This window comes from Micromonospora palythoicola (assembly GCF_036689795.1).
In the GTDB taxonomy this organism is placed as follows: Bacteria; Actinomycetota; Actinomycetes; order Mycobacteriales; family Micromonosporaceae; genus Micromonospora; species Micromonospora palythoicola.
Map to the genome: position 1 here is coordinate 55,272 of NZ_JBAGKI010000015.1, position 50,793 is coordinate 106,064.

Sequence of the window (50,793 nt, forward strand, 5' to 3'; positions counted from 1 at the left end):
GCTCTGCACGGGCGATCTCAACTGCAACCGCCTCGGTCTCCTGCTCGCTCGGCTTGCCGTTGTGGGTGTCCCGAAGAACGTAGAGCGTCACGGACAACGCGAGAGCTACTGCATCCTTGACGGCCTGGTCATCCGGGAACACCTTGAGCGCAGCGTCGAGCCTGTTGAAGTCCCGCTTGACAGCCGCGTCAAGCGCGCTGCGCACCAGCGGCTCAACCCGCTTGCTGATCTCCATCCCGCTCCTTCTCATCGCGTCGCTTGTTGAGCCATGACTTGCCGGCACCGACCGCCGCGCCAACCGCGAGAGCGGTTCCCACGATGGCCTTGGCTTGCACAGGCATGATCTCCGAGACGGTAGCCCACAGTGCACTACCTGTGGCAGCACCGAAACCCAGAGCTTCCGGCGAAACGCGCTCCTTCCGTGCCGGTGGCCCGGCTGGGTTGCGTTCGGCCCTATCGCGCTGCGCCCTCGACGCATCCGAAGCGTTCGGTGCCGCGCTCGGCACTGCCGGTCGCAGTTGCGGCGCTGCGATGGGTGGTTGGCCTGACCCGCTACCACCACCCTCACTCAGTTTCCCAGCGCTTGAACCTTGCTGATGGTGGTCTGTACCTGCTGCTTCGCTGCGGGCGCACGTCCGGCGATCTGCCCGACCGCCTCCACCAACTGGTCGATCTGCCCCGTGAGCTGACCTGAACTGCCCTGCAACGCACCGGCCACAAGCTGCCTGGCCTCTGCGGCATCCTGCCTCGCCGCAAGTAGCTTGGCCTGCGCCTCGTCCAGCTTTCGCGTTGCAGCAGTCAACTGCGCGATGATCTGTGCCGCACTCACATGCCCTCCCCCTGATGCCAGCGCCCGGCACACTCACCGAGCGTGATTAGTCGGCAGCAGCTTACGCAAGGTGACCTCACGTATGCATGCCCGTGACTGCCGCTAGCACCCAAGATCATGCAGCGCAACCCTGCGCAGCCTCCAAGGCAAGAACCCGACAGCCCGCTACCGTGTGGCTGGACGGCATGGAACGCTCGCGCGATGGCGCGACGCAAGATCGAGACGGGGCAGTGGTTGAACAAGCTCTACTACGGCGACAACCTCGATGTTCTGCGCGAACATATACCGTCGGAATCCATAGACCTTGTATATCTTGATCCCCCCTTCAACTCGAATCGCTCATACAACGTCCTCTTCAAGGAGAAGGGCGGCGACGAGGCGCAGGCGCAGATCGAAGCGTTCGATGACACGTGGACTTGGAGCCATGATGCCGAGGCGCTGTACATCGACTTGCTAAACGGGGATGCGCCTAACGCGGTCAAGGATGCACTTGAGGCTATGCGCAAGCTGCTCGGCGACAACGACGTTCTCGCCTACTTAGTCATGATGACTGCTCGACTTATCGAACTGCGCCGCGTCCTGAAGCCGACCGGCTCGCTGTACTTGCACTGCGACCCAACAGCTAGCCACTACCTCAAGATTCTGCTTGATGCCATCTTCGATGCTCGAAACTTCCGTAACGAGATTATCTGGCAACGCACCAACCCTAAGGGGTTGATGACTCGCAGGCTACCCAACAACCATGATGTGATCCTGGGCTATGCGAAGTCGGAAGATAGCCTCTGGAACGAGGATGCCGTATTTCAGCCCTACGATGAGAACGACCTAGATGAACGTACGAAGTCGAAGTATCGCTACCGCGATCCCGATGGTCGTCTCTACCGACTCGCAAGCCTCCTAAACCCCAACCCGGATCGCCCCAACCTCACCTATGAATTCCTGGGAGTTACGCGGGTGTGGAGGTGGACCAGAGAGCGGATGCAAGAGGCGTACGAGCAAGGAATCGTTGTGCAGACCGCGCCGGGCCGGGTTCCACAGATGAAGCGCTACTTGGAAGAGCAGCGCGGTCGTCCTATCGGCGACATCTGGACCGACATCCTGCCGATCAATTCGCGGGCAGCAGAACGTCTCGGTTATCCAACCCAGAAGCCACTAGCCCTTCTAGAACGCATCCTCGCCATGGCATCGAGTGAGGGGAGCGTTGTCCTAGACCCCTTCGCGGGCTGCGGTACAACTATCGATGCCGCCCAGAAGCTCGGCCGCCGGTGGGTCGGCATCGACGTGACAACGCTCGCTATCGACTTGATCGATGCCCGGCTGCGCCACACGTACGGTGAGGGAATCCGCAAGACCTACGAGGTCCTGGGTATCCCCCGAGACCTCGCAGGGGCCCAAGCCCTCGCCAAGCGCTCGCCGTTCGAGTTCGAGCGCTGGTGCGTAATGACCATCGACGGTCAGCCGAACGAGAAGCAGGTGGGGGATCGCGGCATCGACGGCGTGATCAGGTTCCCGATCGACGGCAAGGGTAACTCTGACAAGATCCTCGTTTCAGTCAAGGGCGGCGCGACCAATCCGGGACACGTACGGGACCTGATCGGGACAGTGCAGTCTCAACGGGCCGGGATGGGTGTCTTCATCTGCATGAACAAGCCCACCAAGGCGATGGCCGAAGCGGCGAACCACAGTGGTCTGTACGTACACCCGGCGAACGGCCAGAAGTTCCCGAAGGTGCAACTCATCACCGTCGAAGAACTACTTCAAGGAAAGCGGCCCACGCTGCCCAACACCCTGTTGCCCTACTTCCAGGCACAGAAGCGAGTCGACAAGGGCGACCAGGGCACGCTGTTCGGCTGATCAGGGGCAAGGAGTGCAGCATGGGCACCATCAAGAGCAACCGCCGCGAAGAGCGAGCCGCAGCCGAGGCCGCAGCCTGCGAAGCATGGATTCAACGGCAGCTTGCCAAGGCTCCTACCCCAACGTGGGAGCAGTGGGAAGCCGCCAACGCGATCCTCGGCATCAAGGTTCAACCTCGGGAGCGGACGACGGGAGAGGCCGAGGGTTAGCGCCGGCAGCGCCGCTGGTCCTCCGCCTCTCTCTCGGCGGCAGCCTCGCGGCGACAAGCGTCGACGTGGGCCTGGGCGATGATCTGCCAGAACTTCTCCCAACATTCGGCCTTGGTCGGCACTCGCATCTCCCTTCGGGTGGGGGTATGACCCCTTGCGCAACGATTCACCGACCGCCAAGTGATAGCAGCGGAGATCGCGCGCAGCCCCAGGGAACTTTAGAACCAACCCCCTCCAGAGGGCCCTGGACGACCTTACCCAGGGCCCGTAGTGGGTTGCGTTACCTCTATCGTCCGCGCATCTGGCGGGCCCACTCCACGAATCCCCGAGCCATCCTCAGGTAGCTGGCTCTCTGGTCTGCGCTGAGCCTCGAATCTTGCGCAGCCTTGAGCCAGCCTTCCGCGTGGTCGCGGAGCACCTTGTACGCGAGGTCGTTCACCGGTTCGCACCGTCCTCCGCCTCGGCGATGGCGGTATCGAGGTCGTCAAGGGTCAGCTCACGGGGTGCCGGGGGCGGTGGCGGCTCGATGGCCACGCGCAGACGTAGCCGGTCGGCCGGCGGGATGATCACGCCGCGCAGTAGCCGGTCTACGGTGTCCAGCGCGACGGCGCTCTTGCCCTTGGTGCGTCCTCGGCTGGCGTACTCGCCGTTGAGATAGGCGCTCAGCTCGCCGAAGCAGAACTTGGCGTACGCCCAGTCAACGCCGGTCATGATGCCGGCTTGCGGGGAGTCCATCAGTGCCGACCACATCTCGCGCGCCGTCTGGTGCCACTCGGGGTCGGCGGCGGGGATGAGTACCTGAGTCTCGGCGCGCAGCACAATCACTGGTGCGGCGTTTCGTTCGGCCCGGACCTGGTCGCGCTCGCGGCTGTAGTCGTCGTGGCTCCTCATGCGGCCTGCCCAGGGATATCGCCCATGCTCACGACTAGGTCGGTCTGGCCGTCGACGACCGACACGACAGCCGACTCAACCCACGGGGAGCCCTCGACGTACTGCATGTTGAAACCGCCGCCAGGGTAGAAGTTTCTCTGCGGCTTGCCGATGATCCGCTCCAACTCCTGCCGGAACAGGTCCGCCGGGAGCACCTGACCCGCCGGGGTGGCGATGCGGACGCGGGCAACGCCGCGCATCTTGCCGTTGTCGGTCACGGTGTCGTACCCGGCCGGCACCAGGCTGCCATCCTTATCCTGGGTCATCATCTGAACGCCCCAGATGTAGATGGTCGGGCTGGTGGTGGTCGCCGGCTCGCGCCAGTCGGTCGAGTTGACCGAGACGGCGAAGCCGTGCAGGCCGAGCACCAGGTGGTTCGCGTCGATGGTGTCGGCCAGGTGCTGCTTGATCGTGATGGCCACGATGATCACACTCCTCACGTGTGTTGGGGTTGCTCGTAAAGCGACATGGACACGGGCTCAGCAAGCCCGCTCAGATGCTCTGAGGGGCGCTCAGATCCCCGTGCCCACGACACGGATGGGGCCGCTCTGATCCGCTGGCAGGAGGCCGCTGAGCAACGGGGCAGGGCACTCCGCGGAGTACCCCGCCCGATCGCTCCGTCAGGCAGCGGCCTTGCTGACCAGGGTGAAGGTCGCCTTGACCTTGGCGTGCGCAGAAATCCGCTTGGCCGTGTCGGCCGGAAGCAGCTCGACGCCAGTGACGTCCGCGCTCTCCACTCGGCCGACGCCGGGTACGAAGGCGCCCTTCTGCTTGGCGATCGTCTCCTTGGTTCGGTCCGCGAGCTGTTCGAGGCCGTAGTAGCCGCTCACCTCGAAGTCGGCCCGGACGGTACGCCGGATCAGGTCGCCGTCGCTGGTCTGACTAACCAGCTCATGCGACGGAACATAGACGTGGACGTTGTTGACCGTCGCGCTTCCGCCCGCGTTCAGCCCAGTGATCATGCCGCCTGCCCACTGGTCACGAACCGTACGCTTACCGCCAGCGCTCACCATCTCCTGCGCGACGTTGAACGCCACTTCCGCGACCTCGGCGCTGGACGGCTCGTCGGACGAGATGACGGGGATCTCTGGCCTGACATCGCTCAGCATGATCCGGACCCCGCAACCATCGGGCCGGTTGTTGACCATCACCGTCACATCGGCGACGCTCTTCTGATCGATGAGTTCGGCGAGCGCCTTGCGCACCTGGTCACCGGTGAACGGCGCACCCTTCGGCACCACGATGGACATGTAAACGGTCCCGGCGAGGATGCCCGTCGCGAGGTCGGCCCGCGTCGGCTCCGACTGCCAGAGGTAGACCGCCGGCACAGCCGGCTCTACCGGGGGCTGCGGCACGACGGAGATCGGGAAGCCATAGAGCCCGAAGTCGAAGACGTTCTTCTCGATGATCTCCCGCAGCCACTCCGCCAACGTCGGGTTAGCCTGCGCATCGGCGAGATCCACGGCGCGCTCAGCTTCGGCGAGGGCCTTGCGGGCGGAAGGGATCAGGCGCTTCGCCCGGTCGGCGGCGAGGTCAGCGGTTGCCATGTCGGAGACCGAGATGGTCTCGTCACCGATGTCGAGTCGGTCGCGAAGATCCTCCGCCGCCTCCTGCGCCTGGGCGTACTCCTCCTCCCGCCGGACAAGCAGATCCCGCGCTTCGGCGAGGCGGGTGCGGGCATCGGCGAGAGCGTCGGCGAGGGTGGGAATGGTGGTCTTGTTCTTGGTAGTAGCCACTGGTGGTGATCCTTCTTCCGTTCGATTCAGAGCGGCCAGTCGGCCGCTCATGAGGGGTTACAAGCCCTGAGGGCATGCGAGAGGTGCCGGCCTCCGGCCGGCGTCCTTCCGTGTTGGGTGTGCTGAGTGCCGACCTCCGGCCGGCGTCTCCTGACTCCGCTGGCGATGGCCCCTCCGGGGCCTCATCTCCTCGCCGCTGCCTGGCAAGTCTGCGCAGCGGTACGCACCGCAGCGGCGCAGCGCGAAGCGGGTGCCGGGCGGTAGGGCCTACGGCGTTGCCTGCATCGCCACGGCCCAGGGGTCTTCATCCTCGGCCGGCTTGAAGTTCTCGACGTTGTTAGGGAACTGACTCGGCTTGGCGAGGATGCCGATGGGCAGAGTAGAAGCAGATAGGGGCAGATAGAGAGCAGATGGTGTCGACGGGGCCGACATGTCATGTCGATCCGGTCGACAAGTGATGTCGACGGGGTCGACATGTTCAGTCGATGGCACCGACAGCGGCTGTCCCGACATGTCGACGAGATCGACATGCTGAGTGTCGACGGGGTCGACATGTTCGGTCGGCTCTTGCCGTAGCCAGATGTCTACCCGTCGCCGGTTCGGTCGATCGACCCTGGCGAAGTACCGAGAAACCTGCGGACGCTCGACCAGTTCCGACATGCTGCCTCGGTCGCACTTCGCGGACCCAGCGAGCCGGGACAGGCTGCGCTTCACCTTGAAGCTGGCGTTGTCAGTCCCGATCGCCGCTGCGACCAACACTGCCTTCTCGCGAGTGTCGAGGCTGTCGTCAGCCATGACGCAACGGATGAAGTCCAGGGGGCGGAAGTGGCTCTCCACTCTCTGCTTGCTCACTGGGTCTTCACCCTCTCGGGAATCGTCATGATCCACACGTCGCGGTCGACTGGAATCAGCCAGCCCTTGATGGTCAGCGCGTCTACGTCCTCGCGCACCTGGTCCACGGTCATGCCCGTGTCTCGCGCCCACTCTTCGAGAGTCAAGCGGAACGGTGGGCTGACTCTTGCCGTCGCCGGCTTCCGGCTTCGCTTGCGGCTCACTGGTCGGTCACCTCCTGATCTCGTCTGCCGCTGGGAAGTAGGCGATGCCGTTGGGGGCCCGTCTGTTCGCTGCGCCGCTGATGCTCCGGTACCACTGCGCAAGCTCCGACGGACCGTCGTTGCCGATGTCCAAGGAGTCGAGCCCTCCGGAGAGGTCCGGTGATGCGACCGGCTCTCGGCTGCGCTCGATCCGCTCGGCTTCCCGTGCCAGCCGCACGGCCTCTACATGCTCGCCTCGCTCGGCTTCCAGCGCCTCAGCGATGGCAACGGCCCGGTTGATCCTGGCGTCACTCACCGGCATGCCGTCCGGGCCCGCGCTTCAACCTCCGCCAGGGGGTATAGAACCCTCCCAAGGTGCTTGATGTAGCGCATCGTTGAGCGTCCCTCGCTGCGCTGGTTGATCAACGTGCGAGCACTGAGGCCAAGGCGCTTCGCCGCCGTCAGCGTGTCCAGATAGGCGACGCCATCCACTACGTGCACTGCTGACTACTCCGTTCCGCCCTCGTTGCGGGCATGGGTTGGGGCGGCCATAGACGGCCGCCGTATCGTGAGGTGAGGTAAGACCTGGCCTACCGGCGCGAGGTCAAGAGAAGCGCCACGGCGACGAGGCCGAAGCGCTCTCTATATACGTATGTGTTCACTAACGCCTGAGCTGCGGTTATGCGGCTGTCGACTGCCATGCCCCGCGCTTCATCAGCTCGTGATGGAACGGGTTTACGCACTCGGCCTGGGCGCAGACTCGCTTGGCCACCCGGCGGCAGTCAGGACTACCGCCCTGGAGCAGGCTCCAGAGCACGCGCGTAACGCCTTGACGCTTGCCCATCAGTCGCACGATGGCTCGCCCATCGGAGTTGTGCGCACCAAGCCAGAACCAGTGTGAGGCGCGATGCGAACGGAGGTCGGCGAGGCTGTCAGCGGTTCCGTCGAGGGCGTCAACCCACAGCCGGCGTACCAGGTTGGCCCGCCAGGCGTAGCGATCCTGTAGATGATCCTGCGCGGGCGGAAGGCACACCATGTCGGCTGGGTAGAGGCTGCGGTACGTCGGCACCCTCACCGCTGGCCCGACAGCAGACCGCGCAACTTGGCGCGCTGTAGAGGGGTGAGCGGGGGTGCAGCGTCGGCGATGCGCTGTGCGATCTCGTCAAGTGAAGACACAGAAACCCCGGCATCAGCCGGGGCGTTCAAGGTGGAGCTGTAGTACACGGGGAGTGATCCCCTCTCTGCGGCTGAGCCCGCCGGTCGGGCTCCTCAGGTGCTCCCCTCTGCTGTCGTCTGCCATCACCTCTCGGCTGGTCGATGGCGCTGCGTTGTCCGCCGCGAGGTGCGAACGGACCACTAACTATGGTGATCAATTTCGGTTCGGTCAACAGGCCGTGGCTGGGCTCACACAGTGAGGGCTACACCAACCCGCGCTGCGCCCATGTCTGCGAGTCACCCCGCCACCGGGAGTTGCCAAGTCTTGCAGGGTCGAGCTTCCGCGCACCCCGGTACGTCTTGCCGACGCGCAACTCAAGCAGGAGTGACACCACCTCGCGTTGCTGGCCGATGGTCAGCCGCTTCCACCTCTGCTCAGCGCCGGGCCCGACCAAGTCGCGGACCAACGGAGGCACCTCAACGTGTTCTGCACGGCGATCGGCATCATCTATCTCGGCGAGTAACTTCCGCTCGATGGAAGCGAGACCGCCGGGAGTGATCTCGTTCCGTGCGGCTGCGGCGTACCACTCTTCGAGCCGAGCCCGCTTCTCTGCGGCTTCCTGCCGAGCCTTCTCTACCTCGCCCACGTCCTCCGGTGGAGCAAGCAGGTCGAGCGCATCCGGTCGGGACAGCCGAGCCATGAGCACGGCCACCACGAACTGCTCAAGAACCGTCGTCTTCACCGACACGCAGAACCGTTCAGCGCACAGGTAGGCATAGTGCGTGCGGTTCTTCTGCACCCGCATCCGTCCGTCACACAAGTCGCAGACAGCGGCACCTGAGAGCAGGTGGCGAACGGCCGTGTCTCGCTGCGTCTTCCGGCGAGGGTCGGTCAGGATCGACTTGCACACGGCATACGTCTCTGCATCGAGCAGGGGTGGCCAGTCGGCGTCGCCAACGATCTTCCCGAGGTGTACCCGCTTGCCGATGTATCCGGGGTTCTGCAACATGCGGCCGATCTGGCTGAGGCTCCACCCCTTCGTGCCTCCCCTTGGGGTGGGAATGCCTCGGGCGTTGAAGTCCTGCGCAATCGAGTAGCAGGCTTCCCCGCTGGCTACCCGCCGAGCGGCCTCACGGATCACCTCGGCGTGCTCCTCGTGGATGACTTGAGCGACGTACTGCCCGCCGTTCCCATACACCCGGCGGTACCCGTAAAGCAGCCGGCCGTGTGGCTTCCCTGCCGCAGCGTTGGCGAGCACCGCGCGTATCACCCGGTCTCGGGTCACGTCGGCTTCCCGCTCGGCGAGCAGAGCGTCAAGGGCAGTGGTGAAGCGGTCATCGGTCCGGCTCAGGTCATACAGCCTGCCCGAGTAGCTGTAGCCGATCCCCTGCTCCGCACAGAGCTTGCGCAGCGAGAGGTACGCCTCAAGATCCCGCTGCGCCCGGCTGCCCTCCCACATCACCAGCACGTCAGCCTTGCCCGCTTCAAGGTAGGTGCGTAGAGCCTGATACTGCGGGCGCTCCCTCTTCGCATAGCGGCTGGCTGAGCGGTCGTTGTCGGAGAACACCCGCACGACCTGCCAACCTTCCCGCTGGCAGACTGCACGGCAGTCGGCTTCCTGCTCATCGACGCTACGGCCGATGTTGTTCGGGTCGGATGACACCCGCGTGTAGATCACGGCTCGCATGGCCTGGTAACCTACCACTACCTCCAAGAGACGTTCGCACCGGACACCGCGTTCAGGTGCGTCATCCCGGTGGCGCGGAAGTCCTCCGCCACCGCGTCGGGCAGCCGGCTGGTGTCCCCGACGACAAGGCCGGGCAACAGGCCGCCCGGCTCGTCCGGCAGCGGTGCGCACGCCTGCTGGAGGCCGGCGCGGAGTCGACCGGCCGCGCGTTGCAACGCCGAGGGAGCACCCAGTCGGGCCGGTGCGCCCACGGCCATCAGGACCGCACCGGTGAGGTCGCCGCCGCGCGGCTCGGCCAGCCGGCCGTCGGCGGTGAGCCGTTGCCCGGGCAACAGCCCGCGCCAGGCCGGATCGTCTGCGAGCACCAGTACCCGCGCCGGTACGGCGATCCGCTGGCCCTGCGGCCCGGTCAGGGCCACCAGCCTGGCCGGCACCAGCAGGGTCGGTGGACGGCCCACGATGCCGCCCCGCACCGGCCTGGGATCGTCCCGGACGACCAGTTCGGCGCTGACCCGGGCCCGTTCGTCGACCAGGGCACGCAGTGGACCCGCGTCCCGTACGGTCAGCCGCGCCGAGGTGGCCGCCCCGCCGCAGACCACGCCGATCAGGATCGCCACCACCACCCAGCCGTGGCGACGCACGGTCGGGCCGGGTCGCCCGGCGAGGCCGAACAGGTGCAGGGTCGCCGCCCCGGCGAGACCTGCCGCGACGACGGCGAGCAGCAGCGTCCGTCGGGCATCGAGATGCAGCCCCGCCAACGCGGTGAGCCAGGCCGCCACCGCCAGCCCCGCCGTGCGGAGGTCGGGTGCTCCCCCACCGGTCACGACTGCGGGGGTTCCGGCCGACACGCCGACCGAGGCGGTCGACGCCCTCACACCGTCACCAGGTCCTTGAGCTGCTCGTACCGGGCGTCGCCGATTCCGGTCACCTGACGCAGGTCGCCGACGGATCGGAAGCCGCCGTGCTGATCGCGGTACTCGATGATCCGCTGGGCGAGCACCGGACCCACCCCGGGCAGCGTTTCGAGCTGCGTCGAGGTCGCGGTGTTCAGGTTGACCCGCCCACCGGTGCCGGGGCCGCCGCCCGGGAGCGGGCCGGCCCCCGGACCCGCCGCACCCGAGGGCACCGGTACGCCGACCAGGATCAGCTCGCCGTCGCTGATCTTGCGGGCCGGGTTCAGCATCGCCACGTCCACCCCCGGCAACGCACCTCCGGCGGCGTCGAGGGCGTCGGCCACCCGCGCGCCGGCTGCCAACCGCACCAACCCGGGCCGGCGGACCTTACCGGCGACGGCGACCACCAGCTCACCGGTCGAACCTGCCGTCGGCCCGCCCGGCTCGTGGCCGGGCCCGACGGATGAGGCCGGTGTCCCGGCGGTGCCGGTCTCGGCGACCACCGGCTCCACCTGAGGACGGGACCGCCAGGTCCAGACGCCCGCGGCGAGCACCACGAGCACGGCGACGGCCGCGAGCGCCCGCACTCCCCGCCGCCCCGGATCGAAGGCACTCGGCCCCGGAAGAGGGCTGGCCGGCACCTCGTCGACCGTCCGCCCTCGTCCGACGTCGACCGGTGCCTCGTCGCTGGCCCCAACCGGACCACCGGTCCGAACGGGACCGCCGGTCCGAACCGGCCCGCCGTCGCGAACCGGACCCGTGTCACCGGCGCGGGTGGCGGCCTGGACCGGCAGCAGCACGGTCGGCCACTGCGTGACCGGCGGCGGCACCCCGTCGGCAGTCCCGGCGAGCGGTGGCCGGCCGACGGACGGAGGCAGGTCAACATCCGACGGCCGCCCGACGGACGGAGGCAGGTCAACATCCGACGGCCGCCCGACGGACGGAGGCCACCCGGCGAGGGCCGGCGTCCGGTCGTCACCCGGCCACGGCGATGCCGCCTCGTCTGCCGGTCGGTCCAGCGTGCCGGGCATCAGGTGCCACAGTCGCCGCCGGACCGCCATCTCCTCGTCCTCGTCCCTCGACACGGCGCGAGGTTAGGGCGGCGAGGCACCGCCAGGCGCACCGAGCCGGTCGACCTGTGGACAGCGCGAGGCTCTGTGGACAGTGCCCTGATCATGTCTCGGATCTGCTACGGCCGTCGCCTTGGCGGTACGTGGTCGGCTCGCCCGACGATCGCGGACCCCGGCAGGTGACCGGCCCCTCGGTCCACGTCGCCGACAACCGCATCCTCCCGGCCGCCACCAGGGCGGTGCGCCAGGCGCGTGGCCGGTTCAGACGCGCTCGGGTCAGTCCGTGCGCGCCTGCGGGTCCAGACCGAGGACGGCGCGCCCGCCGTCGACCGGCAGGGTCACCCCGTTGACGAAGCCCGCCGCCGGCGAGAGCAGGTACGCGACCGCCTCCGCCACGTCCTGCGGCTGCCCGATCCGGCCCACCGGGTGCAGTCGGGCCAGCTCCGCCTCGATCCGCCGCGCCTGGTCCGGCTCGGACTCGGCGAGGAACGCCTCGTGTCGTTCGGTGGCCACCGAGCCGAGCGCGACCGCGTTGGCTCGGATGCCGTGCCGGCCGTACTCGACGGCCAGCGCCCGGGTCAGCCCCTCCACCGCCGCCTTGGCGGTGGCGTACGGCAGGCAGCCCGGCACCGGCCGGTGCGCCTGGTGTGACGAGACGTTGACCACGGCACCAGCGGTGCCGGCGGCGAGGAAGCGGCGGACCGCGGTGGCGGCACCGACCACGGCGGGACGCAGGTTGCGGGTGATCAGATCGACGACCTCGCCGACCGGCGCGTCGTGCACCGAGGCGTCGCGGAACACGGCCGCGTTGTTCACCCATCCGGTGAGCGGGTCGAAGCGCTCCGCCAGGTCGGCGGCCCGCCCGGCGACGCCCTCGTCACCGGCGTCACCGACCACCGCCGCGAGGTGATCGGCCCGGACGTGCCCCGCCACCCAGGCCAGTGCACCCGGATCGCGCTCGACCACCACCACCGTCCAAACCGTGGGCGAGCAGGCTCTCCACGACGCCCCGCCCGACCCCGCGCCCCCCACCGGTCACCACACAGGACATCCGTCCCACCTCCCCGACCCGGCCCTGGGTCGATCCTCGCCCACCGAAGCCACAAGCGACGAAGCGGGGCGCGCCGGTTCGCCCGCCGGCGCCGAGCGCCGGCGGACCGCTCGACGGCCTGGCGGTCAGTGCCCCTGACGTCCAGGCAGGTCCGCCGCCGGATGCTCCGACGCACGATGGATCACCACGCAGGCGAGACCGGGACCGACATGCACCGCGACGGCGGCACCGGCCTCGGAGACGTAGGTGTCGCGCAGCCGATCGCCGAGCCGGGCGGTGAGCGTGTCGACGAGTTGCTCGGCCCGCTGCGGCGCGTCGAGGTGGTGTACGGCCAGGTCCACCGGCCCGTCGCCGGCCGCCTCGACGGCGAGGTCCACCAGCCGTGCCATGCCCCGACTGGCGGTGCGGACCTTGTCCCGCAGCACGATGCGTCCCTCGGGCATGTGCAGGATGGGCTTGACCGACAGTGCGGTGCCGAGCAACGCCTCGGCCGCGTTGATCCGTCCGCCCCGACGGAGGAACTCCAGCGTGTCGACGTAGAAGTGGATGCTGGTTCGCCCGACGGCCGCTACTGCCGCGGCGCGTACGCCGGCCAGGTCGGCGCCCCGGGCGGCGGCCCGGGCCGCCGCGATCGCCGGGAAGCCGAGACCCATCCCGCAGGAGCGGCTGTCGACCACGCTGACCCGGTCGCCCAGGTCGGCGGCGGCCAGTTCGGCGGCCTCGACCGTGCCGGAGAGCCCGGCCGACAGGTGCACCGAGACGACGCCCTCCGCTCCGGCCGCCAGCAGCTCCCGGTAGGTGCGGGAGAACTGCTCGGGCGACGCGCGGGAGGTGCTCACCGACACCCGCCGCGCGCGAAGCGCCCGGGTGGCGTCCGCGGGGAAGGTCTCGACCCCCTCCAGCCCTTCGACGCCGGCCAACACCACGGTCAGCGGCACCACGGTCAGCCGGTGCTCCCGCACCAGCTCGGGTGGCAGGTAGGCGGTGGAGTCGGTGACGACCGCGACTGGCATGCGGGCACCGTAGCGGATCAAGCTGGGCGACGGCCGGACCGCGTCCGCTCAGACCGGTTCGGCGGAGACCGGGACGACCGCCGCGCCGGTGCCGGTTCCGGCGGCGGGCACGTCCATCGGGCCGACGTTGTGGGCGCGCAGGTGCCAGCCGCGTTCCACGTCGTGGCGCAGCTCCGTCCAGTGACAGTTGCGCAGGGAGCCGACGGTACGCAGCACGTGGCGCTCCCAGCCGAGCAGGTGACCGCAGCCCTGACGGGCCGCGGCACCGTGGGTGGCCACCACGACAGTGCCCCCCGGCACCTCGTCGGCAGCCTCCTGCAGGGCGGTGCCGATGCGCTTGGCCAGCTCGTCAAGCGGTTCGATGTCCGATCCCGGATCGGGATCCCCGGCCCGAAAGCGGGCGTACTCCTCGGGGAACCCCGCGGCCACCTCGGTGAGGAACATCCCCTGCCAGTTGCCGAAATGCCGCTCCCGGAGCCGGGCGTCGGAGCGTACCGGCAGGCCGGTCAGCGCGGACAGCGCGGCGGCGGTGTCCGCGGCGCGACTCAGGTCGCTGGCGACGAGGGCGTCCGGGCGCAGCGCGGCCAGCAGCGGCGCGGCGGCGCGGGCCTGTTCCCGGCCGAGATCGTTCAGGGGTACGTCGGTCTGCCCCTGCACCCGGCTGGCGGCGTTCCAGTCGGTGTTGCCGTGCCGCCAGATGATCAGCCTGGTCACTCGCCCGATCCGGCGGAGGCCTCGGCCGGGGCGAGATCCCGGTCGACGAACGGGATCGTCGGGCAGTCTTTCCAGAGCCGGTCCAGGGCGTAGAACTCGCGTTCCTCGGTGTGCTGCACGTGCACCACGACGTCGACGTAGTCGAGCAGCACCCAGCGGCCGCCGCGTTCGCCCTCCCGCCGCACCGGCTTCGCCTTCTCCGGCAGGTCGAGCAGGGCTTCCTCGATGGCGTCGACGATGGCCAGCACCTGGCGTTCGTTCGGGGCCGCGGCGAGCAGGAACGCGTCGGTGATGGCGAGTTGGTCACCCACGTCGATGATGACGATGTCCTGAGCCTTCTTGTCGGCCGCGGCCTGGGCGGCGACGATCGCCAGCTGGTGAGCGCGTTCGGAAACTGTCACCGTTCTCCTTCGATCAACCGTGCGATGCCTCCAGCCTCTCACACGGCCCGGATTCCCGACTCACCAGTTTCAGCCGGAAAGAGGGATGAAACGGTCAAATCACTCCCGGTACAGTCGCCGTTTCGCGATGTACTGCACCACACCGTCGGGCACCAGATACCAGACCGGTTCGCCCCGGGCGACCCGCGCCCGGCAATCGGTGGACGAGATGGCCATGGCCGGGACCTGCACCAGACTGACCGTGTCGGCGGGCAGGTGCGCGGCGGTCAGCGCGAAACCCGGCCGGGTGACCCCGATGAAGTGGGCCAGCTCGAAGATCTCGTCGAGATCCTTCCAGCTCAGGATGCGCTCCAGGGCGTCCGCGCCGGTGATGAAGAACAGCTGCGCCTTCGTCCCGTACTGGGAGCGCAGGTCACGGAGGGTGTCGACGGTGTAGGTGGGCCCGCCCCGGTCGATGTCGACCCGGCTGACCTGGAACCGTGGGTTGGACGCGGTGGCGATCACGGTCATCAGGTAGCGGTCCTCGGCCGAGCTGACCGGCACGTCGGCCTTCTGCCACGGCTGCCCCGTGGGCACGAAGATCACTTCGTCGAGGCCGAACCGGTCCGCCACCTCGCTCGCCGCCACGAGGTGCCCGTGATGGATCGGATCGAACGTCCCGCCCATGATGCCGATCCGCCGGATGTCTTCCTCCACTCCATGATCCTAGGGCGTGTCCGGGCGGAGCCGGGCCGGGCCGACGCTCCACACCCGGCCCGGCTCCGGTGGTCACGCGGTCGTGGCCGCCACCGCCGTGCGCGCCACCAGGGCGCGGCGCAGGTCGTCGTCGGCGTCGGTGACCACCCGACGCAGCCCCGGCGTGAGGTCGTCGCGGGCCAGCAGCGCCGCGGCCGCCTCCCGGGTCGGTTGGGACACCGCGTGGCGGGGGAAGGCCAGCTTGGCGACCTCGTCGGCCACCCAGGGCGTACGCAGCCGCGCGGCGGCCGGCATGTCGGCGAAATAGCTGGCCACGTAGGCGCTCGTCAGGTCGGCCTGCTCGGGCTGCCAGAAGCCCTCCGCCGTCGCCTCGACCAGCCGATTCGACAACTCCGTGTTCGACACGATGATCTCCCACGCGGCCCGCTTGGCGGCGGGCTCGGGCAGGGCCGCACGGCACCGGGCGGCGCGCTCGGCACCGGTGGCGCTCGGGTCGGCCGCCGCCTCGGCCGCGATCTCGGCCGCACCGGCGGCACCGAGGACCACCAACCGGCCCAGCAGCGTCCACCGCAGCTCGGTGTCGACGGCCAGCCCGGCGGGGACGGCCCGGCCGGCGAGCCAACCGGTGAGCAACTCCGCGTCGGTGCTCGCGGCGATCAGCCCTCGAGCGGCGGCGAGTTGCAACGACTCCCCCGGCGCGGCGCCGTCCAGCAGCCGACGGCAGGACTCGGCGATCCGGGCCAGGGCGGACTGTCGCGCCAGCGGGTCGAGATAACGATCGACGAGCGAGCGACTCATCGCCAGCACGTCCTCGACGATGATCACTTCCGTCTCGGTGGGCAACGCCGCGACGATCAGGTCGACCAGACCGGTGACCGGCCGCTCCCCGTCGGTCGCCGCGTCCAGCGCTTCACCCCAGAGCAGGGCGCGGGTCAGCGGGTCGGCCAGGCGGGGCAGCAGCAGTGGCACCGCGTCGGCCGACGCGGCGTCGAGGCGGATCTTGGCGAAGGTGAGGTCGCCGTCGTTGGGTAGCAGGACCGCTGCCGCCGGCTCCCCGGCCAACCCGTCGAGCCGGGCCCGACCGTCGTCGGTCTTCGGATCGAGGTCGACCTCGAACCGCTCGGCGGTGCCGTCCACGGCGTAGCGGCCCACGCCGACGCGGTGCGGACGCAGCACCGGATGCGTCGGCGGCGCGGTCTGCGCGATCACGACCTCGTCGTACCGGCCCTCGGCGTCCACCGCCACCTCGGCCCGCAGCGTGTTCACCTGCGCGGTCCGCAGCCAGGATTCCGCCCAGTCGGTCAGCTCCCGGCCGCTGCTGGCGGCCAGGCTCTCGAGCAGGTCGGCGAGGGTGGCGTTGCCGAAGCGGTGCCGGGCGAAGTGGTCGTTGAGGCCGGCCAGGAAGGCCTCGTCACCGAGCCACGCCACCAGCTGCCGCAGCACGCTGGCCCCCTTGGCGTACGAGATGCCGTCGAAGTTGAGCAGCCCCTCCGCGGCGTCGATGACCCGCTCGGGCGCCACCGGGTGGGTGGAGGGGCGCTGGTCGGCGGCGTACCCCCACGCCTTGCGGCGCAGCGCGAACGTCGTCCACGCCCGGTCGAACCGGGTCGCCTCGGCCGTGATCCGGGTGCCGAGGTATTCCGCGAACGACTCGTTCAGCCACAGGTCGTCCCACCAACGCATGGTGACCAGGTCGCCGAACCACATGTGCGCCATCTCGTGGGCGATCGTGGTGGCCCGCAGCTCGCGTTGGCTGTCGGTGACCGCCGAGCGGAACACGTAGTCGTCGCGGAAGGTGACCAGGCCGGGATTCTCCATGGCACCAGCGTTGAACTCGGGCACGAACGCCTGGTCGTACTTGCCGAACGGATAGCGCTCGTCGAACAACTCATGAAACCGGTCGAGACACTGCTTCGTGACGGTGAGGATCTCCGCCGCGTCGGCGTCGAGATGCTCGGCGAGGGAGCGCCGGCAGTACACCCCGAGCGGAATTCCGTCGTGGGTGTCCCGACGGACGTGCCAGGGACCGGCGATCAGGGTGAAGAAGTACGTGGCGATCGGCAGGGTGGGGGCGAACTCCCAACGACCCGGTTCGGGGTTGGCCGCCAGTTCCGCGTTGGCCGCCACCGTCCAGTGCTCCGGCGCGGTCACCGACAACGTGACCGGTGCCTTCAGGTCCGGCTGGTCGAAGGCGGCGAAGACCCGCTGCACGTCGTCCAGGAACGACATCACGTAGAGGTAGGTCTCGCCGTCGGCGGGGTCGACGAAGCGGTGCATCCCCTCGCCGGTGTTCGTGTACGCCATCTCGGCCTCGACGACCAGCGTGTTTTCCGCCGCCAGGCCGGTCAGCGGCAGCCGGTTGTCGTCGAGCGTCGCGGGATCGAGGGCGGTGTCGTTGAGGCGTACGGCGTGCAGTTGCGCCGGCTTGACCTCGACGAAGGTGTCGGTGCCGGTGGCCCGGAACCTGATCGTGACGTGGGACCGGAACCGCTCACCGCCTCCGGTCAGGTCGAGGTCCACCTGGTAGGACTCGACGGTGATCGACGCGCCACGCGCGGTCGCCTCTGCACGGCTCAGGCTCGGCATCCGCTTATCCTGCCCGATGAGGGAACGAACCGGCTTCCCCATTTCCCCTGGTACTGGAGGACAGACCATGACAGCGCACCCCAAGGGTGACTTCGACCTCTCCCGGGCGGTCTGGCAGCGGGCCGAGGGCGACACCTCGGAGGCCGCGGTGGAGGTCGCCTTCGTCGACGATCTGATCGGCATGCGCAACTCCGCCGAGCCGGACGGCCCGGTGCTGGTGTTCACCCAGGCCGAGTGGGACGCCTTCGTCGCGGGCGCCCAGGACGGCGAGTTCGACCTGGACTGAGCGCGCCGGCGGGGTCCAGGGATGTCCGTCCGGCCCGGTGTTCCTGGACTCCGCGCTAACCACGGTCACCGTCGCCCCAACCGAGGCCACCGGGGCCGGGCGCGTGATGGAAACCGGCGTGGCCGGCGACATCGACACACCGTTCGGAGTCCGGCCCGAGGGCCCCGCAGAACAGCCGCTCGGCACGCTGCCAGGCGTCGGCCGGCGACAGCGCGGAGGCACCGATCGCCAGCTCGGGCCGGAGCACGCTCAACGCCTCGGCGTACCCGACCGCCACCTCGCGAGCGGTGACGAGATCCGCGGCGGTGAAGCCGAGATGCACGGTGAAATGGCGGTCGGGACGTGGGGGTCGGGGCGGCGGCGCCACCAGCGGCGGCCCGTCCCCGCCGAGCCTCCCGGCCTTCCACCGACGCCAGTACGCCGCACGGTTGTCCCGCATTCCGTCCTCCCCGTGGCACGCCGAACCGCCTGGCCGACGACGTATCGACGCCTCGGCCCGGCGGCCGGTTGACCACCGGCCAGGTCGACGACGACGCCGAACCCAGCGAACCAGGATTCCCCGGTCCTGGGAGGGGCCAGCGACCGGCCCGACGACACCGCCGCCCGGCTGCGCGGTTCATCGCCCGTGACCTGGGTAGGTACGCACTCTGCGACGATTGGACGGCCGGTCGGCGACGGCCGCGCCCCGGCAACAGGGAATCCGATGGCGACCATTCCGACGGACCGCGCTCCGGACAGCACCCTGGCCTTCCTGCGGGCCGGCTACCGGTTCGTGGGGCAGCGGTGCGACCGGTACGGCACCGACATATTCCAGACCCGGCTGCTGCTGGAACCGACGATCTGCCTACGCGGCCGGGCCGCCGCCGAGCTCTTCTACGACGCCGACCGGTTCGTGCGCGAAGGTGCCATGCCGGCTCGCGGTCAGCGGACGCTCACCGGCCGGGGCGGTGTCCAGGGGCTCGACGGCGACGCCCACCACCACCGCAAGGCCATGTTCATGTCGCTCATGAGCCCGGCCGCGGTCCGGCGACTCGGGCAGCTCTTCGCCGACGAGTGGCAGGTTCGGTTGCCCGCCTGGGAACTGTCCGGCACGGTGACGCTGCACACCGAGGTCGCGTCGATACTGACCCGGGCGGTCTGCGCCTGGGCGGGGGTGCCGCTGAGCGGCGGCGAGGTGGACCGCCGGACCGCCGACCTGCAAGCCATGATCGACAGTGCCGCGGCGATCGGTCCCCGGCACTGGCGTGGCCGGCTGGGCCGCTACCGCGCTGAGTACTGGGGCGCTGACCTCGTCGAACGGGTACGCCACGGGAAGCTGTCGCCGCCCGACGGCACTGCCCTGCGGGTGATCGCGGAGCACCGCGACGGCGAGGGACACCGGTTGCCGCGCCGCATCGCCGCGGTGGAATTGCTCAACGTGCTCCGCCCGACCGTCGCGGTCGCCCGGTTCGTGGTCTTCGCCGCGCTTGCCCTGCACGACCATCCGGCCTGGCGGCAGCGGGTACGCGACGACGCCGAGGCCGGGCAGTTCGTGCAGGAGGTACGCCGCTACTACCCGTTCTTCCCGGTGGCCGCGGCCCGGGTCCGGCGGGACTTCGACTGGCAGGGCTACCACTTCCCGCGGGGCCGACGGGTGCTGCTGGATCTCTACGGCACCGATCATCATCCCGAGGTGTGGCCGGAGCCGGAGCGGTTCCGGCCGGAGCGCTTCACCGGTTGGCCGGGTGACCCGTTCACGCTGGTACCGCAGGGCGGCGGCGACCATGTCGCCGGGCACCGCTGCGCCGGAGAATGGATCACGATCGAGCTGATGAAGCGGGCGGTCACGCTGCTGACCGGGGTCATCCGCTACGACGTACCGCCGCAGGACCTCGCGGTGGACCTGAGCCGGATGCCGGCGCTGCCGGCCAGCGGCTTCGTGGTCACCGCCGTACGACGCACCGGCTGAGCCCCCGCCCGGCGACCACCGGCCGGGACCGGGCCACCGGGGACCGGCGGCCCGGCCGGATCAGGCTGGATGCAGCACCGTACGCAGGCAGCCGTCCTCCTTCTTCTCGAACATCTCGTAGCCGCGTGCCCCCTGCGCCAGCGGGAGCGGGTGAGTGGCCAGGTAACCGGGGTCGATCTCACCGGCGGCGAGTCGGTCGAGCAGCATCGGGATGTAGCGCTGGGCGTGCATCTGCCCCATCCGCAGCACCAGGGCCTTGTTCATCGCCGCGCCCAGCGGAAACTTGTCCACCAGGCCGGCGTAGACGCCGACGATGCTGACCGTGCCACCCTTGCGTGCCGCCATGACGGCCTGCCGGACGGACGTCGGCCGGTCGGTCTGCAGGCGGGCGGTCTGCTTCGCCTTGTCGTACGCGTACACCGGGCCGACGTCGTGGGCCTCCATGCCGACCGCGTCGATACAGGCGTCCGGTCCGCGACCGGAGGTCATCTCGCGCAGCGCCTCGAGCACGTCGGTGTCGGCGTAGTTGACCGTCTCCACTCCCAGCCGGTCGGCGGCCACCGCCAGCCGCTCCGGCAGCCGGTCGACCATGATGACCCGCTCGGCACCGAGCAGCTGCGCCGCCCGGGCGGCCATCTGCCCCACTCAACCGGCACCCCACACCGCGACCACCTCACCGCCGGTAAGGCCGCAGAAGTCGGCCGCCATCCAACCGGTGGGCATGGCGTCCGAGGCGAAGACCACCGCGTCGTCGGGTACCCCGTCGGGCACCTTGAACGCCCCGACGTCGCCGAACGGCACCCGTACGTACTCCGCGTGGCTGCCGGAGTAGCCCCCGGCGGCGTGTGAGTACCCGAGGATGCCGGCCGGCGAGTGGCCCCACAGCTTCTCCGCGAAGACGGGTTGCGGGTTCGAGTTGTCGCACAGCGAGTACTGCTCGGTCCGGCAGTACCAGCAGCCACCGCAGGCCACCACCGAGCCGACCACCACCCGGTCGCCGACGGCCAGCCGCCGTACCCCGGGCCCGACCTCGACCACCTCGCCGGTGAACTCGTGGCCCAGGATGTCGCCCTCCCGCATCGCCGGGATGAAGCCGTTGATCAGATGCAGGTCGGAGCCGCAGACGCTGCTGGCCCGGACCCGGACGATGATGTCACCGGCGGCGCGCACCCGCGGCTCCGGCACGTCGCGTACCTTGAGCTTGCCGACCCCCTCCCAGCACAGCGCCTTCACGCCCGTCCTCCCGTCGTCAGCCGCTGCCGAATCTCATCGGTGCTTCGTCGCTGTGCCCTGCTGCGTCCGGACGGATCCCGCCGGGTGTCGATGAGCTGACCGCACTCGATCAGCGACTTGACCCGGCGCAGCGTGTCGCGCAGTCGTAGGTCCGGCTCGTCACCGGCGGCCAGCCCAAGGGCGCGGCGCAGTGGGCCGGAGCGGTATCTCAGCTCCGCGCGGATCTCCGTGCCCCGACCCTGTGGTGCGGGCACCAGTTCGACCGTGCCCTGCTGCTCCGGCCCGCCGGTGACCTGCCAGCGCAGCCGGCCGGGACCGGTGACGGTGATCTCGGCGCGCCACTCGGTGGCGCCGGTGTCGGGATCACGCGACACGCACCGCCAGCGGTTCCCGTCGATCTGCTCCAGGGTCGCCCACTCCGCCAGGGCCCGGTCGAGCCGCTGCCGCTCGGTCCAGAAGCCGATCACCGCCGCTACCGGCCGGTCGACCGTCACCGCGCGCCGGACCACGTACCAGCCATCCTCCCGATGGGGCTGGTGCCGACGCCGTCGGCGGGTCACCGCCCGGCCGACGCCGACCGCGGTCACGGTCGCGGCGCCCACCAGAGCCAGCCTCGTCGCGTTGCCTCTCATCACGCCTCCTCCGCCCGGACGTCCGGTGCCCGGCCGCCCTAGTGGCGCTACCCGGCACGGAGACCGTGAAACGGGGCAAAAAGCAAGGGCTCCTCCGATCGGATCGCCCGAGGAGGAGCCCTCACATCCAGCGCCCGTCCCACGGCCTCCGCGCGGGACGGACCGCCGCCGGCGGCGGCTGGGTTCGTCGACCGGTCAGGAACCCACCTGGTCCCGAGAGTGCCGTGCCTGCCCCTTCAGATCCTGGGCGGCGGACCGGGTGTCATCGGTCACCGTCTGTGCGGCGTCCTGCGCGGTGGCCCTGACCGACTCGGCGGCCTGCTGGGCCGGCTCGCGCAGCTCCTCCTTCATCTCGCTCGCCACCCGGCTGAGCTTGTCGGTGACCGCCGAGCCGTGCTCGCCAACCTTGTCCCGAGCCTGGGTGGCCAGCCGCTGCTCCCGCTGGGTCGGCGGGACGAGCGAGGAGACGAGCATGCCGACGCCGAAGGCGATGAGACCGGCGGCCAGCGGGTTCCCCTCGGACCTACGCCTGATTGCCTGCGGGGCGCGGTGTGCCGCGTCGCCGACGGCCGAGGCGGCCGAGTGCGCCGCGTCGCCCACCGCCGAGGCCGTCGCGGCGGCACGATCACCGGCCGCGTGGGCACCATGGCTGGTCTGATGGCCCAGGTCGGATGCGGTTCCCATTACCCTGTCCCTCACATTCTGCAGCGTGGTACGGACCCGCTGCTTACGATCTTCGACGATGCGGCCCGGGCTGACCTTGTACGCCAAGGCGTCCACATCGGAACTCAGGTTGTCGCGGGTGGCTTCGATCTCCCGGCGGATCTGCACGGGGTCGGTGCTCATCGGGTCACTCCCTCCGGGTGTGGCTTGAGCGCGTCGGGGATGCGCTGCACGCTGTCGTTGGTCTGCTTGAGCCCACGGATGCGCTCCGCGTTCCGTCGGCCCATCGTGTAGAGAAGCGCCGCGATGGCCGCCCAGATGACGGCCACGATCAGCCCCGCCCAGCCGGCGTCCATCACATTCGACAGGCCGCCCCAGAGGGCGAGGGAGAGGAACAGGGCGACCATGTACGCGCCGAAGCCGGCACCGCCGAACAGGCCGGCGGCCTTGCCCGCCTTCTTCCCCTCCTGACGGATCTCGGCCTTTGCCAGCTCCACCTCCTGCCGCATCAGCGTCGACAGGTCGCTGGTGACCTGGCGCATCAGCTCCCCGATCGAGCTACCCCGGACCTCCTCCGCCGAGGACGGGTGATGGTTGCGGGCGTCCGCTGCGGAACTCTGTGTCGGCGTCGTCATTGCGCCGCCTCCCTTCGGATGACTCGGGTCCTCACGGCCGGGTGGTCCCGCTCGACGGCACGCCCGGCAGTGGATCGGTCCGCTCCACCGGGGGCAGCGGTGTGCCCGTGCCGGAGTACCCCTCGTCGACCAGCCGGAGGTCGGCGGGCTGGGTGCGGGGATCGCGGCTTCCTCCAGCGGGCACACCCGTCGAGCCGGCCGGCGGCGGGGCCTGCGTCGGCAAGGCCACCGTCCGGTCAGGATCGCCGTACAGGTCTTCGCTGGCGGAGTTGGCGGGGCGGTCGTCGCCACTCGCGGAGAGGTTGCGGGTCAGCCGGCCGGCCACCGCGCCGAGCAGGGCCGCACCGACCAGGAAGGTGCCGGGGTTGCGGCGCGCGTAGTCGCGTACCTCGGTGAGCAGGTCGCCGGGCTCGCGCTGCTCCAGCCAACCGGCCACACCGTGCACCCGGTCGGAGGCCTGCCGGGCGAGCTCGCTCACCGGGCCGCCCTGGCCACCGTTGTCGGCCATCGAACGCATCTCGTCGGCCAGCGAGCGCAGCCCGCCGGCCGCGCGCCGCTGCTGCTCACCAGCCTGGCCGGCGAGTTGCGTCCGAGCCTCGCCATACAGGTCCCGGGCCTGGCGGGCGGCCTCCCGGCCGACCTCCCGACCCTGTTCCCGGGCGGTCTCGGCCACCGTCGCACCGGCGTGCGCCGCCTCCGAGCCCATCTGGTGGGCCTGTTCGCGGACGCCGCCGCCGTTCGGCGAATCGGGCTCGTGGGTCCTGGGGGTCGATGACAGATCGTAGGTCATGATGTCCCTTCCGCTGCGGGATCGTCGCGGGTGTTGGGGGTGCGGCGGACGATGTCGCCGCTGCCGCTGATTGACCTACCCTGCGATCGGCCACCCATGCCCGATCGGGCATTTCCCTGCGGACCGCCCGGCGCGGGCAACAAGATGAAGGATCGGCGGGACCAACGTCACCTCACGGAGTGTCGCGTCGAGCTGCCAGACCGTTGCGGGGGGCTCTCGCGGATCCACGGAGGTGACATCGATGGCGCGTCGGTCAGCGGGTGGCCGCGCCTCGCGTACCCGGGTACAGCTCGCCGCCCTGGTCGTGGCGGGAGTGTTCCTGCTGCTCGGGGTGCTCGGGTTCGTGCCCGGTATCACCACCGACTACGGCGACATGACCTTCGCGGGGCACCACTCCGGTGCCCGGCTCCTCGGTCTCTTCCAGGTCTCGGTCCTGCACAACCTGTTGCACCTCGGCTTCGCCGCGGCCGGGCTGGTGCTGGCGCGCGGCGTGGCCGGTGCCCGGCTCTATCTCGTCGCCGGCGGTGCGCTCTACCTCGGGTTGTGGATCTACGGGCTGGCCGTCGGCGAGGAGAGCGCGGCGAACTTCGTCCCGCTCAACGACGCGGACAACTGGCTGCACCTGGGGCTCGGCCTCGGGATGCTCCTGCTCGGGCTGCTGCTGTCGGCGCGGGCCGGCGGCAGCGGCAGCCGTCTCGACCGCCCGTTCGACCGTCCCTGACGCCGCGACGCAGAGGCCGCCGGCCACCTCGGACCCGGCCGGGAGCCTCGGGCTCAGGCCGGCACCGGTAGCCGTTTGGCGAAGCACTCCGGATACGGCGCGCCGTCACCGGGCGCACCGGCAGCGGAGATCGGCTCGTAACCGCAGGCCCGGAAGAGGGCCACCGCCGGACGGTGCGGACCGGCCTCCACCCGCACCATCGAGTATCCCCGCTGGTACGCCAGCTCCTCCAGCGCGGCGACCAGTTGGCGGGCGATGCCCCGGCGTCGGTAGGCCGGACGCACGTACACCTGCTCCAGCTCGCCGGTGTCGTCGTCGCACACCCGCATCCCGCCGCACGCCACCGCGCGGCCGGCGATCACGACCGTCAGCCAGCAGGTGTCCCCGCGCGTCCCGATGTCCCGCCCGACGGCCCCGCCGGCGACCTCACGGAGTTCACGCTGCCCGGCCGTGGCGAGTGCGGCGACCTCCGGATCCGTCAGCGGGCGGGACTCGATAAGCATCACCCCACGCTAGGGCGACGAAATTTCGCGAAGGTTTCCAGCAGTCGTCCCCATTTCGGAGCGCATCGAGCTATTCGGCGTCGTTCCCGTCGGCGGGGGCCGGCTCGACCTCGTCGGCGGGTCGCTGCCGGCGTGCCTTGCGGGCCGCCAGCCGCTCGGCCGCGCTGGCCCGGGTCGGCTTCTCCTCCAGCCGGACGTCACGGCCCCGGGCGCCCGGGACGAACTCGGCACCGGCGTAGAGGGTGGGTTGCCAGTCGAACTCCCGGTCGCCGATCCGAACCAGGTCACCGGGCTGGGCGCCCGCCTTGGCCAACTGCTCCTCGACGCCGAGCCGGGCCAGCCGGTCGGCGAGGTAGCCGACCGCCTCGTCGTTGTCGAAGTTCGTCTGGCGCACCCAGCGCAGCGGACGGACACCGCGCACGGTGTACGAGCCGTCGTCCTCGGCCTCGATGGTGAAGCCGGCGTCGTCGACCGCCTTCGGCCGGATCACGATCCGCGTCGGTTCGGCCGGTGGTGCCGCCGCCCGCGACTGGTCGACCAGTTCCGCCATCGCGTACATGAGCTCCTTGAGCCCCTCGCGGGTGGCCGCGGAGACCTCGAAGACCCGCAGACCACGCGCTTCCAGGTCGGGCCGGACGATCTCGGCGAGGTCGCGGCCGTCCGGCACGTCGACCTTGTTCAGCGCGACCAGCCGGGGCCGGTCGGCCAGCCCGCCGTACTCGGCCAACTCCGCCTCGATGGTGTCGATGTCGGCCAGCGGGTCGCGCCCCGGCTCCAGGGTGGCGGTGTCGATGACGTGCACCAGCACCGCACAGCGCTCGACGTGCCGGAGGAACTCCAGCCCCAACCCCTTGCCGGTGGCCGCGCCCGGGATCAGCCCGGGCACGTCGGCGACGGTGAACGTGTGGTTGTCGAGCCGGACGACGCCGAGGTTCGGCACCAGCGTGGTGAACGGGTAGTCGGCGATCTTGGGCTTGGCGGCGGAGATGACCGAGATGAGCGACGACTTCCCGGCCGACGGGAAACCCACCAGCCCGACGTCGGCGACGCTCTTCAGCTCCAGCACCACGTCAAGTTGCTCGCCCGGCTCACCCAGCTCGGCGAAGCCGGGCGCCTTACGGCGCGCGTTGGCCAGCGAGGCGTTGCCCCGGCCACCGCGACCGCCCCGGGCCACCTCGAAGGTGGTGCCGGCACCGACCATGTCGGCCAGCACGGTGCCGTCGCTGGTCTGCACCACCGTGCCGTCGGGCACCTTGAGCACCAGGTCGGCACCGTTACCGCCGTCCCGGTTCGAGCCCGCGCCGCCCCGGCCGTTCTCCGCCTTGACGTGCGGTCGGAAGTGGAAGTCGAGCAGCGTGTGCACCTGCGGGTCGACCACCAGGGAGACGCTGCCGCCGTGCCCGCCGTTGCCTCCGTCCGGGCCGCCGAACGGCTTGAACTTCTCCCGGTGGATCGAGACACAGCCGTGCCCGCCGTCGCCGGCCTGCAGATGCAGGACGACCCGGTCAACGAACGTCGTCACGACGTCATCCTTCCAGCGGAGCCCGGCCCCGCGCGAGAAAAGGCGAAGCGGGCCGGGACATCAGGTCCACGGCCCGCTTACGCCGGACAGCTACTGCTGCGGCACGATGCTCACGGTCTTGCGACCGCGCCGGGTGCCGAACTGGACCGCACCGGCGGCCAGCGCGAAGAGCGTGTCGTCTCCGCCGCGGCCGACCAGGTCACCGGGGTGGAACTTGGTGCCACGCTGACGGATGAGGATCTCGCCCGCGCTGACGACCTGACCACCGAAGCGCTTCACGCCGAGTCGCTGGGCCGCGGAGTCACGACCGTTACGCGAGCTGGACGCACCCTTTTTGTGAGCCATTGGAGGACGACCTACTTCCCGCTGGAGATGCCGGTCACCTTGACCTGGGTCAACGGCTGGCGGTGACCCTGGCGCTTGTGGTAGCCGGTCTTGTTCTTGAACTTGTGGATCCGGATCTTCGGGCCCTTGGTGTGCGCGGCGATCTCGCCGGACACCTCGACCTGAGCGAGCTTCGCCGCGTCGGTCACCAGGTCGTCACCGTCGACGAGGAGCACCGCGGCGAGCTTCACCGCGTCACCGGGGGCACCGGTGAGCTTCTCGACCTCGATCACGTCGCCCTCGGCGACCTTGTACTGCTTGCCGCCGGTCTTGACGATCGCGTACATCGGAGGCGGACTCCCTGTCGTTGAGGCTGCTGACTGGTCGTCCCCACGGCGGCTCGCCGGGCAGCAGAAGCACGGCGGCGCGGGCACGCGGGAACTCGGCACACCAAAGTGCGCCGCAGGCTAGCGTACGCCATCCTCGGGCCGGGACCCAAACCGGGCCGGGCCGGTCAGCGGGCGCAGAGCTGGTCGAGGCGCTGCTGCAACCGGTCGAGCGAAGCGCCCTCGAGCGCCTCGATGTCGGTGCCGAGCCGACCGACCTCGGTCGACAGCTCCGTCAGCAGCTCCTTGAGCTGCCGGTCGTCGGCGCGGGCCGCCTGCGCTCTGAGCGCCTTCTCCCAGTCGGACAGGGCCGCCTCGGCCCGCCGGCCGGCGGCCTGCGCGTCGGCGGTGTCACCCGCGCCGGTCGCCGTGACCATCGCGGCGAGGTGCTCGACGTACTTCTTGCCCGCCGCACCGCTCGCCTGTTGCGCGGCGGCGCAGACCTCCGGGGCGTTTCCGCCCGCCGCCCCCGGAGCGGGGGTCGCCACCGGCTGCTCCGGGGTGGGTGTCGCCGGGCCGGCGGTGACCTCGACGCGCGTCGAGGTCGGGGCGGCCGGTTCGGCCGGGTCGCCGCGCTCGGCCGAGCAGGCGGTGCCGACGAGCAGCGCGGCGGCGGCCACGATGACGGCGAGCGGTCGGCGCATCGACTCCTCCTTCGGCGGCCCGGTCGACCCGCCAGGTGCCGGGGCACCGACGGGGCCGGCCAGGCCCGGACCGGCCGGGCGGCCGCTCATCGACGATACGGGACGCCCCGCCCGGCGGACATCACCACCGGGCGGGGCTCGTTGACCGTCGGGCGCAGCTGGCCCTACCGGCGACCGTCAGGGCCGGGTACGGCGACGCGCACCGCCACGACGGGAACGACGCCGACCGGTGCCGCCCTCGCCACCGTCGTCCTCGTCGGTCTCACCGAGCGCGTCCGGGTCGTCCGGGGCGGCGAGCCGGGCCGACTCACCCTGCTGGCTGTCGGCGACGTCCGGCGCGGCCGGTGTGTCCGTCTCGTACCGCGACAGGTCGTATCCCATGGTGTCGTGGTAGTCGGCGTCAGCGGTGCTCGTGGTCTCCGTCTCGGTGACCTCCACCACGGTCCGCTCCGCCGCGGCGGCGCCCTTACGCGCTCGGCGCCGGGACGAACCAGTCGTCTGCTCGGCCGCCGGGGCACCCGCCGAGGCGACCGCCTTGACCTTGTCCCCGCCGCCGGAGCGCGTCTTCTCCGGCACCGGTTCGGTGTGGATGACCAGGCCCCGGCCCTTGCAGCACTCGCAGGTCTCGCTGAACGCCTCCAGCAGCCCGGCACCGATCCGCTTGCGGGTCATCTGCACCAGACCGAGTGACGTGATCTCGGTGACCTGGTGCTTGGTACGGTCGCGGCCCAGGCACTCGGTCAGCCGACGCAGCACGAGTTCCCGGTTCGACTCCAGCACCATGTCGATGAAGTCGATCACCACGATTCCGCCGATGTCCCGCAGCCGCAACTGCCGGACGATCTCCTCGGCCGCCTCGAGGTTGTTTCGGGTGACCGTCTCCTCCAGGTTCCCCCCGGCACCGGTGTACTTGCCGGTGTTCACGTCGACCACCGTCATCGCCTCGGTGCGGTCGATCACCAGGTGGCCACCGGAGGGCAGGAAGACCTTGCGGTCGAGACCCTTGAGGATCTGCTCGTCGATGCGGTACTCGGCGAACACGTCCGTGGTGCCGACGTGCCGCCGCAGCCGCGCCACCAGGTCCGGCGACACGTGCGACAGGTACGACTCGACCATGTCGTACGCCTCGTCGCCCTCCATGACCAGCTCGCGGAAGTCCTCGTTGAACAGGTCGCGGACCACCCGGATCACGAGATCGGGCTCCTGGTAGAGAAGCACCGGCGCACCGCCCTCGGCGGCCTTCGCCTGGATGTCCTCCCACTGCGCCTGGAGGCGCTTGACGTCCCGGGCCAACTCGTCCTCGCTGGCGCCCTCGGCCGCGGTCCGGACGATCACTCCGGCGCCGTCGGGCACGAGCTTCTTCAACACGTCACGCAGTCGCTTACGTTCGGTGTCCGGCAGCTTGCGGCTGATCCCGGAGGCGTTGCCACCGGGTACGTAGACCAGGTGCCGGCCGGAGAGCGCGACGTGGCTGGTCAACCGGGCCCCCTTGTGCCCGATCGGGTCCTTGGTGACCTGCACCAGCACCGAGTCACCGGACCTGAGGGCCTGCTCGATCGAACGGGCCCTGCCCTCCAGGCCGGTGGTGTCCCAGTTGACCTCGCCGGCGTACAGGACAGCGTTGCGTCCTCGGCCGATGTCGACGAACGCCGCCTCCATGCTCGGCAGCACGTTCTGCACCTTGCCGAGGTAGACGTTGCCGGCCATGGTCCCGGCGGAACTGCGGGTGACGTAGTGCTCGACCAGGACGCCGTCCTCGAGCACGGCGATCTGGGTCCGGTCGCCGCGCTGGCGCACCGCCATGACCCGGTCGACCGCCTCGCGGCGGGCCAGGAACTCCGACTCGCTCAGGATCGGCGGGCGGGTCCGGCGCTGCTCGCGGCCGTCCCGGCGGCGCTGCCGCTTGGCCTCCAACCGGGTCGAGCCGGAGACACCCTGCACCTCGTCGACCGTTCGGCGCGGCTCCCTGATCTTCACCACGGTGGGCACACCGTCGTCGTCGGTGCCGTCGGCGTCGCCGGCCCCCCGCCGACGCCGCCGACGACGGCGACGGGTCATCCCGTCGCCCTCGGCCTCGTCGCCCTCCTCGGACTCGGACTCGGACTCGTCCGTCTCGGCCTGGACGGTCTCCTCGGCCGCGCCCTCCTCGGTGTCCTCGCCGTCCTCGGCACCGCCCTTGCCCCGGCCCCGGCCCCGGCGACCGCGTCGGCGGCGACGCCGGCCACTCGCGGTCTCCTCGTCGTCCTCCTCCTCGGCGACCTCCTCGGCCGCGGCGGCGGGTTCCTCCTCGGGCTCGGCCACCACCGTCGGCTCGGCCTCCCGCCGGCCCCGGCGACGCCGCCGCGACGGCTCGGCCGGCTCCTCGGCGGGTTCCTCCTCGGCGGGCTGGGCGGCGGCGCGGGCGGCGATCACCTCTTCCGGTGCCATGAACAGCACCGTCGGCGCGGTGAGGGCGGCCTTGCGACGGCGGGACCGGCCCTCGGGCTCGGCCGGCGCCGTCACCTGGGCAGCGGCGTCAGGTTCGACGGCAGCCACCGGTTCGGTGGTCTCGGCCGGCTGTGTCGGATCGGCGGCGCCCTCGGGGGGCAACGCGGCGGAACCGAAGTCGGTGCCGGCCGCCGGCGCGAGATCGGCGTCGCTGGGCGGCTGCGTCGGCTCGGCCTGGGCGGGCGGCTCGGTCACGGCTTCGGCGGGCGCGGTCGTGGACTTCCGGCGCCGGGTACGGGTCACCTTGACCGGCGGCACCACGTCGCTGTCGGCGGCCTCCGCCTCGGCCACGGCCAACGGCTCCTCCACGGCCTTCTGGCCGGTGGTCGCCTTGCGCCGGCGGCGCGGTGTCTTCGCGGCCGGGTCGAGGTCACCGGAGACCGGGGCGAGCACCTCGGCCTGGGGGGCTTCACCGCTGCCTGCGGTCGCCGCACCGGACGCCTCGACCGGTGCGTCGGTCTGCTCGGGCCGGCTCACCGAGGTGGCCCGGCGGCGGGTCGTCCGACGCCGGGAGGCGGGCTCGAGGCCGGGTGCGCCACCCAGGTCGGCGACGCCACCGAGGTCGGCGGTGCCACTCACGGCACCGGGGATCTCCTCCGGCGGATCGGCGACCGGTTCGGGTTCCGTCGCGTCCTGCGGCGGGATCGCACCGGCCACCTCCGCCGCGCTGTTCTCGTCGGCCGGGTTGATGCCGGCCCGTTCGCTGCCCTCGGGCTCGTTCTCGAGCATGGACGTTCTCCAGTTCTGGCTTCCCCGGGCGCGGGTGAGCGCTGCCACGCAGGGTTGCCGCAAAAGGTGTTTCCCCGGGCGCACGGGGTGCGCGCCGGCGAAGTCTGCCTGCCTGGACGCCGACCGTCGGTCAGCGCCCGCCGATGGTTGCCCCGTCGCGGTCCGCGTCCAGCGGGTCCACGATCGCGCCCTGCGCGGTCAGCGTGCCCTGAGCCAGCCGGATCACCTTCGGGGCCACCGGCGGCTCCAGGCCGGCCACCACGCGGAAGCCGGAAAGGACGTCATCGGGCCGCACGGACGGGGTGACCTGCCGCACGACCAGTTCGAGTATCGCACACGGTACGACCGGGTCCTCGGAAGGCGTCGCCGAAGCGGCGATCACATCGATGTCGACGACTGCGGCGCGGGCGTCGAAGGTGCGCCGTCCCTGCTTGGTCATCCGCTCGACCAGCACCTCGTCGGCGGCGGTGAAGACGGCCACGGCCTTGGCCAGCACGTCGGGATCCACCTGCGGCAACTCGATCCGCCAGCGGGACGCCTCGATCCGGTCGGGCAGGCTGGCACCGCTGGCCACCACGGCGTCGAGCACGTCGAGGCCGGGCGAGAGCGCCGCGTCCAGCGCCATCCGTAGCTGCTCCGGATCGACCGGCTCACGCAGGCCGATCTCCAGGTACTCCGCCTCGCTGGCCACTCCGGTCGGTGCCGCGCTGGCGTACGAGATCTTCGGGTGCGGGGTGAAGCCCTGGGAGAAGGCGACCGGTACGCCGGCCCGGCGCAGCGCCCGCTCGAAGGCGCGGGCGAAGTCCCGGTGCGAGGTGAACCGCAGCGGGCCACGCTTGGCGTACCGGATCCGGACGCGCTGGACGACCGGTGCCTGGCCGCCCTCGGGCTGTGGTTTCCTACTGATCGTCGTGCTCCTCGGTGTCGGGCCCCACCCGTGCGCCGGACTACTGCTGGGCGCCGGCGGACAGCTTCATGCCGTTGACCGGGGTCAACGGAAGCAGCTTCCGGCCGGTCGGGCCGATCTGGATCTCGGTGTCCATCGCCGGGCAGACGCCGCAGTCGAAGCAGGGCGTCCACCGGCAGTCGTCCTGCTCGTACTCGCCGAGCGCGTCCTGCCAGTCCTGCCAGAGCCAATCCTTGTCCAGGCCCGAGTCCAGGTGGTCCCAGGGCAGGACCTCCAGCTCGTCGCGCTCCCGGGTGGTGTACCAGTCGAGGTCCACCCCGAAACCGGGCAGCACCTCGGCCGCCGCGTCCACCCAACGCTGGTACGAGAAGTGCTCGCTCCAGCCGTCGAACCGCCCGCCGTTCTCCCAGACCCGGCGGATCACCGCGCCGACCCGACGGTCACCCCGGGACAGCAGGCCCTCGATCAGCGACGGCTCACCGTCGTGGTAGCGGTACCCGATGGCCCGCCCGAGCGAACGGTCGGCGTTGATGGCCTGCTTGAGCAGCCGGAGTCGGTGATCGATGACCTCGGGTCGCTGCATGGCCGCCCACTGGAACGGCGTGTGCGGCTTGGGCACGAACCCGCCGATGGAGACGGTGCACCGGATGTCCTTGGAGCCGGTCGCGGCGCGCCCGGCCCGGATCACCTCGTGCGCCATGTCGGCGATCTCCAGGACGTCGGCGTCCGTCTCGGTGGGCAGACCGCACATGAAGTAGAGCTTCACCTGACGCCAGCCGTTGGTGTACGCGGTGACCACCGTACGGATCAGGTCGTCCTTGGACACCATCTTGTTGATGACCTTGCGGATCCGCTCCGACCCGCCCTCCGGGGCGAAGGTCAGACCGGTCCGTCGGCCGTTGCGGGACAACTCCTGGGCCAGCTCGATGTTGAAGGCGTCCACCCGGGTCGACGGCAACGAGAGCGAGACGTTGGTGCCCTGGTACTGCTCGGCCAGGCCGGAGCACATGTCGCCGATCTCGGAGTGGTCGGCCGACGACAGCGACAACAGCCCCACCTCGTGGAAGCCGGAGAACTCCAGCCCCTGCTGCACCATCTGCCCGACCGTGGTGATCGAACGCTCCCGCACCGGACGGGTGATCATGCCGGCCTGACAGAACCGGCAACCCCGGGTGCAGCCCCGGAAGATCTCCACCGCGTACCGCTCGTGCACCGTCTCGGCCAGCGGCACGAGCGGCTTCTTCGGGTACGGCCAGGCGTCCAGGTCCATCGTGGTGCGCTTGTGCACCCGGAACGGCACGTCCGCCCGGTTCGGCACGACCCGCTGGATCCGGCCGTCCGGCAGGTAGTCCACGTCGTAGAAGCGCGGCACGTAGACGCTCTCGGTACGGGCCAGCCGCAGCAGCAGCTCGTCCCGGCCGCCCGGGCAGCCCTCGGCCTTCCACTCCCGGACGATGCCGGTGATCTCCAGGACCGCCTCCTCGCCGTCGCCGAGCACGGCGGCGTCGACGAAGTCGGCGATGGGCTCGGGGTTGAACGCGGCGTGCCCGCCGGCCACGATCACCGGGTCGGCGTCGGTGCGGTCGGCGGCGAGCAGCGGGATGCCGGCCAGGTCGATCGCGGCGAGCAGGTTGGTGTAGCCCAGCTCGGTGGCGAACGACACGCCGAACAGGTCGAAGTCGCGGACCGGACGGTGGGCGTCGACGGTGAACTGCGGCACGCCGTGGGCGCGCATCAGCTTCTCCAGGTCCGGCCAGACCGCGTAGGTGCGCTCGGCGAGGGTGTCCGGCAGCTCGTTGAGCACCTCGTAGAGGATCTGCACACCCTGGTTGGGCAGCCCCACCTCGTACGCGTCCGGGTACATCAGCGCCCACCGTACGGTCGCCGCGTCCCACTCCTTGACCACCGCGCCCAGCTCACCGCCGACGTACTGGATGGGCTTGGTCACCTGGGGCAGCAGCGGCTCCAGGCGGGGCCACACGGAGTTGGCCGCCACGGGACGTGAAGTGGTGGACGGGACGCTCATGATGCCCAAGGGTACGCGGTGTCTCCCCGGCGTCCGCGCCGACAGGGCGAGTGCGACCGGTCAGGCCGGCCTTCGCCGCCGCCACCGCCCGAATCGCAGGCCTCCGCTGGTCAGTGAATGAAAGATAATCATGACGCCGATGCCGAGGAGCCCGAGAACCGGGCTGACGAACCAGCCCAGCGCCCCGGTGATGAGGTAGAGCGCCATGCCGACCACCGGACGGATCCGCTGGGCGGACACGTAGTCCTCGTCGACCCCCTCGGCGAGCAGCGACGGGTGGCGACGCAGATAACCGAAGAAGGCGAGCCACGGCGCGGACATCGAGGCCGCCGCGAGCGCGTAGAGCAGCACGGCGACCCGCCGGTCACCGTCGGTGCCCGCGTGGGCGAAGGCGTCGGCCAGCACCATTGTCGGAAACGGAATGATCACGATCCCGAGCAGCAGCCACAGGTTGATCCAGTTGAGGCCGATCGTGGTCGCCCGGATCAGGCGCAGCACGCTGTGGTGGTTGAGCCAGATCACGCCGACGTACCCGAACGAGAGCAGGAAGGCCAGGTAGACCGAAGCCTGTTCGAGCAGGGCGGACAGCAACTCCCCCGGCCGGTGTTCGGGCACCCGCAGCTCGATCACCAGCAGGGTGATCACGATGGCGAAGACCCCGTCGCTGAAGCCCGTCATCCGCCCGATACCGCTCACCGGTGACGTACCGGACTTCGTCTCCGATTCGGACATAGGCCGAGACTAAGGGTATCCATCCGACCACCATCGGTGAACGGACACCTGCCGGCGAACCCGCTCGGATCAGCCGTCCCGTCATCCCGGGTCGGCCCGGGTGGCACACCGGTACTAACCTCGGACCGGCGCGAGAGGAGATTGCCGCGATGCCGGAGCCGCAGCCGGGAGCCGACCGGCCGGTCGACGGGAGCCGTCCGGACGAAAACCGGGACGGGGAGCCGGCGGTCCCCCACGAACTGGCCGACGATCCCACAGCGGCCGACGGCCAGTCGGCCGGCTCGGCCGAGACCACGCCGGCCGACACCCAGCCCGCCGACGTGGCACCCACCGAGGCGGGCCCGCCCGCCGACATGGCGGCACCCACCCGGGTCGGCCCACCCGCCGACCAGGACGACGGACAGCCCCCCGTCCCGCCGGCACCGCCGGTCGGTCCGCAGGGCACCCGCGTGCTGCCCGAGTCCGCGCCGGAGACGGCGACCCCGCGCTGGAGCGGCTCGGCACCGGTACCGCCGGCAACACCGCGCCGACGGGGCTGGGGCGAGTCGGCCGAACCCACCCCACCGCCGGCGCCCCCGGTGCCGCAGCCGGAGCACCAGACGCCGGTCGACCCGTGGGCCGGCGTCGACACGAGCGGCTGGGATCTCCCCTCGACCGATTTTCCCGCCCTGCCGCCGACGCTGTCCTACCCGAGCCCACCGCCGACCCGGCCGTACTCCGGACCCCCGGCACCGGTCTCGCCGGTTCCGCCGCCCCTGCCAGCGCCGCAGCACCAGCCCCCGCCGCAGCACCAGCCCCCGCCCAGGGTCGGGCCGCAGCAGCAGCCACCACCGCCCGGCCCCTACCCGCCCGGCCCGGCCGGCCCGCCGGCACCACCACCGCCGGGTGGTCGGCGGGGTAAGCGGAAGGCCGCACCTGTGGCGCCGCCGCCCGGCTGGCAACCGCCCGCGGGGTACGTCCCGGTCCCGGTCCGCAAGCGTCGCCGTTGGCCCTGGTTGCTGCTGCTGACCCTGGCCTGCTGCTGCGGCTGCCCGGCCTACTACGGCATGCCGATGGCCAGCCAGTACCCGGCCACCGCCGCGTTGCCCCAGCAGGTGGCCGACCTGCGGCTGCGCGAGGACCCGCGCAGCGCCCGCGACGCGCGGCAGTTGGAGACCCAGATGCGCCAGTCACACTGGCTGGCCGACGACACCTTCGCCGGGATCTACCACACCAGCAACGGCAAGCGGGTGACCGTCTTCGGCGGCACCGGTTTCCGGTTCACCCCGTCGGCCGACGCCGACGCCGAGATCGAGCGCCTCAAGGACCAGTACGCACTCGGCGAGAAGCAGGTCATGGAGACCGGCGTCCGGGGCCGTCACGAGCGCTGCGCCGTGGGACGCACCGACGGGGTCGGCGCGGTGGTGTGCACCTCGGCCGACCACGGCAGCATCACCACGGGTGTCTTCACCGGGCTCTCCGTGGAGGACAGCTCCCGGCTGCTGGGCACCCTACGGGACCAGATCGTCACCACCGACGGTTGACCGAGGCCGCCGACCACCCGCCCCGGTCATGCGTCAACCGGCCGGACGCGGCTCGGGCAACGCCGGCTCAGCCGGCGTCGGTCTCTCCGCTGACCGGCGGATGGGCCCGCGGCGGCGCGTAGCGCGGCACGTACTCCTGGCCGGTGAGCTTCTGAATCTCACCCATCATCTCGTCGGTCAACTGTCGCAGCGACAGCCGGTCGTCGGAGCGGCCGGTGAAGTCGAGCGGCTTGCCGAACCTGATGGTGATCTTTCCGGTGAAGGGACGCGGCACCCGGGCACCGATCGGCTGCACCTTCTCGGTGCCGATCATCCCCACCGGGATGATCGGCACGCCGGCCGCGATGGCGAGCCGGACCGCCCCGGTACGTCCCCGGTACAGTCGCCCGTCCGGCGAACGGGTGCCCTCCGGGTACACCACCACCAGGTCACCGCCCTTGAGTGCCGGGATGGCGGCGTCGAACGCGGCCAGTGCGGCACGGCCACCGGCCCGCTCCACCGGGATCGCGCCGAGACCGGTGAGGACGAACTTGGAGAAGCGGCCCTTGACGCCGGTGCCGGTGAAGTACTCGGACTTGGCCCAGAACGCCAGGTGCCGGGGGACCACCGTGCCGAGGAACAGCTCGTCGGCCACCGACAGGTGGTTGCCGGCGAAGATCGCGCCGCCCTGCTCCGGGATGTGCTCCAGCCCCTCCACCGTCGGACGGAACGCCAGCCGCATCGCCGGCCCCACGGTGAGCTTGCCGATGGTGTAGAGCAGCGGCACTGGTCCTCCGGCGGATCGAGTGAGGTAAGAGGCGGTGTCACCGTAGCGGACCGCCGCACGACGGCATGCGTGAGGTCGGGCCCGTCCGCTGGCTGGGTGCGGGGGCCCTTCCGGCTGGAAGGGCCCCCTCCGGTCAGCTCACACGCGACGAACCACCACGGTCACGGGCACGCCCTCGCCGACCTCACCGGCGAAGCCGTCGATCCCGTCGGCGAAGTCGACGCTGTCGGCCAGCACCTCCCGGACCACGAAGTCGCGGTACCCGGCCACCGCCGCCCGGACCTCGTCGGAACCAGACGCCGTCACCACGATCCGGTCGGACACGTCGAGATCGGCGTCCCGGCGCGCCTGCTGCACCACCCGGACGAAGTCCCGGGCCAACCCCTCGGCGGCAAGTTCGGCGGTGACCGTGGTGTCCAGCACCACCACCCCCTCACCACCGGGCAGCGGTGCCGAGTGCTCGGCGTCGGCGGCGACCAGGCGCAACTCGTACTCGCCCTCGGCCAGGGTGACGCCGGCGGCCACCGGGGCACCGTCGACCAGCTCCCACTCCCCCGCCTTGACCGCCTTGATCACCTGCTGCACCTGCTTGCCGACCCGGGGCCCGAGCGCCCGCGGCACCACCGTCAACACCTGCTGGCAGTACGCCGACACCTCGTCGGTGACGTCGACCTCCTTCACGTTGACCTCGTCGGCGACCAGGTCGGCGAAAGGCCGCAGCTGCCCGGCCGCCGGACTGGCCACGGTCAGCTTCGCCAGCGGCAGCCGTACCCGCAGCCCCTTGGTCTTGCGCAGCGACAGCGTCGCGGAGGCCACCGCCCGCACCGCGTCCATCGCGGCGACCAGTTCGTGGTCGGCCGGGAACTCCTCGGCCACCGGCCAGTCGGTCAGGTGCACCGACCGCTCGCCGGTCAGCCCGCGCCAGATCTCCTCGGCGGTGAGCGGCGCCAGCGGCGCCACCACCCGGCAGAGCGTCTCCAGCACGGTCCACAGCGTGTCGAAGGCATCCGCGTCGCCCGCCCAGAACCGGTCCCGGGAACGACGCACGTACCAGTTGGTCAGCGCGTCCAGGTAGGACCGGACGGTGGCGCAGGCCCCCGAGATGTCGTACACGTCCATCTGCGCGCCGACCGTCGACACCAGCTCGTTCGTCTTCGCCAGCACGTACCGGTCGAGCAGGTGCGTCGAGTCGGTCCTCCGCCTCGCCCGGTACGAGTCGGCGTTGGCGTAGAGCGAGAAGAAGTACCAGACGTTCCACAGCGGCAGCAGCACCTGCCGCACCGCGTCCCGGATGGCCGCCTCGGTGACCAGCGCGTCGCCGCCACGCACCACCGGCGAGGACATCAGCATCCAGCGCATGGCATCCGAGCCGTACGCGTCGAAGACGTGGTAGACGTCCGGGTAGTTGCGCAGGCTCTTGGACATCTTGCGCCCGTCGGAGCCGAGCAGGATGCCGTGGCTGACGCAGTTGCGGAACGCCGGCCGGTCGAACAGCGCGGTGGCCAGCACGTGCATGGTGTAGAACCAGCCGCGGGTCTGCGGCATGTACTCCACGATGAAGTCACCCGGGTAGTGGTGCTCGAACCAGTCGGCGTTCTCGAACGGGTAGTGCACCTGGGCGAACGGCATCGAGCCGGACTCGAACCAGCAGTCCAGCACCTCCGGCACCCGCCGCATCATCGAGCGCCCGGTCGGATCGTCGGGGTTGGGCCGGACCAGGTCGTCCACCGCCGGCCGGTGCAGGTCCGTCAGGCGTACGCCGAAGTCGCGCTCGATCTCGGCCAGCGACCCGTACACGTCGACCCGCGGATGGTTCGGGTCGTCGGACTTCCACACCGGGATCGGCGAGCCCCAGAACCGGTTGCGGCTGATCGACCAGTCCCGGGCGTTGGCCAGCCACTTACCGAACGAGCCGTCCTTGATGTGCCCCGGCGTCCAGTTGATCTGCTGGTTCAGCTCGACCATCCGGTCCTTGAACGTGGTCACCGCGACGAACCACGAGGACACCGCCTTGTAGACGAGCGGGGTGTCGCAGCGCCAGCAGTGCGGGTACGAGTGGGTGTAGGTGTCCTGCTTGAGCACCACCCCCCGCTCCTTGAGCTGACGGATCACCGGCTTGTTGACGTCGAAGACCTGCTCACCCTCGAAGGGCGGGACCAGCGCGGTGAACCGGGTGTGATCGTCCACCGTGACGATGGTCGGGATGCCGGCCGCGTTGCAGACGTTCTGGTCGTCCTCACCGAACGCGGGGGCCAGGTGCACGATCCCGGTGCCGTCCTCGGTGGTCACGAACTCCGCGCCGAGCACCTGGTACGCGTTGTCACCGGCGTGGGCGACCAGGAATTCGAACAGCGGGGTGTAGCGACGACCGACCAGGTCCGCGCCGCGCACCGTGCCGACCTGCTGGTACCCGTCGAGTTCCTTGGCGTACGCGTCGAGCCGAGCCGCGCCCACCAGGTGACGGACGCCGTCGCGCTCCAGCACCGCGTACTCGATGTCCGGGCCGACGGCGAGGGCCAGGTTCGACGGCAGGGTCCACGGGGTGGTGGTCCAGACACCGAGCCGCACCGGCCCCCGGAGCAGTTCCGGCGCCGCGTCGTCGGGGGTCAGCTCGAACCACACCGACAGCGTCGGGTCGTGCCGGTCGCGGTAGACGTCGTCCATCCGGGTCTCGGTGTTCGACAGCGGCGTCTCGCACCGCCAGCAGTACGCCAGCACCCGGAAACCCTCGTAGACCAGGCCCTTGTCGTGCAGGGTCTTGAAGGCCCACATGACGCTTTCCATGTAGTCCAGGTCGAGGGTCTTGTAGTCGTTGGTGAAGTCGACCCAGCGGGCCTGGCGGGTGACGTAGCGCTCCCAGTCCTGGGTGAACTCCAGCACCGAGCTGCGGCACGCGTCGTTGAAGCGCGCCACGCCGAGGTCGAGGATCTCCGCCTTGCTGGTGATGCCGAGCTGCTTCTCGGCGACCACCTCGGCGGGCAGGCCGTGGCAGTCCCAGCCGAAACGCCGCTCCACCCGCCGGCCACGCATGGTCTGGTAACGCGGCACCACGTCCTTGACGTACCCGGTGAACAGGTGGCCGTAGTGGGGCAGGCCGTTGGCGAACGGCGGGCCGTCGTAGAAGACGTACTCGTTCTTCCCGTCGTCGCCGGCCGGGCGGGCGTCCACGGACGCCTCGAAGGTCTTGTCGGCCGTCCAGTGCTCCAGGACCCGGCGCTCGACCGCGGGCAGGTCCGGGCTCGCCGGTACGCCGCCGGCGGTCGGGTCGTGCAACGGATAGGCCATCGCCGGTCGCTCTCCTCGCTGACGCTCACTGTCGTGGGTCTGCGAGGACGAGCCTTGCCGGTACGCCGTCACCGGCGCGCCGGGCCAAGCCCGCGGTACCACCCCGCTTGACGGTCAGGATCGACCGCCCGCTCGTTGGCCGGCTGTGACGGGCCGGACCCGCCCGGTTCTACTGAGCCGGTCACCCGGCCGTTCTTCCGGAAGCTCCCCGGTGATAGCCGGATCATCGCCCTGCCCGCCCATGATACCCACCCCACCTCCCACCCCTCGCCCCAATAACCCCCTACCGCCGATGCACGGGGCGGGTGCATGAGCGGGGTCACATGGGCCGGTGGTCACGCGGCAGGGCCGGCGATCCGTCGTGGGGGTGTCGGACCGAACCATCGGGAGGTTGTCATGCAGCGGATCAACGTGGCCGGGGTGGCGCCGGAGGCCTTCGGCGCCGTGCTGGGGCTGGAGAAGTACGTTCGGGCCAACGTCGAGCACACCGTGCTGGAACTGGTGAAACTGCGCGCGTCGATGCTGAACGGCTGCGCGTACTGCGTCGACATGCACAGCCGGGAGGCGCTCGACGCCGGCGAGTCGAGCCGGCGGCTGTTCGCGGTGGCCACCTGGCGGGAGGCGCCCTTCTTCGACGAGCGGGAACGCGCCGCGCTCGCGTTGACCGACGCGGTGACGAAGCTGGGCGAGCACGGCGTACCCGACGACGTCTGGGACGCCGCGTCGAAGGTCTGGTCGGAGAAGGCCCTCGCCGACCTGGTTCTGGCCATTGCCACAATCAACGTGTGGAACCGGATCGCGGTGACCTTCCGCAACGAGCTGCCGACGGACGTGTGAGTCCGGTCGACGCGGCGCAGGCGGCCGGTGCGCTCGACGCGCACCGGCCGATGCTGCTCGGGCTGGCCTACCGGTTACTGGGTAGCCGCCACGACGCCGAGGACGTCCTCCAGGAGGCGTACCTGCGCTGGGTGCGGGTCGACCGCGCCGAGGTGAGTGAGCCGCGGCGCTACCTGTCCCGGGTGGTGACCCACCTGTCGATGGACCGGCTGCGGGCCCGGCAGGCCGCCCGCGAGACGTACGTCGGGTCGTGGTTGCCGGAGCCGGTGCCTACCGCGCCGTCGCCGTTCGGGCCGCTGGAGCGTGCCGAGCTGCGCGACTCGCTCTCCACCGCGCTGCTGCACCTGCTGGAACGGCTCACCCCGCCGGAGCGCGCCGTCTACGTGCTGCACACCGCCTTCGAGCTGCCCTACGCGGAGATCGCCGAGCTGCTGGACCGCTCCGCCGAGGACTGCCGTCAGTTGCACCACCGGGCGAGCGTGCGGATCGGGCGCGACCAGCGCCGCTTCACCGCCGACCGGGCCGAGCAGGAGCGGCTGCTGGAGGCGTTCATCGCCGCCGCCACCGAGGGTGACCTGGCCGCGCTCACCGATCTGGTCGCGGCGGACGCGACCGCGTGGAGCGACGGCGGCGGTCGGGTACGGGCCGCCCGCAACCCGGTCACCGGCGCCGACCGGGTGGTCCGGTTCCTGCTGGGCATCCGGGCGAAGAGCTGGCCGCTCACCGTACGGCGCACGGAACTCAACGGCCAGCCGGCCGCCGTGGTGACCACCGCCGCCGGTGACGCGTACGCGGTCACCCTCGGCACGGCCGCCGGCCGGATCACCGACATCTTCCTGGTGGCCAACCCGGACAAGCTGCCCTGGGCGGCCTGAGCCGACCTGCTGGCTCAGCCCAGCTCGGGGAACCAGAGCGCCAGCTCGCGCTTGGCGCTGTCGGCCGAGTCGGAGGCGTGCACCAGGTTCTCCCGGTTGGACAGGGACAGGTCACCGCGGATGGTGCCGGCGGCGGCCTTGCGTCCGTCGGTGGCCCCGATCAGGCCACGTACCACCTCGATGACCTGGTCGCCGGAGAGCACCAGAGCGACAAGCGGACCACCGGTCATGAACGCCTTCAACGGCGGGTAGAACGCCTTGTCGACGTGCTCGGCGTAGTGCTCGTCGGCCAGCGTGGCGTCCATCGTCCGGGACACCATCGCGTCGATCCGCAGCCCCTTGCGCTCGAACCGGGAGATGATCTCGCCCACCAGTCCTCGGCGCACCGCGTCGGGCTTGATCAGGACGAGCGTGCGGTCGTCCGGGCTGCTGCTGGACACGCTGGGTTCCTCCTCAGAGCGGAAGCCGGTCGGGCTGGGTACGGTCAGCCTAGCGACCCGGTCCCGGCGCCGGCGCGGTGGCCGGCCTTCCCCCGGCCTCCGATCCGGCCTAGCCTGACCCTGACCCCCGGGAGGTCCACTGTGGCGAATGGTGGCGGCAACCGACCCATCGCACCGGTACGCAAGTTGATCGCCGCGGTGCTGGGCACCGTGGCCACCTTCGTCATCCTCTTCGGCCTGGGCATGACCAGCTGGGCGATCGTCGCGCTCGGTGTCGCCCTGCTCGCCCTGGCGATCGCGCTGGCCACCGTGCGCGGTGGCGGTCGCACCTGGGTCGTCGGCGCCGGCCACGTGCACAGCGCCTCCGAGCCACCGACCCAGTACGCGTTCGGTCGCTGCGAACTACAACTGGTGATCGACGCTCCCGGGCTGCCACCCCGCTCGAAAAAGATCATCGAGCCGCGGGTTCCGGTGTCGAAGTGGCCGTCGCTGGGGCAGACCCTGCCGATCCGGGTGGCGTTGGACGACCCGCGACACGTCCGGGTGCTCTGGGACGAGGTGCTCACCCACACCGAGGCCGGCAGCACCGCCGACCTGCCCCCCGAGTTCGCCACGGCGCCACCGGACGAGGTGCTGATCGGGCAGGAGGCGCCGCCCTGGGCCGGCCGGACGCCGGAGGACGACTTCCACGACCCCTCGGGCGAGCCACCTGACGGTCCACTCGGTGGTCCGTCGGACGGCCGGCCGCACGACGCCGTCGTCGAGACCGTCGAGCACGTGGAGCACCACGAGACGGTGCGGGTACGCCAGCGGCCGGGCCGGCCGGTCGTGCTGGAGGGGACCGTGGTGGAACGCTCCGACGAGCATCGGCTGCCCCGCCGAGCCACGCCCGCCCCACGGACACCGGCCGAGGAACGGTTCACCGAGCCACGACCGGCCGAGGAACGAATCAGCACCGCGGCGACCTCCGCCGGGGACGAACCTGCCGAGCAGGTGGCCGATCCGGTGGCCTCGGGGCGAGCCACGCAGCCGCCGGCCGGCCCGGCCGCCGGCCTGACCGACCCGATGGATCCGCTCGACCCGCTCGACCTGCCACTCGACGACCCGGAACCGGGTCCGGTGGTCGCCGCGAACCGCCCGGCGGGCGACGACCAGCCGCGCCCGGCTGCCGATCGGACGGGCGCGGTCGACGCGGAGGAGCTGGACGAGGCGATCTTCGGCTTCGACCCGGACGCCGCCGACTTGGCGGCTCCGATCAGCGGGGTGGGCATCACCCTGCTGGTCACAGAGTTGTCCCGCTCCCTGGAGTTCTACCGGGACCGGCTCGGATTCACCGAGGTCGACCGGGGTGCCGCCAACGCCGTGCTCTCCTCGGGGACGACCCGCCTGGTGCTCCGCGAGGTGACCGGGGCCCAGCCGATCAGTCGCCGGCTGGTCCACGTCAACCTGGACGTGGACGACATCCAGTCGGCGTACCAGCGGCTGCGCGAGTCCGGGGTCCGGTTCACCTACCCGCCCCGGGTGGTCAACCGTGGCAGCAAGCTGGAGGTGTGGGCGGCGGCGTTCCGCGACCCCGACGGGCACGGCATCGCGCTGACCCAGTGGCGGGAACTCGCCGAGGCGTGACCGAGGCCCAGGGGCCGTCGGCGGTCTTACGCGCCCGACCCGGTCGCCCTCAGCCCAGGATCACCCGACGCACGTGCAGCGCGTACGCCCACGCCAGCGCGAACATCACGCCCAGCACGAACAGGGACCAGTGCAGCAGGCCGGACAGCAGCAGCAGTCCCTGCAACACGGTGCCGGCGTGCCAGGCCCACGGCCGGCGCATCATGCCGGCGAGCAAGGCGGCGACCACGGCCAGCGTCACGACCACGGCGATCGCCGCGCCACCGAGATCAGCACCGACCGCCCGGATCGGCTGGATCGCCAGCAGCAGCACCAGCGCCTCCAGGGCGAGCGCGGCCGCACCGAGCCCACGTACCGCCCGCTGCGGATCGCGCAGGCCCGATCGGCGGGGCTGGCCGTCGCCGTCGCCGGTCATCGCTTCAGCAGCCGACGGGCGTCGGCCACGGTCACCACGGAACCAGTGATGAGCACCCCGACGCCGGCCAGCTCGCCCGGCACGTCCTCCTCGGCCAGCGCCACCGCCGCCTCGATGGCGTCCGGCATCTCCTCGGCCACCTCGACCCGGTCCGGGCCGAACACCTCCGCGGCCAGCGCGGCCAGCTCCTTGACCGGCAGCGCCCGGGGTGAGCTGTTCCGCGTCACCACCAGTTGGTCGACCACCGGCTCCAGCAGCTCCAACATGCTGGCGGCGTCCTTGTCGGCGAGGGTACCCACGACGGCGACCAGCTTGCTGAACGCGAACTCCTCCTGCAACGCGGTGACCGTGGCCGCCATGCCCTGCGGGTTGTGTGCCCCGTCGAGCAGGATCGTCGGCGCGGTACGCACCCGCTCCAACCGTCCCGGGGAGCTGGCGGTGGCGAAGCCTTCCCGCACCGCCTCCACGTCGAGCTGCCGGCGGGCGCCGGCACCGAGGAACGCCTCGACGGCCGCCAGCGCCACCGCCGCGTTCTGCGCCTGGTGGGCGCCGTGCAGCGGGACGAAGACCTCCTCGTACACCCCGCCCAGCCCCTGCAGGGTGAGCACCTGGCCGCCGACCGCCACGGCCCGGCGCAGTACGCCGAACTCCGAGCCCTCCCGGGCCACGGTCGCGCCCACCTCCGCGCAGCGTCGCAGGATCGGCCGGGCGGCCTCCTCCTCCTGGGCGGCGCAGATCACCGTGGCACCGGGGTGGATGATGCCGGCCTTGGCCACCGCGATGTCCTGGAGCGTGTCACCGAGCCACTCGGTGTGGTCGAGCCCGACCGGGGTCAGCACGCACACCCCGGCCTGGATGACGTTCGTGGCGTCCTCGGCACCACCGAGACCCACCTCGACCACGGCCACGTCCACCGGCGCGTCGGCGAAGGTGGCGAAGGCCAGCGCCGTGGTCATGTCGAAGTAGGTGAGCGGCTCGGCCGAACGGTCGTCGACCAGTTCGGCGAGCGGCTTCACCTCCTGGTACACGGCGGTGAACCGGGCCTCGTCCACCGGCTCGCCATCGAGGCTGATCCGCTCCCGCACCGTCTCCAGATGCGGGCTGGTGTACCGCCCGGTGTGCAGCCCGAAGGCCCGCAACAGCGAGTCGATCATCCGGGCCGTGGAGGTCTTGCCGTTGGTCCCGGTCAGGTGGATCGACGGGTAGGCCCGCTGCGGACTGCCCAGCAGATCCAGCAGGGACGAGATGCGATCGAGCTCGAAGACCATCCGGGTGAAGCCGCGCCCGGCCAGCTCGGCCTCCACCTGCGCGAAGGCGGCGCGCTCCGCCCGGCCGGCGCGCTCACCGCCCGCGCCAGCCCGGTCACCGGTACGGGCGCGCTCGGTCGGTTCGGTGGCTGCGGCATCCGCGCGTTCGGCACGGACCCGTGCGGTGCGGTCGACAGGGTCGGTCACGAGGAAAGCGCCTCCAGGGCGGCGTCGATGCGGGCCAGGTCGGCCTCGGCCACCGCCAACCGTTCGCGGATCTTGGAAACGACGTGCTCGGGGGCCTTGCCGACGAACGCCGGGTTGCCCAGCTTCGTCCGGGCCTGTCCTGCCTCCTTCTCCGCCGCCGCGCGGTCCTTGGCCAGCCGGGCCCGCTCGGCGGCAACGTCGATCGAGCCCCGGGTGTCCAACGCGACACTGACCTCGCCCGGCATGGCCAGCGTCGCACTGGCCTGGAAATCGTCGCCGGCCGGGTCCAGCCGGGCCAGCGACCGGATCAACGGCTCGTGCGCCGACACGCCGGCACCGGACAGCCCGTCCAGTCGGGCCGCGACCCGCTGGGTCGGCCGCAGACCCTGGTCGGAGCGGAACCGGCGGACCTCGGTCACCACCCGTTGAAGGGTGGCCACCTCCGTCTCGGCCGCGTCGTCGACGAGCGCCCGGTCGGCCGTGGGCCAGGCCGCCGTCAGCACCGTCCCGCCGCCGGTGAGTGCCGTCCACAGCTCCTCCGTGACGAACGGAATCACCGGGTGCAGCAGCCGCAGCAGCTGGTCCAGCACGTGGCCGAGGACACGGCGGCTGACCTCGGCCGGTTCGCCGCCACCGGCCAGCACCGGCTTGCTCAGCTCCACGTACCAGTCGCAGACGTCGTCCCAGGCGAAGTGGTACAGCAGGTCACAGACCTTGGCGAACTCGTACGCCTCGAACTGCTCGTCGACCTCGGCGGTCACGTGGGCCAGCCGGGACAGAATCCACCGGTCGACGGTCGACAGCCGCTCGGCGTCCGGCATCGGGCCGTCGGTGTGCGCGCCGTTGATCAGGGCGAACCGGGTGGCGTTCCAGAGCTTGTTGCAGAAGTTGCGCGAGCCCTGGCACCACTCCTCGCTGACCGGCACGTCACCACCGGGGTTGGCGCCCCGGGCCAGGGTGAACCGGGTGGCGTCGGCGCCGTACCGGTCGATCCAGTCCAGCGGGTCGACCACGTTGCCGAACGACTTGGACATCTTCTTGCCGTGCTCGTCGCGGACCATCCCGTGCAGGGCGATCACGTCGAACGGCTGCCGGCCGTCCATCGCGTACAGGCCGAACATCATCATCCGGGCGACCCAGAAGAACAGGATGTCGTACCCGGTGACCAGCACACTCGTCGGGTAGAACTTCGCCAGCTCCGGGGTCTGCTCCGGCCAGCCCAGCGTGGAGAACGGCCAGAGACCGCTGGAGAACCAGGTGTCCAGCACGTCCTCGTCCTGGTGCCAGCCCGCGCCGGTCGGTGGTTGCTCGTCGGGCCCGACGCAGACCACCTCGCCGTCCGGTCCGTACCAGACCGGGATCCGGTGCCCCCACCACAGCTGCCGGGAGATGCACCAGTCGTGCATGTTGTCGACCCAGGCGAAGTAGCGCTTGGCCAGCTCCGCCGGCTCGATGCGCACCCGACCGTCGCGTACCGCGTCGCCGGCCGCCTTGGCCAGCGGCGAGGTGTTGACGAACCACTGCAACGACAGCCGAGGCTCGACGGTGGTGCGGCACCGGGAGCAGTGGCCGACGGCGTGCACGTACGGCCGTTTCTCGGCGACGACGCGTCCCTCGGCGCGCAGCGCGGCCACGATCGCGGGCCGGGCCTCGAACCGGTCCAGCCCCTCGAACGGGCCGGGTGCGGTGATCACCCCCCGTTCGTCCATGATCGTCAGGGTGGGCAGGTCGTGCCGCTGCCCGATCTCGAAGTCGTTCGGGTCGTGCGCCGGGGTCACCTTCACCATGCCGGTGCCGAACGACGGGTCCACGTGCGCGTCGCCCACGATCGGGATGCGCCGCCCGGTCAGCGGCAGGTCGACCTCGGTGCCGATCAGGTGGCGGTACCGCTCGTCGTCCGGGTGCACGGCGACCGCCGTGTCACCGAGCATCGTCTCCGCCCGGGTGGTGGCCACCACCACCTCGTCGCTGTAGCGGATCGACACCAGCTCGCCGTCGTCGTCGGTGTGCTCGACCTCGATGTCGGACAAGGCGGTCAGGCAGCGCGGACACCAGTTGATGATCCGGTTCGCCCGGTAGATAAGGCCGTCGTCGTACAGCTTCTTGAACATGGTCTGGACGGCGCGGGACAGGCCCTCGTCCATGGTGAAGCGTTCCCGGTCCCAGTCGACCGAGTCGCCGAGCCGGCGCATCTGGCCGAGGATCGCGCCGCCGGAGGAGGCCTTCCACTCCCACACCCGCTCGACGAACTTCTCCCGGCCCAGGTCGTGGCGGGAGAGGCCCTGTGCGGCAAGCTGCCGCTCGACCACGTTCTGGGTGGCGATGCCGGCATGGTCCATGCCCGGCAGCCAGAGCGCCTCGTAGCCCTGCATCCGCTTGCGCCGCACCAGGGCGTCCTGCACCGTGTGGTCCAGCGCGTGACCCATGTGCAGCGAACCGGTGACGTTCGGCGGCGGGATGACGATGGTGAAGGGCTCCCGGTCACTGTCCGCGGAGGCCCGGAATCGACCGTCGGCTACCCACTGCTCGTACCGTCGCTGCTCTACCTCAGCCGGCTGGTACTGGCCGGCGAGGGTCGGGGCGTCGGGGCGTCGGGCATCCAGTCTCTCGGTCACCCTGAAAGTCTACGGAGCGCTTCGACGGACCCGACGTGCGCCACCTGTCGTTCGCGTACGGTGTCGGCTATGTCCGACGCACATCTCAGCGCCCGCCGACTCGACGAGGGCGGGTCGCCGGTCGACCTGACCGACGAGCCGATCGAGCTGGGCGACCGCGAGCCGGCAGCCGGCCCCGACCGGCCCGACGTACCCGCCCGGCGACGGCGCTCGGCCGTGGTGGTGGTGCTCGCGATCGTCGCACTGGTCGGTGTCGGTGCGCTGGGCTCCTGGGGCTGGCGGATCGTTCAGCAGAAGGACGCCCGGCTCACCCTGCCCGAGCAGGTCGCCGGGCTTCGGCAGGACAGCAGCGACCGGGCCGCCAGCACCGCCGACTACCTGCGCAGCGGGCTGGCCGCCGACATCGAGCTGGACAGCAGCTTCGGTGCGGTCTACCAGGATCCGGCCGATGCCCGGCGATCAGTACTGATCTTCGGGGGGACGACCCTGCTGTGGCAGCCGGAGCGGGATCTGGAGAGTCTGTTCGAGCTGATGGCCGACGAGACCGCAGCCGTGACCGGGCTCCGCGGCGTGTCACCGGGTCGGCTGGGCGGCGTGATGAAGTGTGGCAGCACCGGCGGCGAGGGCGGCGATTTCGCGGTCTGCGGCTGGGCCGACCACGGCAGCGTGGTGTTGGCCATGTTCCCCGGCCGTTCGGTCGACGAATCCGCCGGCCTGCTTCGGCAGCTCCGGGAGAGCATGCAGACCCGCGACTGACAGCTGCGCGGCGGCTGGCTCGGATGTCCGGGCGACGCTGCCGCGTCCGCCGCCGGGCACCGGGCGCGACGTGCCGCGGTGAAACCAACCCGCCGCGCCCGGTCAGCCGGGGCAGGCGTGCCGCACGGGGGTGGCCAGCCCGGCGAGGGCCAGCAGGATGATTCCTCCACCGGCGAGAAGACACACCAGAGGTACGCCGTACAGCTCGGCACCCCAGGTGACGACGGCCGCGCCAGCCGGACCGAGCGCGTAGTGGGTCGCCCAGAACACCGAGGTGACCCGGCCGAGGAGCCGGTTCGGAGTGACCTCTTGGCGCAGCGACAGCGAACAGATGGCCCCGACCGCCACCGCACCGAGGTAGCCCGCCGCCAGCGCCGCGACCACCGGCACGGTACGCGCCGAGCCCAGCACCGCCACGGCCACGCCGGCCAACGCGACGCTGCCCGACCAGGTCGCCCCGAAGCCGAGCCGGCGCCGCAGCGGAGCCACCGTGAGGGAGCCGAGAAGCGTACCGGCAGCCGCCACCGACAGCACCAGGCCGACCGTGCTGTCGGTGCCGTCCAGGTTGAGTCGCACGTGGTAGATCAACACGTCGTCCAGGCCGTGGGTGAGGAAGATGAACGCCGACAGCAGCAGGGTCAGGGCGCGCAGAACCGGATGCCGCCAGAGGAAGCTCGCCCCTTCCAGCAACTCGCCACGCAGGCTCACGAACGACACCGCGGCCCGGGAGGGTCCGTCCTCTCGCAGCCGTACGACGCTGAGCGGCACGGATGAGGTCGGCGCCGATCAGCAGGCGTCTGCGGTCCATCCGGTCGACCAGCACACCGGCGAAGATCGCGGTGACCACCGAGGCCACCCCGGCGGCCGCGGTGAGCAGGCCCATCTGGGCCACCGAGCCGGTCAGTTGGAGTACCAACAACGGTATCGCCAGCGTGGCGAAGCCGTCGCCGACCACGGAGAGAGTCTGTGCCGACCAGAACACCGTGAAGTCGCGGTGCCGCCACAACGGCCGGGTGGCCGGCCGTTCCGCCGTAGGTGCCGTCACTCGCGAGATGGTATTCGTAGCCCGACGGGAGCGGCTCCCGCTTTATCGGGCCGTGGGGTCACTCCGCCGGCCCGGCCGCAGCGTGTTGCGGCGCGAAGGCTCCCGCAAATGCGTTCAGGGCCACCCTGG

At 70.9% G+C, this 50,793-nt stretch carries 46 protein-coding genes and 3 pseudogenes (1 of these 49 cut by a window edge); 10 read left to right on the forward strand and 39 right to left on the reverse strand.

From position 1 onward, the window contains the following. A protein-coding gene (locus V5O40_RS09480) for a hypothetical protein (RefSeq protein ID WP_332905122.1) crosses the window boundary here: on the reverse strand, positions 1-235 show its 5' portion. The gene continues 206 nt to the left of window position 1, outside the view; only the first 235 of its 441 coding nucleotides appear in the window; it begins with the start codon at positions 233-235; its stop codon lies off the left edge, out of view. Between the two features lie 333 nt (positions 236-568). After that, positions 569-829 (reverse strand): DUF6244 family protein, encoded by a 261-nt coding sequence (locus tag V5O40_RS09485; protein WP_332905123.1) that lies wholly within the window; start codon positions 827-829, stop codon positions 569-571. Between the two features lie 201 nt (positions 830-1,030). On the opposite strand from V5O40_RS09485, the gene V5O40_RS09490 reads away from it, so the two are divergent. Then, a complete protein-coding gene (locus V5O40_RS09490) occupies positions 1,031-2,683 on the forward strand; it encodes a DNA methyltransferase (protein WP_332905124.1) in 1,653 nt (550 codons plus the stop codon). Between the two features lie 20 nt (positions 2,684-2,703). Continuing rightward, positions 2,704-2,892, forward strand: coding sequence for a hypothetical protein (locus tag V5O40_RS09495; protein ID WP_332905125.1), 189 nt, complete (start codon positions 2,704-2,706; stop codon positions 2,890-2,892). Positions 2,893-3,327: 435 nt separating this feature from the next. Here the strand turns inward: V5O40_RS09495 and V5O40_RS09500 are convergent, their stop codons facing one another. The 14 genes and pseudogenes from V5O40_RS09500 to pepN all read right to left on the reverse strand — a co-directional run bounded on the left by V5O40_RS09500 (position 3,328) and on the right by pepN (position 17,859). Further along, positions 3,328-3,783 carry a phage terminase small subunit gene (locus tag V5O40_RS09500; protein ID WP_332905126.1) on the reverse strand — a complete coding sequence of 152 codons (456 nt, stop codon included), beginning with the start codon at positions 3,781-3,783 and terminating at the stop codon, positions 3,328-3,330. Next, entirely contained in the window at positions 3,780-4,244 is a 465-nt protein-coding gene (locus tag V5O40_RS09505; protein WP_332905127.1) for a hypothetical protein, read from the reverse strand. The genes V5O40_RS09500 and V5O40_RS09505 overlap by 4 nt, the downstream gene beginning before the upstream one ends. A gap of 198 nt (positions 4,245-4,442) precedes the next feature. Then, positions 4,443-5,558: a hypothetical protein gene (locus tag V5O40_RS09510; protein ID WP_332905128.1), complete on the reverse strand. Its 1,116-nt coding sequence runs from the start codon at positions 5,556-5,558 to the stop codon at positions 4,443-4,445. A 267-nt stretch (positions 5,559-5,825) separates the two neighbouring features. Continuing rightward, entirely contained in the window at positions 5,826-6,410 is a 585-nt protein-coding gene (locus V5O40_RS09515; protein ID WP_332905129.1) for a hypothetical protein, read from the reverse strand. A gap of 210 nt (positions 6,411-6,620) precedes the next feature. Further along, a complete protein-coding gene (locus tag V5O40_RS09520; RefSeq protein WP_332905130.1) occupies positions 6,621-6,908 on the reverse strand; it encodes a hypothetical protein in 288 nt (95 codons plus the stop codon). 1,102 nt (positions 6,909-8,010) lie between these two features. Further along, positions 8,011-9,435: a recombinase family protein gene (locus V5O40_RS09525; protein ID WP_332905131.1), complete on the reverse strand. Its 1,425-nt coding sequence runs from the start codon at positions 9,433-9,435 to the stop codon at positions 8,011-8,013. A 26-nt stretch (positions 9,436-9,461) separates the two neighbouring features. Beyond that, positions 9,462-10,283, reverse strand: a pseudogene (locus V5O40_RS09530) (ComEC/Rec2 family competence protein); the annotation flags it as partial. A 23-nt stretch (positions 10,284-10,306) separates the two neighbouring features. After that, positions 10,307-11,128 carry a ComEA family DNA-binding protein gene (locus V5O40_RS09535; RefSeq protein WP_408631849.1) on the reverse strand — a complete coding sequence of 274 codons (822 nt, stop codon included), beginning with the start codon at positions 11,126-11,128 and terminating at the stop codon, positions 10,307-10,309. 546 nt (positions 11,129-11,674) lie between these two features. After that, complete coding sequence (locus V5O40_RS09540) at positions 11,675-12,370, reverse strand: SDR family NAD(P)-dependent oxidoreductase (RefSeq protein WP_332905133.1); 696 nt, start codon at positions 12,368-12,370, stop codon at positions 11,675-11,677. A gap of 204 nt (positions 12,371-12,574) precedes the next feature. Beyond that, positions 12,575-13,462 (reverse strand): DegV family protein, encoded by an 888-nt coding sequence (locus tag V5O40_RS09545; RefSeq protein ID WP_332905134.1) that lies wholly within the window; start codon positions 13,460-13,462, stop codon positions 12,575-12,577. 48 nt (positions 13,463-13,510) lie between these two features. Beyond that, complete coding sequence (locus tag V5O40_RS09550; protein WP_332905135.1) at positions 13,511-14,176, reverse strand: histidine phosphatase family protein; 666 nt, start codon at positions 14,174-14,176, stop codon at positions 13,511-13,513. Beyond that, positions 14,173-14,577 carry a ribosome silencing factor gene (gene rsfS / locus V5O40_RS09555; RefSeq protein WP_269737803.1) on the reverse strand — a complete coding sequence of 135 codons (405 nt, stop codon included), beginning with the start codon at positions 14,575-14,577 and terminating at the stop codon, positions 14,173-14,175. Before rsfS ends, V5O40_RS09550 begins: the two co-directional genes overlap by 4 nt. A 99-nt stretch (positions 14,578-14,676) precedes the next feature. Then, on the reverse strand, positions 14,677-15,273 hold the full coding sequence (nadD, locus tag V5O40_RS09560; RefSeq protein ID WP_269737804.1) for a nicotinate-nucleotide adenylyltransferase: 597 nt from the start codon (positions 15,271-15,273) through the stop codon (positions 14,677-14,679). A 72-nt stretch (positions 15,274-15,345) separates the two neighbouring features. After that, positions 15,346-17,859, reverse strand: coding sequence for an aminopeptidase N (gene pepN, locus V5O40_RS09565; RefSeq protein WP_332905136.1), 2,514 nt, complete (start codon positions 17,857-17,859; stop codon positions 15,346-15,348). A 67-nt stretch (positions 17,860-17,926) separates the two neighbouring features. Between pepN and V5O40_RS09570 the strand changes: the two genes are divergently transcribed. Then, the gene (locus V5O40_RS09570) at positions 17,927-18,145 is read left to right on the forward strand and encodes a DUF397 domain-containing protein (RefSeq protein WP_093407559.1); all 219 of its coding nucleotides are present in this window, start codon (positions 17,927-17,929) and stop codon (positions 18,143-18,145) included. A 55-nt stretch (positions 18,146-18,200) separates the two neighbouring features. Here the strand turns inward: V5O40_RS09570 and V5O40_RS09575 are convergent, their stop codons facing one another. Beyond that, on the reverse strand, positions 18,201-18,584 hold the full coding sequence (locus tag V5O40_RS09575; protein WP_332905137.1) for a hypothetical protein: 384 nt from the start codon (positions 18,582-18,584) through the stop codon (positions 18,201-18,203). Positions 18,585-18,848: 264 nt separating this feature from the next. Between V5O40_RS09575 and V5O40_RS09580 the strand changes: the two genes are divergently transcribed. Then, positions 18,849-20,093, forward strand: coding sequence for a cytochrome P450 (locus V5O40_RS09580; protein WP_332905138.1), 1,245 nt, complete (start codon positions 18,849-18,851; stop codon positions 20,091-20,093). 60 nt (positions 20,094-20,153) lie between these two features. Here the strand turns inward: V5O40_RS09580 and V5O40_RS09585 are convergent. The 5 genes and pseudogenes from V5O40_RS09585 to V5O40_RS09605 all read right to left on the reverse strand — a co-directional run bounded on the left by V5O40_RS09585 (position 20,154) and on the right by V5O40_RS09605 (position 24,046). Then, positions 20,154-21,326, reverse strand: a pseudogene (locus V5O40_RS09585) (zinc-dependent alcohol dehydrogenase). Further along, the gene (locus tag V5O40_RS09590) at positions 21,323-21,958 is read right to left on the reverse strand and encodes an SRPBCC family protein (RefSeq protein ID WP_332905139.1); all 636 of its coding nucleotides are present in this window, start codon (positions 21,956-21,958) and stop codon (positions 21,323-21,325) included. The pseudogene V5O40_RS09585 and the gene V5O40_RS09590 overlap by 4 nt, the downstream one beginning before the upstream one ends. 195 nt (positions 21,959-22,153) lie before the next feature. Continuing rightward, positions 22,154-22,804, reverse strand: coding sequence for a DUF3618 domain-containing protein (locus tag V5O40_RS09595; RefSeq protein WP_332905140.1), 651 nt, complete (start codon positions 22,802-22,804; stop codon positions 22,154-22,156). Then, positions 22,801-23,256: a phage holin family protein gene (locus V5O40_RS09600; RefSeq protein WP_332905141.1), complete on the reverse strand. Its 456-nt coding sequence runs from the start codon at positions 23,254-23,256 to the stop codon at positions 22,801-22,803. The genes V5O40_RS09595 and V5O40_RS09600 overlap by 4 nt, the downstream gene beginning before the upstream one ends. A gap of 31 nt (positions 23,257-23,287) precedes the next feature. Then, a complete protein-coding gene (locus V5O40_RS09605) occupies positions 23,288-24,046 on the reverse strand; it encodes a hypothetical protein (protein WP_332905142.1) in 759 nt (252 codons plus the stop codon). Between the two features lie 241 nt (positions 24,047-24,287). On the opposite strand from V5O40_RS09605, the gene V5O40_RS09610 reads away from it, so the two are divergent. Continuing rightward, on the forward strand, positions 24,288-24,767 hold the full coding sequence (locus V5O40_RS09610; RefSeq protein ID WP_332905143.1) for a DUF4383 domain-containing protein: 480 nt from the start codon (positions 24,288-24,290) through the stop codon (positions 24,765-24,767). 53 nt (positions 24,768-24,820) lie between these two features. Here V5O40_RS09610 and V5O40_RS09615 read toward each other — a convergent pair whose 3' ends face one another. The 9 genes from V5O40_RS09615 to V5O40_RS09655 all read right to left on the reverse strand — a co-directional run bounded on the left by V5O40_RS09615 (position 24,821) and on the right by V5O40_RS09655 (position 35,027). After that, on the reverse strand, positions 24,821-25,270 hold the full coding sequence (locus V5O40_RS09615) for a GNAT family N-acetyltransferase (RefSeq protein WP_332905144.1): 450 nt from the start codon (positions 25,268-25,270) through the stop codon (positions 24,821-24,823). A gap of 70 nt (positions 25,271-25,340) precedes the next feature. Continuing rightward, positions 25,341-26,792 (reverse strand): GTPase ObgE, encoded by a 1,452-nt coding sequence (gene obgE, locus V5O40_RS09620; protein WP_332905145.1) that lies wholly within the window; start codon positions 26,790-26,792, stop codon positions 25,341-25,343. Between the two features lie 90 nt (positions 26,793-26,882). After that, entirely contained in the window at positions 26,883-27,137 is a 255-nt protein-coding gene (rpmA, locus tag V5O40_RS09625) for a 50S ribosomal protein L27 (RefSeq protein ID WP_091197044.1), read from the reverse strand. Between the two features lie 11 nt (positions 27,138-27,148). After that, entirely contained in the window at positions 27,149-27,463 is a 315-nt protein-coding gene (gene rplU / locus V5O40_RS09630; protein ID WP_093407572.1) for a 50S ribosomal protein L21, read from the reverse strand. Positions 27,464-27,630: 167 nt separating this feature from the next. Beyond that, complete coding sequence (locus V5O40_RS09635; RefSeq protein ID WP_332905146.1) at positions 27,631-28,236, reverse strand: hypothetical protein; 606 nt, start codon at positions 28,234-28,236, stop codon at positions 27,631-27,633. Positions 28,237-28,323: 87 nt separating this feature from the next. Further along, positions 28,324-31,362 (reverse strand): Rne/Rng family ribonuclease, encoded by a 3,039-nt coding sequence (locus V5O40_RS09640; protein ID WP_332905147.1) that lies wholly within the window; start codon positions 31,360-31,362, stop codon positions 28,324-28,326. A gap of 130 nt (positions 31,363-31,492) precedes the next feature. Continuing rightward, complete coding sequence (locus V5O40_RS09645; protein ID WP_332905167.1) at positions 31,493-32,212, reverse strand: TIGR03936 family radical SAM-associated protein; 720 nt, start codon at positions 32,210-32,212, stop codon at positions 31,493-31,495. A gap of 97 nt (positions 32,213-32,309) precedes the next feature. Beyond that, a complete protein-coding gene (locus V5O40_RS09650; protein WP_332905148.1) occupies positions 32,310-34,295 on the reverse strand; it encodes a TIGR03960 family B12-binding radical SAM protein in 1,986 nt (661 codons plus the stop codon). Between the two features lie 60 nt (positions 34,296-34,355). Then, positions 34,356-35,027, reverse strand: a complete 672-nt coding sequence (locus V5O40_RS09655; RefSeq protein WP_332905149.1) for a TMEM175 family protein — start codon at positions 35,025-35,027, stop codon at positions 34,356-34,358. A 353-nt stretch (positions 35,028-35,380) separates the two neighbouring features. Between V5O40_RS09655 and V5O40_RS09660 the strand changes: the two genes are divergently transcribed. Further along, positions 35,381-36,550 carry a hypothetical protein gene (locus V5O40_RS09660; protein ID WP_408631850.1) on the forward strand — a complete coding sequence of 390 codons (1,170 nt, stop codon included), beginning with the start codon at positions 35,381-35,383 and terminating at the stop codon, positions 36,548-36,550. A 67-nt stretch (positions 36,551-36,617) separates the two neighbouring features. Here V5O40_RS09660 and V5O40_RS09665 read toward each other — a convergent pair whose 3' ends face one another. Together V5O40_RS09665 and ileS are read right to left on the reverse strand one after the other, a co-directional pair. After that, complete coding sequence (locus V5O40_RS09665) at positions 36,618-37,316, reverse strand: lysophospholipid acyltransferase family protein (RefSeq protein ID WP_269737824.1); 699 nt, start codon at positions 37,314-37,316, stop codon at positions 36,618-36,620. Between the two features lie 138 nt (positions 37,317-37,454). Continuing rightward, positions 37,455-40,601, reverse strand: coding sequence for an isoleucine--tRNA ligase (ileS, locus tag V5O40_RS09670; RefSeq protein WP_332905151.1), 3,147 nt, complete (start codon positions 40,599-40,601; stop codon positions 37,455-37,457). Between the two features lie 396 nt (positions 40,602-40,997). Here ileS and V5O40_RS09675 point away from each other — a divergent pair, with 396 nt between their 5' ends. Both V5O40_RS09675 and sigJ read left to right on the forward strand, forming a co-directional pair. Then, on the forward strand, positions 40,998-41,438 hold the full coding sequence (locus V5O40_RS09675) for a carboxymuconolactone decarboxylase family protein (protein ID WP_332905152.1): 441 nt from the start codon (positions 40,998-41,000) through the stop codon (positions 41,436-41,438). Further along, a complete protein-coding gene (sigJ, locus tag V5O40_RS09680) occupies positions 41,435-42,313 on the forward strand; it encodes an RNA polymerase sigma factor SigJ (protein ID WP_332905153.1) in 879 nt (292 codons plus the stop codon). Before V5O40_RS09675 ends, sigJ begins: the two co-directional genes overlap by 4 nt. A gap of 14 nt (positions 42,314-42,327) precedes the next feature. Here sigJ and ndk read toward each other — a convergent pair whose 3' ends face one another. Further along, positions 42,328-42,753 carry a nucleoside-diphosphate kinase gene (gene ndk, locus V5O40_RS09685; RefSeq protein ID WP_332905154.1) on the reverse strand — a complete coding sequence of 142 codons (426 nt, stop codon included), beginning with the start codon at positions 42,751-42,753 and terminating at the stop codon, positions 42,328-42,330. A 141-nt stretch (positions 42,754-42,894) separates the two neighbouring features. On the opposite strand from ndk, the gene V5O40_RS09690 reads away from it, so the two are divergent. Beyond that, entirely contained in the window at positions 42,895-44,379 is a 1,485-nt protein-coding gene (locus V5O40_RS09690) for a VOC family protein (RefSeq protein WP_332905155.1), read from the forward strand. Between the two features lie 49 nt (positions 44,380-44,428). On the opposite strand, the gene V5O40_RS09695 is transcribed toward V5O40_RS09690, so the two are convergent. The 3 genes from V5O40_RS09695 to V5O40_RS09705 all read right to left on the reverse strand — a co-directional run bounded on the left by V5O40_RS09695 (position 44,429) and on the right by V5O40_RS09705 (position 48,863). Continuing rightward, on the reverse strand, positions 44,429-44,794 hold the full coding sequence (locus V5O40_RS09695; protein WP_332905156.1) for a DUF4233 domain-containing protein: 366 nt from the start codon (positions 44,792-44,794) through the stop codon (positions 44,429-44,431). Then, complete coding sequence (locus tag V5O40_RS09700; RefSeq protein ID WP_332905168.1) at positions 44,791-46,062, reverse strand: bifunctional folylpolyglutamate synthase/dihydrofolate synthase; 1,272 nt, start codon at positions 46,060-46,062, stop codon at positions 44,791-44,793. Before V5O40_RS09700 ends, V5O40_RS09695 begins: the two co-directional genes overlap by 4 nt. Positions 46,063-46,244: 182 nt before the next feature. Beyond that, the gene (locus V5O40_RS09705) at positions 46,245-48,863 is read right to left on the reverse strand and encodes a valine--tRNA ligase (protein WP_332905157.1); all 2,619 of its coding nucleotides are present in this window, start codon (positions 48,861-48,863) and stop codon (positions 46,245-46,247) included. 69 nt (positions 48,864-48,932) lie between these two features. On the opposite strand from V5O40_RS09705, the gene V5O40_RS09710 reads away from it, so the two are divergent. Further along, positions 48,933-49,619, forward strand: coding sequence for a hypothetical protein (locus V5O40_RS09710; RefSeq protein WP_332905158.1), 687 nt, complete (start codon positions 48,933-48,935; stop codon positions 49,617-49,619). A gap of 102 nt (positions 49,620-49,721) precedes the next feature. On the opposite strand, the gene V5O40_RS09715 is transcribed toward V5O40_RS09710, so the two are convergent. After that, the gene (locus tag V5O40_RS09715; protein ID WP_332905159.1) at positions 49,722-50,327 is read right to left on the reverse strand and encodes an MFS transporter; all 606 of its coding nucleotides are present in this window, start codon (positions 50,325-50,327) and stop codon (positions 49,722-49,724) included. A gap of 112 nt (positions 50,328-50,439) precedes the next feature. Next, positions 50,440-50,664: pseudogene (locus V5O40_RS27915) on the reverse strand (MFS transporter); the annotation flags it as partial. Between the last annotated feature and the right edge of the window lie 129 nt (positions 50,665-50,793).

Coding starts and splice junctions, on each gene's coding strand:
- rpmA (WP_091197044.1), bottom strand. CDS start 27,137: ATGGCTCACAAAAAGGGTGCGTCCAGCTCGCGTAACGGTCGTGACTCC.
- V5O40_RS09610 (WP_332905143.1), top strand. CDS start 24,288: ATGGCGCGTCGGTCAGCGGGTGGCCGCGCCTCGCGTACCCGGGTACAG.
- V5O40_RS09495 (WP_332905125.1), top strand. CDS start 2,704: ATGGGCACCATCAAGAGCAACCGCCGCGAAGAGCGAGCCGCAGCCGAG.
- V5O40_RS09580 (WP_332905138.1), top strand. CDS start 18,849: ATGGCGACCATTCCGACGGACCGCGCTCCGGACAGCACCCTGGCCTTC.
- V5O40_RS09655 (WP_332905149.1), bottom strand. CDS start 35,027: ATGTCCGAATCGGAGACGAAGTCCGGTACGTCACCGGTGAGCGGTATC.
- V5O40_RS09545 (WP_332905134.1), bottom strand. CDS start 13,462: ATGCCAGTCGCGGTCGTCACCGACTCCACCGCCTACCTGCCACCCGAG.
- V5O40_RS09575 (WP_332905137.1), bottom strand. CDS start 18,584: ATGCGGGACAACCGTGCGGCGTACTGGCGTCGGTGGAAGGCCGGGAGG.
- V5O40_RS09695 (WP_332905156.1), bottom strand. CDS start 44,794: ATGACCGGCGACGGCGACGGCCAGCCCCGCCGATCGGGCCTGCGCGAT.
- rplU (WP_093407572.1), bottom strand. CDS start 27,463: ATGTACGCGATCGTCAAGACCGGCGGCAAGCAGTACAAGGTCGCCGAG.
- V5O40_RS09595 (WP_332905140.1), bottom strand. CDS start 22,804: ATGAGCACCGACCCCGTGCAGATCCGCCGGGAGATCGAAGCCACCCGC.
- V5O40_RS09675 (WP_332905152.1), top strand. CDS start 40,998: ATGCAGCGGATCAACGTGGCCGGGGTGGCGCCGGAGGCCTTCGGCGCC.
- V5O40_RS09525 (WP_332905131.1), bottom strand. CDS start 9,435: ATGCGAGCCGTGATCTACACGCGGGTGTCATCCGACCCGAACAACATC.
- V5O40_RS09700 (WP_332905168.1), bottom strand. CDS start 46,062: ATGGTCTTCGAGCTCGATCGCATCTCGTCCCTGCTGGATCTGCTGGGC.
- V5O40_RS09490 (WP_332905124.1), top strand. CDS start 1,031: ATGGCGCGACGCAAGATCGAGACGGGGCAGTGGTTGAACAAGCTCTAC.
- V5O40_RS09605 (WP_332905142.1), bottom strand. CDS start 24,046: ATGACCTACGATCTGTCATCGACCCCCAGGACCCACGAGCCCGATTCG.
- V5O40_RS09615 (WP_332905144.1), bottom strand. CDS start 25,270: ATGCTTATCGAGTCCCGCCCGCTGACGGATCCGGAGGTCGCCGCACTC.
- V5O40_RS09660 (WP_408631850.1), top strand. CDS start 35,381: ATGGCGGCACCCACCCGGGTCGGCCCACCCGCCGACCAGGACGACGGA.
- V5O40_RS09640 (WP_332905147.1), bottom strand. CDS start 31,362: ATGCTCGAGAACGAGCCCGAGGGCAGCGAACGGGCCGGCATCAACCCG.
- V5O40_RS09570 (WP_093407559.1), top strand. CDS start 17,927: ATGACAGCGCACCCCAAGGGTGACTTCGACCTCTCCCGGGCGGTCTGG.
- ileS (WP_332905151.1), bottom strand. CDS start 40,601: ATGGCCTATCCGTTGCACGACCCGACCGCCGGCGGCGTACCGGCGAGC.
- V5O40_RS09600 (WP_332905141.1), bottom strand. CDS start 23,256: ATGACGACGCCGACACAGAGTTCCGCAGCGGACGCCCGCAACCATCAC.
- V5O40_RS09635 (WP_332905146.1), bottom strand. CDS start 28,236: ATGAGCGGCCGCCCGGCCGGTCCGGGCCTGGCCGGCCCCGTCGGTGCC.
- pepN (WP_332905136.1), bottom strand. CDS start 17,859: ATGCCGAGCCTGAGCCGTGCAGAGGCGACCGCGCGTGGCGCGTCGATC.
- V5O40_RS09710 (WP_332905158.1), top strand. CDS start 48,933: ATGTCCGACGCACATCTCAGCGCCCGCCGACTCGACGAGGGCGGGTCG.
- V5O40_RS09650 (WP_332905148.1), bottom strand. CDS start 34,295: ATGAGCGTCCCGTCCACCACTTCACGTCCCGTGGCGGCCAACTCCGTG.
- V5O40_RS09500 (WP_332905126.1), bottom strand. CDS start 3,783: ATGAGGAGCCACGACGACTACAGCCGCGAGCGCGACCAGGTCCGGGCC.
- V5O40_RS09590 (WP_332905139.1), bottom strand. CDS start 21,958: ATGAGAGGCAACGCGACGAGGCTGGCTCTGGTGGGCGCCGCGACCGTG.